61 protein-coding genes, 1 tRNA gene and 1 other annotated feature (1 of these 63 running past the window's edge) are annotated in these 57,671 nt (G+C 42.3%); of the genes, 5 read left to right on the forward strand and 57 right to left on the reverse strand.

Features of this window, described 5'->3' with window-relative positions:
- The coding region (locus tag LOSG293_RS00005) for a helix-turn-helix domain-containing protein (RefSeq protein ID WP_152551052.1) at positions 1 to 207 on the reverse strand (207 nt) is incomplete at its 3' end.
- A gap of 284 nt (positions 208 to 491) precedes the next feature.
- On the opposite strand from LOSG293_RS00005, the gene LOSG293_RS10300 reads away from it, so the two are divergent.
- Positions 492 to 791 carry a LysR family transcriptional regulator substrate-binding protein gene (locus LOSG293_RS10300; RefSeq protein WP_034525539.1) on the forward strand — a complete coding sequence of 100 codons (300 nt, stop codon included), beginning with the start codon at positions 492 to 494 and terminating at the stop codon, positions 789 to 791.
- A gap of 305 nt (positions 792 to 1,096) precedes the next feature.
- Here LOSG293_RS10300 and ffh read toward each other — a convergent pair whose 3' ends face one another.
- The 10 genes from ffh to LOSG293_RS00065 all read right to left on the reverse strand — a co-directional run bounded on the left by ffh (position 1,097) and on the right by LOSG293_RS00065 (position 14,267).
- On the reverse strand, positions 1,097 to 2,530 hold the full coding sequence (ffh, locus tag LOSG293_RS00020) for a signal recognition particle protein (protein ID WP_034525543.1): 1,434 nt from the start codon (positions 2,528 to 2,530) through the stop codon (positions 1,097 to 1,099).
- Positions 2,531 to 2,544: 14 nt separating this feature from the next.
- Complete coding sequence (locus tag LOSG293_RS00025) at positions 2,545 to 2,883, reverse strand: putative DNA-binding protein (RefSeq protein WP_034525545.1); 339 nt, start codon at positions 2,881 to 2,883, stop codon at positions 2,545 to 2,547.
- A gap of 132 nt (positions 2,884 to 3,015) precedes the next feature.
- On the reverse strand, positions 3,016 to 4,350 hold the full coding sequence (ftsY, locus tag LOSG293_RS00030; protein WP_034525546.1) for a signal recognition particle-docking protein FtsY: 1,335 nt from the start codon (positions 4,348 to 4,350) through the stop codon (positions 3,016 to 3,018).
- A gap of 12 nt (positions 4,351 to 4,362) precedes the next feature.
- Positions 4,363 to 7,905 (reverse strand): chromosome segregation protein SMC, encoded by a 3,543-nt coding sequence (gene smc / locus LOSG293_RS00035; protein ID WP_034525548.1) that lies wholly within the window; start codon positions 7,903 to 7,905, stop codon positions 4,363 to 4,365.
- Positions 7,906 to 7,929: 24 nt separating this feature from the next.
- Positions 7,930 to 8,628 carry a ribonuclease III gene (gene rnc / locus LOSG293_RS00040; protein WP_034525550.1) on the reverse strand — a complete coding sequence of 233 codons (699 nt, stop codon included), beginning with the start codon at positions 8,626 to 8,628 and terminating at the stop codon, positions 7,930 to 7,932.
- Positions 8,629 to 8,703: 75 nt separating this feature from the next.
- The gene (acpP, locus tag LOSG293_RS00045; protein WP_034525552.1) at positions 8,704 to 8,943 is read right to left on the reverse strand and encodes an acyl carrier protein; all 240 of its coding nucleotides are present in this window, start codon (positions 8,941 to 8,943) and stop codon (positions 8,704 to 8,706) included.
- Positions 8,944 to 9,025: 82 nt separating this feature from the next.
- Positions 9,026 to 10,051, reverse strand: coding sequence for a phosphate acyltransferase PlsX (gene plsX, locus LOSG293_RS00050; protein WP_034525554.1), 1,026 nt, complete (start codon positions 10,049 to 10,051; stop codon positions 9,026 to 9,028).
- A 13-nt stretch (positions 10,052 to 10,064) separates the two neighbouring features.
- The gene (gene recG, locus LOSG293_RS00055; protein WP_034525555.1) at positions 10,065 to 12,089 is read right to left on the reverse strand and encodes an ATP-dependent DNA helicase RecG; all 2,025 of its coding nucleotides are present in this window, start codon (positions 12,087 to 12,089) and stop codon (positions 10,065 to 10,067) included.
- Between the two features lie 100 nt (positions 12,090 to 12,189).
- Complete coding sequence (locus LOSG293_RS00060) at positions 12,190 to 13,872, reverse strand: DAK2 domain-containing protein (RefSeq protein ID WP_439950825.1); 1,683 nt, start codon at positions 13,870 to 13,872, stop codon at positions 12,190 to 12,192.
- A 32-nt stretch (positions 13,873 to 13,904) separates the two neighbouring features.
- On the reverse strand, positions 13,905 to 14,267 hold the full coding sequence (locus LOSG293_RS00065; RefSeq protein WP_034525557.1) for an Asp23/Gls24 family envelope stress response protein: 363 nt from the start codon (positions 14,265 to 14,267) through the stop codon (positions 13,905 to 13,907).
- Positions 14,268 to 14,515: 248 nt separating this feature from the next.
- Here LOSG293_RS00065 and rpmB point away from each other — a divergent pair, with 248 nt between their 5' ends.
- Positions 14,516 to 14,701: a 50S ribosomal protein L28 gene (rpmB, locus tag LOSG293_RS00070; protein ID WP_034525558.1), complete on the forward strand. Its 186-nt coding sequence runs from the start codon at positions 14,516 to 14,518 to the stop codon at positions 14,699 to 14,701.
- Between the two features lie 55 nt (positions 14,702 to 14,756).
- Here rpmB and LOSG293_RS00075 read toward each other — a convergent pair whose 3' ends face one another.
- The 11 genes from LOSG293_RS00075 to gmk form a co-directional block, all read right to left on the reverse strand.
- Positions 14,757 to 15,410 carry a thiamine diphosphokinase gene (locus LOSG293_RS00075; RefSeq protein WP_034525559.1) on the reverse strand — a complete coding sequence of 218 codons (654 nt, stop codon included), beginning with the start codon at positions 15,408 to 15,410 and terminating at the stop codon, positions 14,757 to 14,759.
- A gap of 5 nt (positions 15,411 to 15,415) precedes the next feature.
- Positions 15,416 to 16,069 carry a ribulose-phosphate 3-epimerase gene (rpe, locus tag LOSG293_RS00080; protein WP_034525560.1) on the reverse strand — a complete coding sequence of 218 codons (654 nt, stop codon included), beginning with the start codon at positions 16,067 to 16,069 and terminating at the stop codon, positions 15,416 to 15,418.
- A 10-nt stretch (positions 16,070 to 16,079) separates the two neighbouring features.
- Positions 16,080 to 16,964, reverse strand: coding sequence for a ribosome small subunit-dependent GTPase A (gene rsgA, locus LOSG293_RS00085; RefSeq protein WP_034525562.1), 885 nt, complete (start codon positions 16,962 to 16,964; stop codon positions 16,080 to 16,082).
- 83 nt (positions 16,965 to 17,047) lie between these two features.
- The gene (pknB, locus tag LOSG293_RS00090; protein WP_034525563.1) at positions 17,048 to 19,021 is read right to left on the reverse strand and encodes a Stk1 family PASTA domain-containing Ser/Thr kinase; all 1,974 of its coding nucleotides are present in this window, start codon (positions 19,019 to 19,021) and stop codon (positions 17,048 to 17,050) included.
- The gene (locus LOSG293_RS00095; RefSeq protein WP_034525564.1) at positions 19,021 to 19,764 is read right to left on the reverse strand and encodes a Stp1/IreP family PP2C-type Ser/Thr phosphatase; all 744 of its coding nucleotides are present in this window, start codon (positions 19,762 to 19,764) and stop codon (positions 19,021 to 19,023) included. Before LOSG293_RS00095 ends, pknB begins: the two co-directional genes overlap by 1 nt.
- A gap of 16 nt (positions 19,765 to 19,780) precedes the next feature.
- The gene (rsmB, locus tag LOSG293_RS00100) at positions 19,781 to 21,124 is read right to left on the reverse strand and encodes a 16S rRNA (cytosine(967)-C(5))-methyltransferase RsmB (RefSeq protein WP_152551053.1); all 1,344 of its coding nucleotides are present in this window, start codon (positions 21,122 to 21,124) and stop codon (positions 19,781 to 19,783) included.
- Positions 21,124 to 22,071 (reverse strand): methionyl-tRNA formyltransferase, encoded by a 948-nt coding sequence (fmt, locus tag LOSG293_RS00105; RefSeq protein ID WP_034525566.1) that lies wholly within the window; start codon positions 22,069 to 22,071, stop codon positions 21,124 to 21,126. Before fmt ends, rsmB begins: the two co-directional genes overlap by 1 nt.
- A gap of 29 nt (positions 22,072 to 22,100) precedes the next feature.
- Positions 22,101 to 24,515, reverse strand: coding sequence for a primosomal protein N' (gene priA / locus LOSG293_RS00110; RefSeq protein ID WP_034525567.1), 2,415 nt, complete (start codon positions 24,513 to 24,515; stop codon positions 22,101 to 22,103).
- Between the two features lie 22 nt (positions 24,516 to 24,537).
- Positions 24,538 to 25,737 (reverse strand): bifunctional phosphopantothenoylcysteine decarboxylase/phosphopantothenate--cysteine ligase CoaBC, encoded by a 1,200-nt coding sequence (coaBC, locus tag LOSG293_RS00115; protein WP_034525569.1) that lies wholly within the window; start codon positions 25,735 to 25,737, stop codon positions 24,538 to 24,540.
- 107 nt (positions 25,738 to 25,844) lie between these two features.
- Positions 25,845 to 26,057, reverse strand: a complete 213-nt coding sequence (gene rpoZ, locus LOSG293_RS00120; RefSeq protein ID WP_034525570.1) for a DNA-directed RNA polymerase subunit omega — start codon at positions 26,055 to 26,057, stop codon at positions 25,845 to 25,847.
- 1 nt (position 26,058) lies between these two features.
- Positions 26,059 to 26,673, reverse strand: a complete 615-nt coding sequence (gene gmk, locus LOSG293_RS00125; protein WP_034525572.1) for a guanylate kinase — start codon at positions 26,671 to 26,673, stop codon at positions 26,059 to 26,061.
- A gap of 176 nt (positions 26,674 to 26,849) precedes the next feature.
- Between gmk and LOSG293_RS00130 the strand changes: the two genes are divergently transcribed.
- Complete coding sequence (locus LOSG293_RS00130) at positions 26,850 to 27,173, forward strand: hypothetical protein (RefSeq protein WP_034525573.1); 324 nt, start codon at positions 26,850 to 26,852, stop codon at positions 27,171 to 27,173.
- A 92-nt stretch (positions 27,174 to 27,265) separates the two neighbouring features.
- On the opposite strand, the gene LOSG293_RS00135 is transcribed toward LOSG293_RS00130, so the two are convergent.
- From LOSG293_RS00135 to LOSG293_RS00265, 27 genes are all read right to left on the reverse strand, one after another.
- Entirely contained in the window at positions 27,266 to 27,928 is a 663-nt protein-coding gene (locus LOSG293_RS00135; RefSeq protein ID WP_034525575.1) for an ABC transporter permease, read from the reverse strand.
- Positions 27,928 to 28,860, reverse strand: a complete 933-nt coding sequence (locus tag LOSG293_RS00140) for an osmoprotectant ABC transporter substrate-binding protein (RefSeq protein WP_152551054.1) — start codon at positions 28,858 to 28,860, stop codon at positions 27,928 to 27,930. Before LOSG293_RS00140 ends, LOSG293_RS00135 begins: the two co-directional genes overlap by 1 nt.
- Before the next feature lie 13 nt (positions 28,861 to 28,873).
- Positions 28,874 to 29,503 (reverse strand): ABC transporter permease, encoded by a 630-nt coding sequence (locus LOSG293_RS00145; protein WP_034525578.1) that lies wholly within the window; start codon positions 29,501 to 29,503, stop codon positions 28,874 to 28,876.
- Positions 29,500 to 30,672, reverse strand: coding sequence for a betaine/proline/choline family ABC transporter ATP-binding protein (locus tag LOSG293_RS00150; RefSeq protein WP_034525833.1), 1,173 nt, complete (start codon positions 30,670 to 30,672; stop codon positions 29,500 to 29,502). Before LOSG293_RS00150 ends, LOSG293_RS00145 begins: the two co-directional genes overlap by 4 nt.
- Positions 30,673 to 30,765: 93 nt before the next feature.
- Positions 30,766 to 32,463, reverse strand: coding sequence for a DNA repair protein RecN (recN, locus tag LOSG293_RS00155; RefSeq protein ID WP_034525584.1), 1,698 nt, complete (start codon positions 32,461 to 32,463; stop codon positions 30,766 to 30,768).
- A 72-nt stretch (positions 32,464 to 32,535) separates the two neighbouring features.
- Positions 32,536 to 32,988: an arginine repressor gene (locus tag LOSG293_RS00160; RefSeq protein ID WP_034525586.1), complete on the reverse strand. Its 453-nt coding sequence runs from the start codon at positions 32,986 to 32,988 to the stop codon at positions 32,536 to 32,538.
- An 88-nt stretch (positions 32,989 to 33,076) separates the two neighbouring features.
- Positions 33,077 to 33,892 (reverse strand): TlyA family RNA methyltransferase, encoded by an 816-nt coding sequence (locus LOSG293_RS00165; RefSeq protein WP_034525588.1) that lies wholly within the window; start codon positions 33,890 to 33,892, stop codon positions 33,077 to 33,079.
- 1 nt (position 33,893) lies between these two features.
- Positions 33,894 to 34,790, reverse strand: coding sequence for a polyprenyl synthetase family protein (locus LOSG293_RS00170; RefSeq protein WP_051907109.1), 897 nt, complete (start codon positions 34,788 to 34,790; stop codon positions 33,894 to 33,896).
- Positions 34,783 to 35,037, reverse strand: coding sequence for an exodeoxyribonuclease VII small subunit (locus tag LOSG293_RS00175; protein ID WP_034525594.1), 255 nt, complete (start codon positions 35,035 to 35,037; stop codon positions 34,783 to 34,785). The genes LOSG293_RS00170 and LOSG293_RS00175 overlap by 8 nt, the downstream gene beginning before the upstream one ends.
- A gap of 2 nt (positions 35,038 to 35,039) precedes the next feature.
- Positions 35,040 to 36,392, reverse strand: a complete 1,353-nt coding sequence (gene xseA / locus LOSG293_RS00180; protein ID WP_034525835.1) for an exodeoxyribonuclease VII large subunit — start codon at positions 36,390 to 36,392, stop codon at positions 35,040 to 35,042.
- On the reverse strand, positions 36,376 to 37,239 hold the full coding sequence (folD, locus tag LOSG293_RS00185; RefSeq protein ID WP_034525597.1) for a bifunctional methylenetetrahydrofolate dehydrogenase/methenyltetrahydrofolate cyclohydrolase FolD: 864 nt from the start codon (positions 37,237 to 37,239) through the stop codon (positions 36,376 to 36,378). The genes xseA and folD overlap by 17 nt, the downstream gene beginning before the upstream one ends.
- A 116-nt stretch (positions 37,240 to 37,355) precedes the next feature.
- Positions 37,356 to 37,778 carry a transcription antitermination factor NusB gene (nusB, locus tag LOSG293_RS00190; protein ID WP_034525600.1) on the reverse strand — a complete coding sequence of 141 codons (423 nt, stop codon included), beginning with the start codon at positions 37,776 to 37,778 and terminating at the stop codon, positions 37,356 to 37,358.
- Positions 37,775 to 38,215: an Asp23/Gls24 family envelope stress response protein gene (locus LOSG293_RS00195; RefSeq protein WP_034525603.1), complete on the reverse strand. Its 441-nt coding sequence runs from the start codon at positions 38,213 to 38,215 to the stop codon at positions 37,775 to 37,777. Before LOSG293_RS00195 ends, nusB begins: the two co-directional genes overlap by 4 nt.
- Positions 38,216 to 38,253: 38 nt before the next feature.
- Entirely contained in the window at positions 38,254 to 38,814 is a 561-nt protein-coding gene (efp, locus tag LOSG293_RS00200; RefSeq protein WP_034525605.1) for an elongation factor P, read from the reverse strand.
- Positions 38,815 to 38,903: 89 nt separating this feature from the next.
- Positions 38,904 to 39,953 carry a M24 family metallopeptidase gene (locus LOSG293_RS00205; protein WP_034525608.1) on the reverse strand — a complete coding sequence of 350 codons (1,050 nt, stop codon included), beginning with the start codon at positions 39,951 to 39,953 and terminating at the stop codon, positions 38,904 to 38,906.
- A gap of 60 nt (positions 39,954 to 40,013) precedes the next feature.
- Positions 40,014 to 40,310, reverse strand: a complete 297-nt coding sequence (gene rpmA / locus LOSG293_RS00210) for a 50S ribosomal protein L27 (RefSeq protein ID WP_010619914.1) — start codon at positions 40,308 to 40,310, stop codon at positions 40,014 to 40,016.
- A 15-nt stretch (positions 40,311 to 40,325) separates the two neighbouring features.
- Entirely contained in the window at positions 40,326 to 40,670 is a 345-nt protein-coding gene (locus LOSG293_RS00215; RefSeq protein ID WP_034525613.1) for a ribosomal-processing cysteine protease Prp, read from the reverse strand.
- A gap of 14 nt (positions 40,671 to 40,684) precedes the next feature.
- Positions 40,685 to 40,993, reverse strand: coding sequence for a 50S ribosomal protein L21 (rplU, locus tag LOSG293_RS00220; RefSeq protein WP_034525616.1), 309 nt, complete (start codon positions 40,991 to 40,993; stop codon positions 40,685 to 40,687).
- A gap of 19 nt (positions 40,994 to 41,012) precedes the next feature.
- Positions 41,013 to 41,086, reverse strand: a sequence feature (ribosomal protein L21 leader region).
- A 69-nt stretch (positions 41,087 to 41,155) separates the two neighbouring features.
- Positions 41,156 to 41,680 carry a TetR/AcrR family transcriptional regulator gene (locus tag LOSG293_RS00225; protein WP_051907110.1) on the reverse strand — a complete coding sequence of 175 codons (525 nt, stop codon included), beginning with the start codon at positions 41,678 to 41,680 and terminating at the stop codon, positions 41,156 to 41,158.
- Positions 41,681 to 42,065: 385 nt separating this feature from the next.
- A tRNA-Arg gene (locus tag LOSG293_RS00230) sits at positions 42,066 to 42,139 on the reverse strand.
- A gap of 400 nt (positions 42,140 to 42,539) precedes the next feature.
- Positions 42,540 to 43,088, reverse strand: coding sequence for a dUTP diphosphatase (locus tag LOSG293_RS00235; protein ID WP_034525619.1), 549 nt, complete (start codon positions 43,086 to 43,088; stop codon positions 42,540 to 42,542).
- 23 nt (positions 43,089 to 43,111) lie between these two features.
- Entirely contained in the window at positions 43,112 to 44,056 is a 945-nt protein-coding gene (locus LOSG293_RS00240) for a hypothetical protein (protein WP_034525622.1), read from the reverse strand.
- Positions 44,049 to 44,936 carry a hypothetical protein gene (locus tag LOSG293_RS00245; RefSeq protein WP_034525625.1) on the reverse strand — a complete coding sequence of 296 codons (888 nt, stop codon included), beginning with the start codon at positions 44,934 to 44,936 and terminating at the stop codon, positions 44,049 to 44,051. Before LOSG293_RS00245 ends, LOSG293_RS00240 begins: the two co-directional genes overlap by 8 nt.
- A 170-nt stretch (positions 44,937 to 45,106) precedes the next feature.
- Positions 45,107 to 46,447 carry a type I glutamate--ammonia ligase gene (gene glnA / locus LOSG293_RS00250; protein ID WP_034525628.1) on the reverse strand — a complete coding sequence of 447 codons (1,341 nt, stop codon included), beginning with the start codon at positions 46,445 to 46,447 and terminating at the stop codon, positions 45,107 to 45,109.
- Between the two features lie 36 nt (positions 46,448 to 46,483).
- A complete protein-coding gene (locus LOSG293_RS00255) occupies positions 46,484 to 46,876 on the reverse strand; it encodes a MerR family transcriptional regulator (RefSeq protein WP_034525630.1) in 393 nt (130 codons plus the stop codon).
- 82 nt (positions 46,877 to 46,958) lie between these two features.
- Positions 46,959 to 47,876, reverse strand: a complete 918-nt coding sequence (gene miaA / locus LOSG293_RS00260; protein WP_034525633.1) for a tRNA (adenosine(37)-N6)-dimethylallyltransferase MiaA — start codon at positions 47,874 to 47,876, stop codon at positions 46,959 to 46,961.
- A 2-nt stretch (positions 47,877 to 47,878) separates the two neighbouring features.
- The gene (locus LOSG293_RS00265; RefSeq protein ID WP_034525634.1) at positions 47,879 to 48,622 is read right to left on the reverse strand and encodes a glycerophosphodiester phosphodiesterase; all 744 of its coding nucleotides are present in this window, start codon (positions 48,620 to 48,622) and stop codon (positions 47,879 to 47,881) included.
- A 99-nt stretch (positions 48,623 to 48,721) separates the two neighbouring features.
- Here LOSG293_RS00265 and LOSG293_RS00270 point away from each other — a divergent pair, with 99 nt between their 5' ends.
- Complete coding sequence (locus LOSG293_RS00270; protein WP_051907111.1) at positions 48,722 to 48,901, forward strand: DUF3042 family protein; 180 nt, start codon at positions 48,722 to 48,724, stop codon at positions 48,899 to 48,901.
- A gap of 65 nt (positions 48,902 to 48,966) precedes the next feature.
- Here the strand turns inward: LOSG293_RS00270 and LOSG293_RS00275 are convergent, their stop codons facing one another.
- The 7 genes from LOSG293_RS00275 to LOSG293_RS00305 form a co-directional block, all read right to left on the reverse strand.
- Positions 48,967 to 49,362, reverse strand: coding sequence for a rhodanese-like domain-containing protein (locus LOSG293_RS00275; RefSeq protein WP_034525636.1), 396 nt, complete (start codon positions 49,360 to 49,362; stop codon positions 48,967 to 48,969).
- Between the two features lie 163 nt (positions 49,363 to 49,525).
- The gene (locus LOSG293_RS00280; RefSeq protein WP_034525638.1) at positions 49,526 to 50,497 is read right to left on the reverse strand and encodes an ROK family glucokinase; all 972 of its coding nucleotides are present in this window, start codon (positions 50,495 to 50,497) and stop codon (positions 49,526 to 49,528) included.
- Entirely contained in the window at positions 50,497 to 50,721 is a 225-nt protein-coding gene (locus tag LOSG293_RS00285; protein ID WP_034525640.1) for a YqgQ family protein, read from the reverse strand. Before LOSG293_RS00285 ends, LOSG293_RS00280 begins: the two co-directional genes overlap by 1 nt.
- A gap of 40 nt (positions 50,722 to 50,761) precedes the next feature.
- Positions 50,762 to 51,379 carry a rhomboid family intramembrane serine protease gene (locus LOSG293_RS00290; RefSeq protein ID WP_081919837.1) on the reverse strand — a complete coding sequence of 206 codons (618 nt, stop codon included), beginning with the start codon at positions 51,377 to 51,379 and terminating at the stop codon, positions 50,762 to 50,764.
- 37 nt (positions 51,380 to 51,416) lie between these two features.
- Positions 51,417 to 52,016 carry a 5-formyltetrahydrofolate cyclo-ligase gene (locus tag LOSG293_RS00295; protein ID WP_051907114.1) on the reverse strand — a complete coding sequence of 200 codons (600 nt, stop codon included), beginning with the start codon at positions 52,014 to 52,016 and terminating at the stop codon, positions 51,417 to 51,419.
- Between the two features lie 343 nt (positions 52,017 to 52,359).
- A complete protein-coding gene (gene rpmG, locus LOSG293_RS00300) occupies positions 52,360 to 52,509 on the reverse strand; it encodes a 50S ribosomal protein L33 (protein ID WP_081919831.1) in 150 nt (49 codons plus the stop codon).
- A gap of 129 nt (positions 52,510 to 52,638) precedes the next feature.
- Positions 52,639 to 54,684 (reverse strand): peptidoglycan D,D-transpeptidase FtsI family protein, encoded by a 2,046-nt coding sequence (locus LOSG293_RS00305; protein WP_152551059.1) that lies wholly within the window; start codon positions 54,682 to 54,684, stop codon positions 52,639 to 52,641.
- A gap of 175 nt (positions 54,685 to 54,859) precedes the next feature.
- Between LOSG293_RS00305 and LOSG293_RS00310 the strand changes: the two genes are divergently transcribed.
- Positions 54,860 to 57,490: a YfhO family protein gene (locus LOSG293_RS00310; RefSeq protein ID WP_235786770.1), complete on the forward strand. Its 2,631-nt coding sequence runs from the start codon at positions 54,860 to 54,862 to the stop codon at positions 57,488 to 57,490.
- Positions 57,491 to 57,531: 41 nt separating this feature from the next.
- Here LOSG293_RS00310 and LOSG293_RS00315 read toward each other — a convergent pair whose 3' ends face one another.
- A protein-coding gene (locus LOSG293_RS00315) for a HesB/YadR/YfhF family protein (RefSeq protein ID WP_034525645.1) crosses the window boundary here: on the reverse strand, positions 57,532 to 57,671 show its 3' end. Its footprint extends 166 nt past the window's final position; the window shows 140 of its 306 coding nt (coding positions 167-306); its start codon lies beyond the right edge, outside the window — the gene reads right to left on this strand; its stop codon occupies positions 57,532 to 57,534.

Here is a 57,671-nt window from a genome sequence, read left to right on the forward strand (position 1 = left end):
GGTTTTACGACCACGATGACTAAGTTTAACTTCATGGTCAGTTTGAGCCTTAACTGCGTGATACTCACCAGCTAAGCGATGAACCTCATTAAAGATAGTGGTTTTACTAAAGCCTAAATAATCGGCAATATATTGAAGTAAGTGCTTTTCATGATGAAGTGTTTCGATGACAACGCGGTCTTCAAATGATAAAATAGTGGTGCCCATAAAGGTCCTTCTTTCTAATGGAATGTTGTGGTGACACCATTAAAGACCTTTATGGGTTTTTCTGTCCACTAATATGTTCAACTTAAATTTTACAATCTACCTTTTATATTTGGGAGGATATGAATATGTATTTCAAAATGGGGTTTAACCAAGGTGAAGGACAATGAGAGCGCTAAAAAATGGTCATAAATTGCAACTCACGAGCCTTTTAATGTTAATTTTCGCATTCGCTATCATGATTCCGTTATCCAAATCATCTCCACTGTACGCGGGCTGACAAAACTATGAATAATCTTCAATCTATTGAGGGTACCATTCATGGGGAACTACATATTGGGGCTATCGAGAGTAGTAGACTTCCACATTTAATCAATGTTATCGAGAGTGTCATCGAGGACTTTCCACTGGTACGGCTTCAACTACATACTGGAACTAACAGCGATATACGATCTCAACTTGATTCTGGACTTCTAGATTTTGGCATTGTTACTAGTAAAGCCCATGTTCAACAATATTCCTCAATTGATTTCCCAGAAATCGATAGCTGGGAACTCAATATTTCACAAAATAATTCATTAGATTGAAGATTATCGGATCTTATAACCTAATTGGTAATGCGCTATCTCTTGTTAGCACTGGACATGTTGGCGTATTAAGCTTAGAACAAGTCACCAACTACGAAAATGAGCCCAATATTATTTTCAAAAAATTAAATCCGATCGTTAATGAGCCTGTTAGTATGATATGGAAAAACAGCTCTCCCTTATCTAATATCGCCCAAATTTTTCTTGAACGAATCCAGGGTGAAGTTAAAACAAAACAAGCGTAAAAGAAGAGCAAGTTCAGAGGTTAATAGCCTCAGAACTTACTCTACTTATTTAATCAATTTTTACTTACGTTTCTTCTTGTTACGCCGCTTCTTCGCCTTTTGAAGCTGTCGTGACATCCGCTTCATCGCAAGATTACCAAGTTTTGAACCACCTGGCATATTGCCACCCATAAGGCCTTCCATACCAGACATATTACCGTTGGAGGCCTGCTTCATCATTTTTTTCATCTCACCGAATTGCTTGATCATTCGGTTAACTTCGTGGATTGGTCGACCTGAACCAGCCGCAATCCGACGGCGACGGGAAGGATTCAAAATATCAGGGTTTTCCCGTTCTTGATTCGTCATTGAGTAAACAACCGCTTTAGTCCGTTCAATATCCTTTGGATCCATTTGAACATTCTTTAAAGCTGGGTTGTTTGCCATACCAGGAATCATTTTAATGATATCCTCCATGGGCCCCATTTTTTGAATTTGTTCCATTTGCTCCAAGAAGTCATTGAAATCAAAGTTGTTCTCACGCATCTTTTCAGCGAGTTCTTGAGATTGTTTCTCATCGAATTCACGTTGCGTTTTCTCGATTAGGGAGAGCATATCCCCCATCCCCAAGATCCGTGATGCCATTCGGTCGGGATGGAACACGTCGAGATCCGACATCTTTTCACCCTGACCCACAAACTTAATTGGCTTACCAGTCACTGCTCGGATTGAAAGTGCCGCACCACCACGGGTGTCACCATCCAATTTGGTGAGGACAACACCAGTAATATCTAACTGGTTGTCAAAACCTTCTGCAGTCGCTACGGCGTTTTGACCGGTCATCGCATCAATTACCAGCAAAATTTCATCTGGGTTAGCGAGTGCTTTAATGTCAGCTAATTCCTGCATCAACTGCTCATCGATTTGCAAACGACCAGCCGTATCGATGAAGACATAGTCATTGTGATCTTCGGCAGCCTTAGCAAGACCTTGGCGCACAATTTCAACCGGGTTGACGTTGGTACCTAATTCAAAAACAGGGACATCAATCTGTTGACCAACCGTCACCAATTGATCAATCGCGGCAGGACGATAAATATCGGCCGCAATCATCAATGGTCGAGCGTTATTTTCCGTTTTTAACTTATTAGCTAATTTACCGACAGTTGTCGTTTTACCGGCACCTTGAAGCCCGGCCATCATGATAATAGTAGGAATCTTGTCAGACTTGTTCAGGGGAACGGCTTCTTCCCCCATCGTCTTGGTTAATTCTTCATCAACAATTTTAACGATTTGTTGTGCTGGGTTAAGTCCTTCCAACACAGCTGATCCTGACGCCCGATCACGTACTGTTTTGACGAAGTCTTTAACCACGTCAAAGTTAACGTCGGCTTCTAATAATGCCAGACGAATTTCACGCATCGTTTCTCGCAAATCAGCTTCGGTAACTTTACCCTTGCCCCGAAGGCGTTTCATTGCATTTTGTAATCTTTCGGTTAACCCTTCAAATGCCATTTATTTACCCGTCCTTACTCTTCAAGTGTTTCTAGATTATTAACTAGTTCATTGAGTTCCGCATCATCTTGATAGTTTTTACGCACGTACTGCTGAATACGATCAGCCTGATGGTTACGCGCCTGATAGGCTTCTAATAGATGCAACTTTGTTTCGTATTCTTCTAGGATTTTTTCCGTTCGCCGAATATTGTCATACACGGCTTGGCGACTAACGTCAAATTCATCGGCAATTTCTCCTAGTGAAAAATCATCGGCGTAGTACAACTGCATGTACTCGTCTTGCTTGGTGGTTAGAAGCGGTTGATAAAAAGCCAGTAACGAATTTATTCGATTATTCTTCTCGATTTCCAACCGATAACCTCCAGAAATGCTCTCAGATATATTATATTTAACACCTTCTTAGATTACCGATTTTTCGCGGTTCCGTCAACCATTGCCGACAAAAAGAACCAGCGTACTCGCATACGCTGATTCTCGAATTGCTTATTTAATTAAACCTTTGAACAAACCATAAACAAAGTCCTCTGGCTTGAACGGACGGAGGTCATTAACCGTTTCACCAAGACCCACAAACTTAACGGGCAAGTGTAACTCATTTCGAATTGGGAGCACAATTCCACCTCGTGCTGTCCCATCTAACTTCGTTAACACAATTCCACTCACATCTGTTGATTCCTGGAATAATTTAGCCTGATTCAACGCGTTTTGACCAGTTGTCGAATCCAACACGAGTAACACTTCATGCGGCGCAGCTGGAATTTCTCGCGTGATGACACGTTTCATCTTGGTCAACTCGTTCATCAAGTTGACCTTGTTTTGAAGTCGACCGGCAGTATCCACAAACAGAATGTCGTAGGCTTCTTCTTTGGCCTTTTTAACGCCATCGAACACGACAGCAGCTGGATCGCCGCCTTCCTTACCCTTGACGATATCGACGCCATCCCGAATTGCCCATTCATTCAGTTGTTGAATGGCACCAGCTCGGAAGGTATCTGCTGCAGCCAATAATACCTTTTTCCCCTGTTGTTTGTACATTGCGGCCATTTTACCGATGGTTGTTGTCTTACCAACTCCGTTAACCCCAACAAACATAATCACGGTCGGACCCGTTTCAGCAAAATTAATTTGATTATTTTCGCCTTCACCAGCGGATTCATAAATATCAACTAGCTTTTCGATAACGACATTTTGAACGTCTTGCGTCTTCTTAGCATTTTGAAGTTTGACTTCTTCTCGCAGAGCTTCGCTAATCTTCATCGATGTTTCAAACCCAACATCAGATTCAATGAGGGCTTCTTCCAACTCTTCGAAGAAATCTTCGTCAACGTGCCGGAAATTTGCCAATAACTTGTTGAGTCGGCTACCGAATGAAGAACGCGACTTTTCGAGTCCTTTTTCATACCGTTGCTCTTCACTAACTGAACTTTCAACTGGAGCTGCTGCAGGTTGAGTTGCTTCTGGCTCAGATTCTGGTACTTCTTTCACCTCTGGTTCAGGTTCAACTTCAACCTCTGGCTCCTGGGCAGGTTCTTCCTCTGATGCGTCAGAAGATTCCGTTGTGGGCGCTACTAATTCTGCCGCTTCATCTGTTTTACTTGTCTCTGGTACGACTTCATCAGTCGACGCTTCTGAAGCAGTCTCAGTCTCAGTTTCATCCTCTTTCGATTCTGGTACTGATTCAGCTTCCGGAGTTGCTACTGAAGCTGGTTCAGCGGTTTCTTCCGGAGCGTCTTGCTTTTCGACTTCTTCAGGAGCCACTTCAGGCGTTGGCTTTTTTTCTTCGACCGATTTTTTCTTTAAAAAATCAAATAAACCCATTTAAATTCTCCTTTAGCTTACAAGCTCATCTAAATTAACCGAAACCATCTTGGAAATTCCGGACTCTTGCATAGTCACTCCATAAAGGCTATCAGCGTAAACCATCGTTTCCTTTCGGTGAGTAATCACGATGAACTGAGTCTCGCCATCAAAATGGCTCAAATAATTAGCGAATCGATCCACGTTGGCTGGATCCAAGGCGGATTCGGCTTCATCCAAGATACAGAACGGAATCGGTTTAACATTCAAAATAGCAAATAACAACGTGATGGCAGTCAGTGACCGTTCACCGCCGGATAGTAAGCGCATATTTTGGAATTTCTTGCCAGGTGGCTGCGCCATAATGTCAATTCCAGTGGTCAAAAGGTGCTCAGGTTCAGTCAAAATTAACTTAGCCTGGCCCCCACCAAACATCTGAACGAATGTCTTAGAAAATTGAGCTGCAACTAAATCAAAACTCTCTTTGAATCGTTTTTGCACCTCAACGTCCATCTTATCCATCGTTGCCAGTAGTTGGTCTTTTGATGTCACCAAATCATCTTGTTGCTTCGTTAGAAAATCATGTCGTTCCTTAACCCGTTTAAATTCTTCAATGGCGCCAACGTTAACTTCGCCGATTTCATCAAGTCCGCGTTTCAACAACTTGAGTTGCGAAAGAACCGTTTCAATCGGCGTATCCAACTCGTTATCGGCAACATCTGCATAGCTAACATGGTACGTCTCTGCCAATTTATCCATTTGTTGCTCAGTAACTGTATCTACTCGAGCAAGCTTGGTTTCAATTTTCTGGGCATCATCATTTGCTAGTTGCGCAAGCTGTTGCGTTTGCTCTAGCGTTGCATTTTGATCCGCCAACTGTTGCTTGTTCAATTCAAATTGCGCTTGCCCAACTGTAATCTGCTCTTGCAGTTGTTGCTTCAATTCAGCAGAGCGTTCAATCTCTGCTGCAATTTTAACAGGGTCTGCGCCCGTACCGCCTTGATTCAAGCGAGTTAATTCTGCCTGCTTTTCAGTTTGTGTTGCCTGGGTTTGTTCCAGCTGATTAGCTTTGGCTTGACGCGACCGCTGCAATTGTTGCAGTTTTTCAGTTGCGATGGCCATTTCTTCATGAACTGCTTGGAAGTCATTTGCCACTTTATCACTAAGCGACCGTTTTTCAGCCAGGTCAGCTTTCAACTGCGTAATCTCAGCCTGATTGTTTTCCAGTTGCGTCTCAATCTGCTTAACCGTGGCTTCATTTTGCTTTAACTGCTCTTCAGTTGATAAGCCTTCACTTTGTTGTGTCTTTTCGAAGGTATAGGCTTTAACCTGTTTCTGGTATTCCGAAAATCTGGACTCAATGAGTGATTGCTGGTCAACCAGATCACGTTTGGTATTTTTAGTTTCATTGATCGCTGTGTTCAACTGGCTCAACTTCGCCTGGATATCCTCATGTTGGGCTTTCAACTCTTTTAAGTAGACTTCCTGTTCGGCTAATTTTTTGGACATCTGTCCGACATTCTTTTCCAAGTCAGCCAGTTCCTGATTTTGGGCTAAAATGCTCGAACGAGCCTGTTTGTTTTTCCCACCAGAAATCGCACCACTTGCACTAATGACATCCCCATCCAACGTCACAATGCGGTTGCGATGGCCAATAACCTTGGCCATCGTTGTTGCATGAGTCAAATTATCACAAATGAGCGTCGTCCCAAGTAAATGGTCCATGACTACTTGATATTCTGGTGCGACCTTCACTAATTCACTTCCGACACCAATAAAACCATCTACTTGTTGGGCCTGAGTCAAGGTGTCATTCGTCACGTGATAAGTCTTAATGGAAGATAACGGTAAGAAGGTTGCCCGACCCAGATGATTCTGGCTCAAATAACCGATAATTTGCTTGGCGACCCCTTCATCTCTGACAATCACCTGCTGAACCTGATTGCCAAGGGCGTATTCAACCGCTGTCATATATCGAGGTTCGATATTAAGAATATCGGAAACGGGACCGATTAAGCCATCAAACTGCTTGCGATTTTTCAAAACGCTCCGGACACCCTGATAAAAACCAGAATAATCCGTTGAAACATTCCGTAAACTATTGAGACGTGCCTGTGCTTTTTGGTAAATTTCTAAAGCGGCCAACCACTGCTGTTGAAGGTGATTGCCCTTTTCTGAAATATCGGCCTCAGCTTGCGTTTGCTGCTGATAAGTATCCTGTTGTGCTGACAAGGTTTGTTCTATCTGAGTTAACTGAGTCGCTACCTTGGTTTGCTCCGCTGCATAACGTTCAGCCGCTGACATCGCTTCAGTCAGATTTTCTTCAATCCGCTTCAAACGTTGATCAACACTCTGACGATTCTTTTGTAGGTATTGTTGTTCATTGTGCAGACTCGCCTTTTGTTGCATTAAATCAACATAGGCGTTTTGAAGATCATCAATTTTAGCTTCTAAAGTGCGTATTTGTTTCTCAAATCCCGACTTATCATTGGCCGCTAAACTAGCTTTTAGTGTGTCTAATTCAGTCTGTTGCTTCGCAATGGCCGCGTCTGTCGCTGACGCTTGAGTTTCAATCGTCTGAGCCTCTTGGCCTAATGCTGCAATCTGTTCTTGCAAGGCTTGGCGGGTTGCCACTAAGTGCTCTGTTCGCTCTTCAACAATCGCTTTTTGCCCGACCAAGCTTTCGTAATTTCGGGTTGCTGACAACAGTTCACTCTGAAGACGGTCCTTTTCGGATGCCAAACGCGTGTCGGTTTGATTCAGGTCACTAATTTTAGCTTTAATCGCCGTTAACTTTTCATTAAACGAACCAACCGTAGCTTGAGCCTCAACTCGTTGCTTTTCTAAGTCAGCCTTAGTGGCTTGAGACTGGTTAATTTCGTACACTAACCGCTGCTGATCATAAGCCTCAAAACGCGATTTTTGATCTAAGTAGTCCTTAGCTAGACTGCTTTGTTCCTCTAAAGGTGCAATTTGAGAATTTAATTCTCGTAAAATGTCGTTAATGCGATCTAAATACTCATTGGTATCCTGCAGTTCTCGCTCTGCTTTTTCTTTATGTTTCTTGTACTTAAATACCCCGGCCACTTCTTCAATAATGGACCGACGCTCCTCAGGTTTACTGTTAAAAATCGATTCAACACGTCCCTGAGAAATGATGGAAAAAGAGTCCTGTCCCATCCCTGAATCCATGAACAATTCTAGAATATCTTTAAGCCGGACCGTTTGATCATTAATCAGGTACTCGCTTTCTCCACTACGAAAGAGCTTCCGAGTTACTGTAATCGTCTCAAAATCACTGTTCAAATAGTGATCCGTATTATCAAAAGTAATTTTAACTTGCGCGCGATTCAACGGTTTTCTATCTGCTGAACCCGCAAAAATAACCTCCGGCATTTTACTGCCTCGGAGGCTCTTAGCTGATTGTTCACCAAGAACCCAACGGATGGCTTCACTAATGTTACTCTTACCACTTCCGTTGGGTCCCACAATGCCGGTTAAACCGGGCAAAAATTCAATTTTCGTAAAATCTGAAAATGATTTGAATCCACTTATTTCGAGCGATTTCAATTTCATTTTTTCTTGCCCCTATCTAGAAAATTAGTGTTGCTTTTTTAACCGTAGTAGCGCTTCTCGAGCGGCCAGTTGCTCGGCATGCTTCTTGGAGTGAGCTTGGCCTACCCCGAGCTCTTCACCATCAATCATAACGGCAGACTTGAAGGTTCGGTCATTTTCGGGACCTTCTTCACTCAGTAATTTGTACTCAATGTTAACTGGACCATCTGCTTGAACGGTTTCTTGTAACTCGGTTTTGTGATCAAAGTACTCATCAAACCGGCCTTGATCCAACTTAGGAAAAATGACTTGCTTGGCGAACGTGATGACCTTATCAATCCCTTGGTCCATGTAAACTGCACCAACGAAGGACTCGAAAATATCACACAGTAGTGAATCTCGCTCACGCGCATGAGCTAATTCCTCACCTTTACCCAAACGAATGTACTCGTTAAAGTGACATTCTCGTGCAAAGCTGGCAAAGCTCTCTTCATTAACCATTGCCGCACGCAGACGAGTTAATCGTCCTTGTGGTAAGTTTGGATAACGCTTAAAAATGTATTCGGAAACGACAAATTGTAGAACGGCATCCCCCAAAAACTCAATTCTTTCGTAAAACTTCAAGCCTTGGTTGGGGTGCTCATTGACATATGATGCCTGGGTGAAAGCCTCATCCAGTAACGATCCATCCTTGAAAACGATGTTGAAATTCTGCGCCAGTTCTTTGCCTATCTTACTATCCACTCTTAAACCTCTTTCTTTTTTATAACAAAAAGCGATTACTCACATGTTAGTAATCGCCACGACTTAATCCACTCGTTAGTTCTTGTTTGCGATGTAGTCGACAACTTCGCCAATCGTATTTAAGTTTTCGGCATCTTCATCTGAAATTTCAGCGTTGAAAGTATCCTCTAACTCCAATACAAATTCAACAAAATCAATGGAGTCTGCATCTAAATCATTCTTAAAGTTTAATTGTTCCGTGATGGTACTCTTATCGATTTCAAAGCGTTCTGCTAAAATCGATGCAATTTTATTGAAGATTTCTTCTCTTGACATTATCCATCCCTCATTCAACTTAATTCATAAATTAGTCTACCATAAGTTGGCTACCTATGGTATAAAATCCCGTGTTTTCCCGTTATTCGGCGGGGGTTTCTTCCTTTACGTTTTGCTCGCTAAAGTAAGTAATAACGTTTTGGACACTGCCAGTATCAATCATGGTCTTAATTTGACCAATCGTGTTAAAAATAGTGTCCGCCTTACTCGAACCATGTGTTTTTACAACTGGTGCTTTGATTCCCAAAAGGACGGCACCACCGTGTTGTGAGTAGTCCATTTTGGCTTTCACCTGACCAAAGGCGTTCTTCAGCATTAACGCTCCCAACTTACCACTGACACCACTATTCATAATGGATGTCTTAAGTAATTTTAGCATGGATAACGCGGTTCCTTCGATTGACTTCAAAACGGCATTTCCGGCAAAGCCATCAGTCACAACGACATCTGCAACCCCATTTAGGAGTTCGCGTGATTCAACATTACCAACAAAATTAAGCTCATCTTCTTGTTCTAGTAAGTCATGAACCTCACGATGGACCTTATCACCTTTATCGGCTTCCGTTCCATTGTTTAGTAGCCCAATCCGCGGATTCTTGACGTGCATAACGGATTCAGCATAGTACTTACCCATGATAGCGTATTGCACCAGGTTAGCAGGCTTCGTATCCGCATTTGCACCAACATCCAGCATCACAAAACTATCTTGATCATCCTTGGTGATAACAGGCATTGTTGTCGTTAAACCAGGACGATCAATTCCCTTGATTCGACCAATAATCAATAGACCGGCTGCTAAAACGGCACCCGTATTACCCGCTGAGAAGAAGGCATCCGCTTCGCCATTCTTGACCGCCTGCGCTGCCAAAACGATGCTAGATTGCTTCTTTCTTCTGATAGCTCGAACTGGTTCATCACCCATTTCAATCACTTCATCAGCCTGCATAATTTTAATTCGTTGATCACTTTTCAAGAAAGGCGTGATCTTCTCAGTTTGTCCAAATAGCAAAAATTCGATATCTGGATACTGGTCACGTGCTAATTCCACGCCTTTTACGATTTGTTCGGGCGCATAATCGCCACCCATTGCATCAATTGCGAGTTTCATTTTTCAGTTCCCCCTAGTCAAAGGCCATATGACCCGTCCAATTTTCGTTTAAATATTGACTTAGTGCTTGATTATCAGGCTGTTCATCCCAGCCATCGGTGTTAGCAATCTCAATTGCTTCTTCTTGGGCAATTGATAGCATCTTTAAATCAGCTACTGGATCGCCGACTCGGAACTCCGGCATCCCAGACTGCTTGATTCCAAGAACATCGCCTGACCCACGAAGTTCAAGGTCCCGTTGAGATAGGACAAAACCATCATTAGTCTCGGTCATAATCTGCATTCGCTCAATGGCTGTTTGATTCTTTGGATCAGCAATCAGCAAGCAATACGAGTCCAAACTAGATCGACCAACCCGACCACGAAGTTGATGTAACTGTGCTAGACCAAAATGGTCAGCATCGTAAATCATCATTACGGTGGCGTTTTTCACGTCGACCCCAACTTCAATGACGGTCGTGGCAACTAACACCTGAAACTCATTAGCCTTGAACGCCTTCATGACGCTTTCTTTTTCTTCGTTCTTCATTCTACCATGAAGCAGTCCAACCTTGTAGGTCGGTTCGAAATCAGTACGTAATCGGTCATAAATCGCCTGCGCATTTCGCATATCCATGACCTCGGATTCTTCAATCAAAGGCGTCACAACGTAGACTTGTCGCCCTTCCGCCAATTGACTCTTAACAAAAGATAATGCGGTATCTGATTGATTACTTTTAAGCCACCTGGTTTTAATAGGCTTCCTTCCAGCGGGAAGTTCATCAATGACTGAGACATCCATCTCACCATAACTCGTAATCGCCAAGGTCCGCGGAATTGGGGTTGCCGTCATGGCTAACACATTGGGCCGTGTACCCTTTTCTCGTAAGATTTGGCGTTGATGAACCCCAAATCGATGTTGTTCATCAATGATGACAAGTCCGAGTTGATCATACACAACCTCATCTTGAATCAGCGCATGAGTCCCAACAATTAGATTTATCTCACCATTTTTAATTTGTGGCAAAATATGTTTACGAACGGACGCTTTCGTAGAACCCGTTAACAAAACGATATTGACTGGAAAACCTTCAAAAACATTCTGCAAATTCTCTGCATGCTGTTCCGCCAGAATTTCGGTTGGGGCCATCAAAGCAGCTTGAAACCCAGCTGTGATTGTCGCATAGATAGCGAGCGCAGCCACAATGGTCTTCCCGCTTCCGACATCCCCCTGTAGGAGCCGATTCATATGGGTGGGTCGCTTCAAATCGGCACAAATTTCGTTAACGACCCGTTTTTGTGCACCCGTTAATTCGAATGGTAAGGTTTTGATCAATGCATTTAGCTGATCAATGTTGTAATCGATAGCCAAACCGGACTCGATTCTATCAGCTTGCTTGACTAACTGCAACCGCATTTGAAAAAGAAAGAACTCCTCAAACTTAGCTGTCCTTTTAGCCGCATTAGCATCAGAGTTACCTTCAGGAAAGTGCATGTCATGAATCATCGTCTGGCGATCTAATAACTTGTACCTTGTTCGAACTGGAGCAGGTAACACCGTTTGGATGTCATCATGATACTTAGCCCAAGCAGCCTCGACCAGATTTCGAATGGTTGACTGTCGAATCGATTTAGAAGCCGGATAAATGGCGTCCATGCCCTCTGCAGCTTGAATGACCTTCATCCCACTTAACGTCTTCTTTGCGCCGTCAAACCGGCCATAAACGGCCAATTCCTCGCCTGCAGCGATTTGCTTTTGTAACCAGGGCTGATTAAAAAAAGTGACAGGGACAACATCATTTTCGATTAGCAGCCGAAACGCCAGTCGACTTCTATGGCGACCAAAAAATGAAACAACGGGTTCAGTCGCAACTGTTCCACGCAGCGTAACCTTTTCATCGTCCTGAATCTCATTTAATTGTTTGCTTTTTAAATCATCGTATCGGTACGGAAAGTAAGTCAGTAGGTCTTCGATTGTATGAATGCCCAGTTCTGCCAATGCGTCTACCCTTTTAGGTCCAACGCCTGGTAAAACTTGAACTGAATCTGATAATGACATCTGAACTGACTCCTTTCGGTTAAAAATAAAATGACCAATACAATTCACTTACTCGAATTGTAACAGTCATTTCATTATAACTTATTTTAATGTTGTTGCGTTACTCAACTGAGATGATAAATGGATAAACTGGTTGATCACCCTTGTGGATTTCAATTTCAAGTTCATCATCGATTTCCAGCACAGCAGCTTCAACCTTTTCAGCATCTTCCTGCGTTGCACCCTCACCAAAAATGATGGTGACAATTTCACTATCATCGTCAAGCATATCCTTGACCATTTCAACGCTGGTCTCAATCATGTCAGGCTTGGTTACTGTAATCTTGCCATCCACGATGCCCATGAAGTTACCCTTCTTGATTTCAATGCCATCAAGTTCGGTATCACGGATTGCGTGAGTCACCTCACCACTCTTCACCGTTCCCAAGTATTCTTCCATAGCATCTGCATTGTCAGCCAACTCGTTTTCTGGGTTAAACCCAAGTAATGCAGTCATTCCTTGAGAAACGCTTCGACTGTGAACTACCTTGGTTGGCACGTCAGCCACTTCGGCAGCCTGTTCTGATGATAAGAAGATATTTTTGTTATTAGGTAAAATAATGGCATTTTTTGCTTTGCTTTCGTTAATGGCGTTAACGATGTCCTCTGTACTTGGATTCATCGTTTGACCCCCACTAATAATGTGGGTCACACCAAGACTCTTGAACAGGGTCTGAATGCCCTTACCAGAAGCGACCGCAATAATAGCAGTATCTGGAATAACGGCCTCTTCTTCTGAAACAGCTTCTTCAGCGTCATGTTCAATGATTGTCTCTTGTTGAAGGCGCATGTTATCAACCTTAACCTTAGCTAAGTCACCAAATTCTTGTCCCCACGCCATGACATCGCCGGGATGCTCAGTGTGGACGTGGACCTTAACGATTTCATCATCGTTAACGACCAACAATGAATCACCTAACTCTGCCAAGCGGTTGTAGAAGGTATCATAGTCAAATTCGTGATCGACTTCTTTACCCTTACCGATTCGAACCATGATTTCGGTACAGTAACCGTACACGATATCGTCTGGGTTCAATTTACCTTGGACACTACGGTGATGCTCAGCATCAATCATCTCGTCCATTTCATTGTTATCTGGTTGGTGTTGGGCATCTTCGGCAATTTCACGATCGTTCAATACGTCATCAAACGCACTAAGAACAAATGTAAGACCTTGACCACCAGAATCGACAACACCAACCTGCTTCAAAACAGGCAACAAATCAGGCGTTGAAGCTAACGCAGTCTTGGCAGCGTCTGAAGCGGCATCCATTACCGCAACAACCGTTCCACCATTTGTAGCTTCGTTACGAGCTGCTTGTGCGGCTTCACGAATCACAGTCAAAATAGTTCCTTCAGTTGGTTTCATAACTGCCTTATAGGCAGTTTCAGCACCAGCTGATAGGGCATCAGCTAAATCCTGAGCGCTTAAGGTCGCTTTGCCTTCGACACTCTTAGAGAAGCCACGGAAAATCTGTGACAAAATGACACCAGAGTTACCACGAGCACCCATCAATAAGCCCTTAGCCAAAGCAACGGCAAGCTTGCCAACCTCTTCGCTGGACTCTTCGCCCTCATACTTCAGACCGCTAGCCAATGAAAGGCTCATATTGGTTCCGGTATCCCCATCGGGAACCGGAAAAACATTCAATGAATTAATAAATTCGGCGTTTTGGCTTAACACAGTCGAAGCTGCGCGCACCATCTTACCGAATTCATGGTTTGTAATTTTTTCTGTAACTATCAACTAATTAATCCCCCTCGGTTTCCCAAAGCTTAATCGCTAATGACTTTGACGCCTTGTACGATAACGTCTACTGCATTAGCTGTCACACCAAGCATCGTTTCCAAATTGTACTTAACTTTCGCCTGTACCGCTTTAGAAACCTCAGATATTTTTGAACCATAGCCAACAATAATGTTAACTTCAATGGAAATGCCGTTATCGTCCTGACGCACGACAACACCTTTCGCGTAGTTTTCACGACGCAAAATTACGTTAACGTTGTCACGAATTTGATTCTTGCTAGCCATGCCAACAACACCATAACTGTCAGTTGCAGCACCGCCAACAACAGTTGCGATGACATCATTTGTAATATCAATTGTGCCACTTTGCGTTTTAATTTTTACGGCCATCGAGAACAGCCTCCTTGCTAGTTTTCAAAATCTATATCGTTTGTAATGTTACCACAACCCGCTAGAAAATAAAATTAATGGCTGCAATTTCCTATTTCCAATAGATATTAGTTTACCTATCTCAGATTTGCTGTCAAGTAAAATTACTTGAAAGAATTCTATTGCATTCACGGGTTTTATATGCTAGATTATTCTAGTGAGCAAAATTGAGATTTTATTTAAAATCCATAAAGGAGGACTCTTCAGTCATGGCTAAAGACTTTTTCAATGGCAAACGGACTCGTTTTGGTAACAAGCGTTCTCACGCTTTGAACTCATCACGTCGTTCATGGAAGCCAAACTTACAAAAGGTTCGCATTTTAGTTGATGGTAAGCCTAAGCGTGTTTGGGTATCAGCTAGAACACTTAAATCTGGTAAGGTAACTCGAGTTTAATTTTTATACTCAATCTAAAAAAACGCAAGTACATTTCGTACTTGCGTTTTTTTGTTTATCTAACATCCTTGCTTTGAATCACGCACATCAAGCCAGAATCGAACGAGAAATGGCCCATATCCCCCACAAACTCGTTACTAGCGTATGAAATTGGGAATCGAATTTCCTCATCCTTTAAGCGATACTTCTCGTCTAAGAGCGTTAAATGCTTAATTGGCGTTAAGGGAATAAAAGCTAAATAGCGTTTATCGGTTTCTTTTTCAATCTCATACTCGCCTGGCAAGTAGAAACTAATCGTATTAGATCGATCGATGAAGCGAATTTTAGGCGCATCAGTGCGATATCGGTCCTTCAAAACTAAGAATAAATTGGCTAGGAAGTGGTCCAATCGACCACCAGTAGCACCGTAAATATCCAATCGATCCACTTTAAACTCTCTCAGCGCCACCGTCACAGCTAGCTCCGTGTCGGTTTCGTCTTTTTCAGGAACGGCTTGACGAATGTCTTGAACCTTTTCCTTTACCAAATCAAATTCCTGCGATCCGAGAGAATCATAGTCCCCAACGGCCACAATCGGCGTAATGCCCCGTTCTAGCAGTCGAAGACTTCCACGATCCACACCAATCCAGGGACCTTCTATTTTGTTGTGTTTGAGTTCAGCAGGCCAATTTTCAATCGGTCCACCGACTAAAAGATTGAGGACTTCCATAAGCGTTACTTCGTGGCGTTCTTGAGCGCTTCGATTTGAGCAGTTGGGTCTTCTGCGTTAAAGACGTATGAACCTGCAACAGCAACCCTTGCACCAGCTTCTGCGCAAGCTTTAACGGTTTGGTCATTCACACCACCATCGATTTCGATGTCAAAATCGTAGTTTTCAGTTTGCTTAAGTTGATCTAATTTCTTAATCTTCTTAATCGTTTCAGGTAAGAACTTTTGACCACCAAAGCCAGGGTTAACCGTCATGACTAAGACTTGGTCTACCATGTGTAAAACTGGTTCAATGGCACTAACTGGTGTACCTGGGTTAATGACAACTTCAGCCTTAACGCCAGCATTTTTAATCATTTGAAGGGCACGGTGAATATGTTCAGTGGCTTCAACGTGCACACCAATGATGTCTGCGCCAGCTTCGGCAAAGGCATCAACATATCGCTCTGGATTTTGAACCATCAAGTGAACATCTAAAACCATCTTGCTGATTGGACGAATGGCTTTAACCCAACCTGGACCGTATGAAATGGCGGGTACAAATTGACCATCCATAACGTCGATGTGTAAAAATTCTGCGCCAGCCTTTTCTACCATTTCGATATCTGGTTGAAGGTTCACGTAATCTGCGCTCAAAATTGAAGGTGCTACTTTAATCATGCTAAATTCCTCATTTCTTATAATTAGGTTTCTGATTTTTCAAGGTGACATAGAGTTGGAGATAGTTATCATAGCGGCTTTGAATCACCTGACCACTGGCCACTGCTTCTTTCACAGCGCAACCAGGTTCATTGACATGCACACAGCCCCGAAAACGGCAGCTAGCGCCTAATTCAACAAATTCCGGTAAATACTTAGTTAAGTCAACCGCAGCGGTTTGCATCAAGTCATATGATGAAAATCCCGGGGTATCTGCAATAAGACCGTCACCAATTTCTAACAATCCAACTTTACGTGTCGTGTGTTTCCCACGATTGAGGGCTTTAGAGATTTCACCAGTTGCCAGTTCGAGATCCGGCGCCAAATGGTTAAGCAAGGTTGATTTACCTGCACCAGTTTGTCCCATAATCACACTTTCTTTTTTTGAAAGTTGTTGCTTTAAACCATCCAATTGAGCAGGTTCAAAAGCATCCCGCGCCAAAAAGGTTGGATAACCCACTCGCTCGTAGTAGTCTGCTAAAACCGCAATTTGATTGTAAGCTTCATCGTCGATCAAATCTGTTTTGGTAAAATAAATGACCGGTTTGATATTGGCAATTTCTAACGTAATCAGTTGCCGATCTAGCAAGTTGGAGGAAAACGCCGGTTCCGCCACTGCAGTCGCCACAATTGCTTGGTCAATATTCGCTATCGGTGGCCGAACCAGTGAATTTTTGCGATCCCGAATTTTTAAAATGTACTTCCCAGTATCATCAAATTCAACCCAATCCCCGACTAATGGTGTAATTTTACGATTTCGAAAATTACCGCGGGCACGCGTCCGATGCAACTCACCATCAGTATCCATGACGTCATAAAAACCGCTCAGTGACTGCCGTATTTGTCCTAAATTCAAGTTTCTATCACCTCCAAAATTTCATCATTGCTTCTATTATATTGAAAAAGGCTGCAGAAATACAGCCCGTTTCAAGTTATTCATTAATGATTGTCTTTCGTCACACTCGTATTGTTCATAATCGTCTGACCATCGCGGACTACTTTATAACCACCAGTTGCCCCTTGTTTCAAGGTAAATGGTAACGTAATATTCGTTGTCTTAGTAATTGTCATCTGACGATAAACCGAATCAAAGTTATGATTGATATCCTTTAAATAAATATAAACGATATTTTCTCCATCGTCATCATCATCAGAATCTGAACTACTACTTGTTGAATTAGCCTTAAACGGAATCGACAGGTTGACGTTGAATTGATCATTATTTTCTGGCTTTTTCCCTCGAGACAGTGTCACGCGGACATTTGAGCCCTGCTTAATAACTGATCCCGCAGCAGGATCCTGTTTAATCGCCACGTCCTTATCGATATCGTCACTGTACTCATAACTAAAGTAAACGTTGATAGAATGCTCACTAGCATAGGCCGTGATTTCTTTTTTAGTATTACCCACTAGATTGTCCAGTGTAAGTTCCTGTTTTCCCGTTGAAACGGTAAAGGTGACAGTAGTCTCCTTAGGCAAAACTTTCTTACCCGACGCAACATCTTGAGCCAGAATTTCACCGGCCGGTTGATCATTGGAAGCACGATTTTGCTTAATGACAGTAAAGCCACGATTTCTTAATTCCGTGGCAACGGTTTTGTAACTAAGCCCCGTGTAGTCTTGGAACGTAAATCGCTTTACACCTGAGCTCAAGACTAAGTTCACCTTATGGTTTTTCTTGACCTTGATCCCATAGCGCGGTGTACTCCGAATCACGTGATTCTTCTTAACTGTGGAACTACTCTTTCGCGTGACGTTGCCAACATCGAGATTAGCTGCCTCAAGCTTTCGAGTTGCACTAACTTGGCTTAGACCAGTGACATCTGGAACAGCAACTTGATTTTGGCTACTTCCCCAGACACCAAGACCTATAAGGAGAAATGCAATGATCGCGAGCACAATCATGATAATATTCCGACGTCGGTGACGCTTCTTACTGAATTTCTGCTTTTTCTTCTGATTACCCTCAGCTACAGGGGTGTCATCGTCCAACTGTTTCAGTGCATCATCCGTCTGTAAATCAGTCAAGGACAAGACCTTAGTCTTTTCTAAATCACTTGATTTCGGTACAAACTTAGGTTCATTTGACCGAGCCTCAGACAATGATGTCTTTAAATCGTCAGCCATGTCCTCAGCACTCTCATACCGATTAGCGGGCACCTTAGCTGTCGCCTTGAGTACGACGTTTTCAAGGGCTTGAGGAACACGCGGATCAATCTCTCGAACTGATGGCATTTCTTCCTGGTACTGCTTAATCGCAATTGAAACTGCAGTCTCACCGTCAAAAGGTACCTGGCCAGTCAGCAATTCGTACAAAATAATTCCCAGTGAATAGATGTCAGACTGTTTCGTTGCCATCCCACCGTTGGCCTGCTCTGGTGATAAATAATGAACAGAACCGAGAACCGTATTCGTTTGTGTCAATGAATGTTCAGATAGCGCAACAGCTATCCCGAAATCGGTAATTTTAACGTGACCGCTTTGATCGATTAGAATATTTTGAGGCTTTAAGTCCCGATGAATAATATCGTGCTCATGTGCTAATTTAACGGCAGAGAGCACCTGTTGCATAATATTAATCACTTCCTGATACGGAATTGGGAAATGATTTTTAATGTATTGCTTCAAATCGGTTCCCGCTACGTACTCCATAACCAGGTAGTTTAAGCCGTGTTCCTCGCCAACATCATAGACGCTAACAATATTATCGTTGACGAGCTCCGTTGCGGCCATCGCTTCACGCTGAAAACGCTTGTTAATTTTAGGATCGTCGCGCAAGTCCAAGTGCAATAGTTTAACAGCCACATCACGATCCAAGATCAAGTCATGTGCAAGATAGACGTTCGCCATACCGCCTTCTCCTAACGAATGAAGGATACGGTAACGGCCATTTAAAACGTAATTAGAACGCATTAGGCTGTCACCTCCTCATCCTCTTGGAAAATTAGAACGGTGATGTTATCTAGTCCGCCAGCCGTATTGGCTTTATCGATTAACTGCTGACATTTGTCTTTTGCAGAGATATTTTGCAAAAGGATTTCTTTGATTTCGTCGTCCGACACCATATTGGTCAGGCCATCCGTACATAGCAAAATTAAATCACCAGTCTCAAGCGGCAAGGTATATGTATCTAAATCGGCATCAGAAGAGATGCCGAGTGATCGAATGATGACGTTCTTTTGTGGGTGATTAGCTGCTTCTTTTTTACTTAACTCACCGCGTTTGACCAACTCATTAACTAATGAATGGTCCTCTGTAATTTGATTCAATTCGAAGGCACGTAATAAATACCCTCGACTATCACCAATATTGGCAATAATCATGCGGTCTTTAAGTAAAACCGCCAATGCAATTGTGGTCCCCATGCCACGTAAGTCTTCATACTTTTGTGACTTTTCAATAATTGCCTCATTTTCAGCTTGGACGTTCTTATGCAGCCAAGTCTCAGCAACTGAATGATCCTCGAACTGCGTTGACTGAAACAAAAAGCCAATGTGGGAAACTGCCATTGCCGAAGCCACATCCCCACCGTGATTACCACCAATCCCATCAGCGATAATTGCGAGCTGTTGACCCGCAGCGTTTTTAAAAACGCTCACGTAGTCCTGATTTTCAGTTCTATGACGGCCAATTGCCGTTTGGTATGCGACTTCCACTATCGATCTCCCCCAATTAACTCAAGCGTTGGAACCCACTAATGAAGAATCCATCAGAATCATAGTCATCTGGAAAAATTTCCAAATAATCGGATTCTCGATCTTGCTTCAAATTTAGTTTGGTTTGAATTTTAACTGACTTGAAGTCTGGATGATTGTCTAAAAATTGGTCAACCACCGCTTGATTCTCTTCATTTAAAATTGTACACGTACTGTACACCAAAATACCAGCCTTTTTAACCTTTGGTGCGACAGCTTGCAAAATTTTTAATTGAATTTGTTGCAGGTGCTCGCTATCGGTCAACGTCTTTTCATATCTGATTTCTGGCTTACGGCGAATCAATCCCAAACCAGAACAAGGTGCATCCACTAATATACGATCAAACTGTTCATCGTCAAATTGATCGGAAACCTTTCTGGCATCCAATTTAATTGCGTCTACTGCGGATTCAACATGTAAGCGTTTGGCATTTTGCATAATCAAATTAACCTTGTGATCGTGAATGTCCAAAGCCGTTACTTTACCACCACGTTCAGCATTCAAGTATGCAGCAATCTGAGTCGTCTTACCTCCAGGAGCCGCACATGCATCCAACACCTGCATGGTTTCAGAAAGCATCATACTCTCTGCAGGCAGCATCGCACTTTCGTCCTGAATTGTAATCTGACCATTCTTAAATAGCTCGGATTGATTTGCAGAACGACCGCTCACAACTAACGCATCACTAGCGACCTCGCTCGTGCGTACATCATAACCTTCTTCTTGCAGTTTTGTGATCGCATCAGCAACAGCAATCTGCTTGGGGTTAACGCGAATAGATTGGTTAGCAGCCTGATTAATTTTTTTCAGGATCGCCAGCGTCTTCGCTTCGCCACGTTGTTCCTGTAGCTTTTCAATCAACCAACGTGGAACTGAATACTTAACCTCTAGCTTTTCAACTGGATCTTCAATCGTATCAATTTCTGGCAATCCAGACCGATCCATTTGATGCAAAACACCTGTCACAAACTTACGAATTCCCTCGTGTCCATTTTGCTTCGCAATTTCAATTGTTTCATTGAAAATAGCTCGCTTAGGAATTCGATCGAGGTAGAGTTCTTGGAACAATGCCGTGTATAGCAATTCTCTTACCCAGGGCTGCACCTTTTGCGGATTTTTAATAAATGGCTTCAGATAGAACGCCAGTGTTAGACGATGTTGAATAACACCATAGACGATTGTCGTTAGCAAGTTGACGTCTGCTGGCTTCAGTTGATGGTCATTAATCACATTATTTAGTTGCAGATTTGAGTAAGCACCAGCCTTGATTTTAGCTAATGCCTGAACTGCTAGAAACCGTGGATTATTAGTCATTTGCATTAGTCAATCACCTTTTCGCCAACTGCAAATTGATCCCTTGAACCATTCAAATAATCAGTAATACTTTGCTTTGGTTTACCAGCTGGTTGTAACTGCATTAAACTGATGACACCATTATCACCAGTTGAAATGGCCAATTCATGCTTTGTTTTACGTACAACGTGACCTGGTGCTAAATCCGTTTTTTCATCTAAAACGGCAACTTCCCAAAGCTTGGTCCGGACGCCATCTAACATGACATAGGCAACTGGAAATGGTCGTAAGCCACGCACCTTTGCATCTACCAAATGAGCTGGTAGTGAAATATCAATTTGTTCCTCTTCAGGCTTGATAGTTGGTGAAAAGGTCACTTTATCTTCATCTTGAGGCTGTGGCTTAGCCGTCCCATCAATTAATTGTGGCATTGCCTTAAGCAGTAAATCTCGACCTAAAATACTCAATTTTTCGAACATTGACCCAACATCATCCGTCTTTTCGATAGGAAGACTTTCTTGGGCAATAACGTCTCCTGCATCCATTTTCTTAATCATGTAGATGATAGAGACACCCGTTTTATCGTCCCCGTTCATGATGGCGTAGTGAACGGGTGCTCCACCACGATATTTTGGTAATAATGACGCATGCACATTCACTGCAGCCTCATTAACTGACTCAAGTAACTTAGTGGGCAAGAATTGGCCAAATGCAGCAGTGACGATAAAATCGGCGTGCAAGTCGATTAGGGCAGCCAGTTCATCACTACCACTAAGTTTTTCCGGTTGATAGACCTTGATGCCAGCTTCTAATGCCGCCTGTTTAACCGGTGATGCGGTCATCACGTGTTTACGACCGACAGCTCGGTCTGGTTGTGTGACAGTCGCAATGACTTTATATTGGTCATTGGCGATCAAACCCTTTAAAACTGGTACAGCAAATTGGGGGGTTCCCATAAAAATAATTGTTTTCATTCAATAAACATCCTTTTATAAAGTTTAACTTACATAAAGCTAACCGGATTAGGATTGATACTAACTTGCAATCCGGTTCGACCTGTTTTCTGTGATTCCTGAAGCACTTTTTCCAGTAAATTGCCTAATGCAGGTTCTTTCTTGTATTTTACAATAAGTTGATAATAGTAGCGTTTCTTAATTTTTGAAATTGTTTGGGGCGTTGGACCCAACACAATTGACTGAGCGGACAAATGCTCGCGAATTTGCTTGGCAATTTTAAAAATACCCTTTGCTGCATCCGCTTCGGTCGCCGCACTCGTCGTAATTTGAATCGCATAATAATATGGTGGGTAATTACTTTCGTGCCGCAATTTCATTTCATAAGCAAAAAACTGCTCATAATTTTGTGTCTTTGCCAGCTGGATTGCATAATGTTCGGGGTTGAAGGTTTGAATAATAACCTGCCCCTTTTTTTCAGCACGTCCCGCACGTCCACTAACCTGTGTTAATAGCTGGAAGGTGCGTTCGCTGGACCGGAAATCCGGAATTCCCAATGATGTGTCGGCATTCAAAACACCGACCAAAGTAACATTGGGAAAATCTAGCCCCTTCGCAATCATTTGCGTGCCTAGCAAAATATCCGCTTCATGTTGACCAAATGCTTGCAATAACTTTTCATGTGCACCCTTACGTCGAGTCGTATCAACATCCATACGTAAAACTCGGGCTTCCGGTAAGATGTCCTTAAGCTCCGCTTCAACCTTTTGCGTACCTGTACCATAGTAACGGATTTTGCGGCTTTGGCAGTTTGGACAAATCGTCGGAATCGCTTCTTCGTGGCCACAATAGTGACACTTCATTGAGTGTGAATCCATGTGCAACGTCAGTGAAATATCACAATTAGGACACATCAAGACAAACCCACAATCTCGACACATCACAAACGAGGAATACCCGCGCCGATTAAGCATTAGAACAACTTGTTCCTTGCGCTGAAGCTTCTCTTTAATTGAGGCTAGCAATTGACTTGAAAAATTACTTTCCTTATGATTGCGAATTTCATCCTTCATATCCACTACACTGACCTCTGGCAACGATTGATGATTGATCCGATGAGGAAGTACCAATCGCGTATATAGCCCTTTTTCAGCTCTTGCACGCGTCTCTAAGGATGGCGTGGCTGATCCGAGGACCACAGGGGCCTGATGATACCGGCCTCGCCATAAAGCAACATCACGAGCATGATACCTTGGACTTTCATCCTGTTTGTAGCTGCTCTCATGCTCCTCATCCATAATAATAATGCCAATGTTTTCTAGAGGCGCAAAAACGGCGGAACGGGCGCCAACAACCACCCGAGCCTCGCCACGTTCAATACGGCGCCATTCATCATACTTTTCGCCATCCGAAAGGCCACTGTGCAAAACTGCAACTTCGTGACCAAACCTTCCTTTGACTCGATTCACCATCTGAGGCGTCAAGGAGATTTCTGGGACCAACATCAATGCCGTTTTCCCTTTTTCTATGGCTTTCGCCATAGTTTGTAAGTAAACCTCCGTCTTACCACTACCAGTGACGCCCTCAAGCAAAAACGCCTGATAACGATCTTGTTCAATTTGCTCAGAAATTGCTGTCACTGCGGTCTGTTGCTCGGCTTGCAATGGTAATGGCCGAGTTGCTGCCACTTCACGTTTGAACGGATCACGGCGAACCTCGATACGTCTTCTGACAATCCAGCCTTTTTCCTCAGCCGTTTTCAACGTTGCATTGGAGATGCCGGTTGATTCGATGAGCGCCGGTTGACTGATCGTTTGAAAATTAGCATCCATCAAGAGCTGCAATAACTTCTTTTGTTGAACCGCCCCCTTACGAACCTCCGCTAACGATGCCTCCAGCTGCGAAGTGGTCATCGCTCGTTCAATGACTACCTGCGTTTTAGCTTTGGCCCGATCCTGCACCACATAGCTGATGCTAATTTGATTGGTTCGACGGAGTCTCAATAGTTCACTGACATCTTCGGTTGAAAGTTTGTTTTCATCGAAAATCATATCCGGCTGTGTGGCAAAATACTTTTGGCGGGCAGCTTCTTCAATAGTATCAGTGGGTGTCAGCACTTTTTCGTACTTTGCTTTCAACGAGTTAGGTAAAATCGTTTGGATGGCACTGATCGTAAAAGCAAAAGTGGATTCCGCTAAATAATTAGCCAGCGATAGCAGCTCTGGATTCAGCACGGGTTGAAGGTCCATCACGGCGTCAATTTCTTTAAGTTGGCCTTCAAATGATGACTCATTGTCGATGCCAACAACCATCCCCTGAACCTTACGTGAACCGCGCCCAAACGAAACCACCACCCGCATGCCAATTTGAATTTGATTGGCAAGTGCTGGTGGAATCAAATAGCTATATGGATTGTTAGTTTGCATCGTTGGAACATCAACGATAACTTTGGCAATTTGCGCCATTGATGGCTTCGTCTCCTATCATTTAAAGTTGCTGAGCTACACGATTAATGAGTAGTTGGGCAATTTCCTGTTTAGTTTGGACACCAGATTTTTCTGGTTCTTGGTTAGCTAGCATAAATGTCACTTGATTGTTTTCACTGTTAAATCCAATTGATTTGTCAGATACGTCGTTAGCCACCATCATGTCCATGTGTTTAGAAATCAGTTTCTTAGTCGCATTTGCTAATAGGTTCTGAGTTTCCGCAGCAAACCCTACAATGAACTGCCCTGGTTTCTTTTGTTCCCCAGCAGTTTTAACGATATCCATTGTTTTGTTGAGGTCTAAGGTCATACCTGCCTTTTCGGGATCCTTCTTGATTTTTTGATCTGCATATTCGGCGGGCTTAAAGTCGGCAACGGCCGCAGCCATAATCAAAATATCTGCTTCGGCAAATTCTGCTTGTACAGCTTTCCCCATTTCTTCAGTCGTCAAAACATCAATTTTTTTTGATCCCAGTGGCGCGGTAAGCAGACTTCTACCCGAAATTAGCGTTACTTTGGCTCCCGCGTTAATGGCAGCTTGAGCAACTGCATAGCCCATTTTACCAGAGGAGTTGTTTCCAATGTAACGCACTGGATCAAGTGGTTCGCGAGTACCACCCGCGGTCACGACCACGCGTTTACCTGCCAACACTGATTTCGTTTCACCAAAACCAGAATCAATCGCAGCAAAAATTTGCTCAGGTTCGGCCATTCGTCCTTGCCCCGCATAACCTTCTGCGAGAAAGCCATACCCTGAGTCCAAAAAGGCATAACCATCAGCCTTTAATTGGGTCATATTTCTTGCGACAGCAGCATTATTAAGCATATTTTCATTCATCGCTGGTGCGATAATCTTAGGTGCTGTTGTTGCCATCAAGGTCAAACTCGCCATATCATCTGCAATGCCATTAGCAAGTTTACCAATCAAATTAGCACTAGCGGGTGCCACGATTGCTAAATCTGTCCAATCGGCTAATTCAATGTGTGGCACATAATCCGTATTGGCGTGAAAGGCATCGATTAAAACTTCATGCTTCGTTAAAACTTCAAAAGTCGCTGCAGTGATAAATTCCTGTGCAGCTTGAGTTAAAACGACGTGCACTTCTGCTCCGCTTTTAACTAAGAGGCGCGCTAAAGTTGCTGATTTGTACGCAGCAATACTCCCGGAAACATAGAGTGTAATATGTTTGTTCGGTTTCATGACTGATTCCCCCAACTTTCTCAAAACGTATTTCTTCCATTGTACCAATATTCCTGAATTTAAACGAATAAAAAGGCAGCACCCAAAGGTCCTGCCTGAAAATTAATTTATTTCGTTTTGCTCTTTTCTTCGTCCACTGAGACAACGCCAGCGGCAATTTCTTCAAGTGCCCGGCCAATCGTTTTTGGTGATTCGTATGACGAAAGCAATGGCGTTGCGCCAGCGTCCAATTCATGGGCCCGCTTGCTGGCTAACATGATAAGTGAGTATCGTGAGTTAACTTGTTTCAATAAATCATCAACTGATGGGTAAAGTAACATATTAATCGTCTCCTAACATTTCTTCATATTCTGGCATTACGCGAGTAACACGTAACCGTTCACTCTTAATAATAGAACGGATCCGTTCTACTGCGTTTTGAACTTCATCATTTACAACTGCGTAATCATAATTACGCATCATTCGAATTTCGCCAACAGCCGTTTTGATTCGCTTCTCGATAATATCCATGTCATCAGTACCACGACCCACTAGCCGATGCTTTAATTCGCCTAAATCTGGTGGGGTCAAGAAAACAAAAACGGCATCAGGACAGTTAGCTCGGACCTGCATAGCTCCGTTTACTTCAATCTCTAAGAAGACATCTTTACCTGAGTCTAAAGTCGCGTTGACATAATCAATTGGTGTGCCATAGTAATTATAAACGTACTTTGCGTACTCCAACATCTTACCATTCTGAATATTGTCTTCAAATTGTTCCTTAGAAACGAAAAAGTAATCGATTCCGTCACGTTCGCCTTCACGAGGTGAACGGGTCGTCATTGAAATTGAATATTGAAAGTCTGTGTCCCCAGCGTCGAATAAGGCTTTTCGAACAGTTCCCTTACCAACGCCAGAAGGTCCAGAGAGTACAATTAACATCCCACGTTTTACCATTTAGCTTGAATCCCCTTTAAGGTTATAATAATCCATTTTGCCTCTTTTTCACAGTTTCTGCAACCCATTAATGATGGAATCTCAGACGGATTTCATTTTTTTTGGAAAAAGGTGTTGCAATTCTGAACGTTTGTTCGTATAATAAAAACACAAACAAACGTTCGAGGTGATAGTTAATGACTGCTCAACTAACAGCAATTAAAAATTTAACAGATCAAATTACAAGTCGTTATCAACAATTTTTCAACGTCACTGTCCAAGATTACCTTTTAGAAAAACAAACAAAAATGCCCGAATTTCAAAGAGAACTCTTTGTTAAAGAAGCTATCCGAAATCGCAAAGCTGTCACTATTCAAATTGACAAGCAAGACGATGAAGTTGAAGTGGTTACGGGAATGCTAACAAATGGCCCGCACCACCAACTACTCATTCAAAATCCGAGTTCAAACCTAACTAAGCTTATTTTTAGAAACAAGATTCGTTACATTTCTGCGCTATAGTCACCTACCTAATTAAAAAGCTGAAGATTAATTGCTCCACAATTAAAGCATTGCACTTTAATTCATGGAGAAACATTAATCCTCAGCTTTTTTTATGCTGTTTTTCGTTTAACTGGATCAAGCTTCTTTTCAAAGAAAGCGAGCACCATATCGGCAATAATAGCCATTAGGGCAGTCGGTAAAGCACCAGCCAAGATAATGGCGCCTCCGTTCGTGGCGTTACTTCCCCGAATGATAATATCACCAAGGCCACCTGCACCGACGAAAGAGCCGATAGCGGTAATTCCGATACCAAGGACCAACGCATTTCGAATGCCGGCCATGATAACTGACATGGACAATGGCAATTCCACCATGTAAAGGAGCTGCCAACTGGTCATCCCCATCCCAGTTCCAGAATCGAGGACATCAGGGTCAACATTAGTCATCCCGGTATAGGTGTTCTTAATGATTGGCAATAAGGCGTATAGGAATACCGTTGTAATAACCGTATTGACACCAAGGCCGAGCCCTAACATCAAAATCGACAGCATCGCCAGTGATGGAATCGTTTGGATGACGTTTGCTAAACCGATTACTGCAGGACTCATTTTTCGATGTCGTGCAGTCCAAATACCAACCGGAATTCCAATAATCGCCGCAAAGATAACGCCATAAATAGCAATCAAAAAGGTGCGATTAAATTGACTCAAGATGTAAAGACCATTGTGGGTAAAGTAGTACCCAAGTTGTTCAAATAAGTCCATCCCCTTCATCATTTATCACTCCCTTCGAAGTAATTGTGCTGTTTAAGATATTCGTTAGCAACCGCTTGAGGTTCAGCCAGACCATCATCAACCTCATAGTTCAGTCGCTGCATGGTCTTCAACGAGATTTTACCCACCATACGCTGAATGATTGGTCTTAGCTCGGGGTGCTTCTTTAAAATGGCGTTTGTCGCCACTGGGGAAGCATCGTAAGGTGGAAAGAATTGTTTATCATCCTTCAAGATTTTCAGGTCATAGCTACCAATTCGGCCATCAGTAGAATAACCTAAAACTGCATCCATTTTACCGGCCTGCAAGGCATCGTAGACTAAACCGATTTGCATGGGATAGACTTTTCCAAAACTAATGTTGTACTGTTCCTTAAAGCCCGGGTAGCCATCCCCTTTTCTGTTCATCCAAATTTGATCAATACCAACAGTCATCTTCGGCGCAATCTTTTTCAGATCACTAACTGTCTTGAGATTGTGTTTTTTAGCATATTCCTGGGTGACCATAAAAGCATACGTATCCGCAAAACCATAATTCTTGAAATAGTGCATCTGGTACCGATCGTTAAATTCCTGTTCAACTTTCTTTGTTACAACTGCCGGATCTTTTTCAGCGTTATTACCCAGCACCGTCGTTAAATCGGTCCCGTTATACCGAATCGCTGAGATGTCCGCATCGCCACGCTTCATGGCGTTCAGCGTCACTGCTGCGGAACCCAAGTTGTTGATAATTTCTACTTTAAGGTTTGAATCATGTTCGATGAGCCCCTTCATCATGTACGCCATGATTTGTTGCTCCGTCGTACTCATTGAGGCAACCTTAATGGTCTGTTTTTCATTCCCACCCAAACCAGGAAAACCACATCCCGATAAAATGAGTAAGAGGCTTAAGGGCAGGACAAGTAGTTTAAACAAGCTCTTCAAAATCTTCAAACGGCTCACCTCCTCAATCACTGACAGTCTTTGGCGTGACGAGCGATTCTACCTTGCCTAGTAAATAATCAGTTAACAAGGCCAGTAAAATCACCGGAATGGAACCTCCCAAGATAAGGCTGGTCTGGTATAGGTTTAACCCGTTAAAGATGAAATCACCTAAACCACCAGCGCCAATATAGGAAGCTAATGCCGCCCAAGCAATGACGTAAGTTGCAGACAATCGAACACCGGACATGATGACAGGTGCCGCCATTGGTAGTTCCACATTTAGAATGGATTGGGTGTTAGTCATCCCCATTCCCTTTGCAGCATCCTTTAGCGTGTCGTTAACGTTCATCATACCAAGATAGGTATTCCGTAAAATTGGTAAAAGTGAATAAATGAAGAGGGCCACAACTGCTGGCTTAACCCCAATCCCAAAAATTGGAATCATTAAGGCTAAGAGCGCCATTGCGGGAACCGTCTGCAGGACACTCGCAATCCCCATAATCGTAGCAGCACCACGTTTAACACGCGTCAACAAAATCCCGAGTGGCACCGCAACAATCGTTCCCAGCAACAAGGCTAACCCTGAAATATAAATATGTTGCCAGATTTTGAGAACCAGCTGACTACCGTATTGTTGAAAGAATGTCATCATGATTGATCACCACTTTCAGAGTTGTCGTCTTGATGGGCCTCACTTTCGCCATTTTCATGTTGCTCGCCATAAAGTGCATCGTAAACAATATCAACCAAAGCCGCTCTGGTCACAATGCCGACCAACCGGTTATCTTGGTCAACTACTGGGATGTTCTTAAATCCGCGCTTTAAAATTCGACCAACGGTGTCCCGAATCAATGAATCCGATGGCACTGAAAAAATGTCAGTATCCATGATATCGCTAACGCTAGTCGCAGTATTAAAGGAATAATCCACGCTTTCAACGTCAATGCGACCCTTCAAAATCCCCGCATCATCGGTCACTAATAAGGAATCCACTCGTTTGTCATGCATCAACTGAATAGCTTGAATCAACGATTTTCCGGGGGTAATTGAGACCGGGTTCTTGAGCATAATTTGCCCAACGGTCGTAATACTTGGACGCGCTTGAATTAACCGGTCCTTACCAATCAGTTCCTTCACGAAGTCATCCTTAGGGTGGCGCATGATGTTATCAGGGGTATCGACCTGAACTTCTTCTCCGTGGCTCATGATGACAATCCGAGTCGCGAGGCGCAACGCTTCATCCATATCATGAGTGACAAAGATAAAGGTTTTCCCTAATCGTTCCTGCAAATCTTTGACTAATTGTTGGAGCGAGTCTCTTGTAATCGGGTCTAACGCGCCAAACGGTTCATCCATTAAAATAATGTCCTGATCCGCTGCTAATGCACGAACAACTCCGATTCGTTGCTGTTGTCCACCAGAGAGCTCTGAAGGATAACGATCCAACATCTCCTCTGGTAGCTCAACTAGTTTGATCATTTCTTTGGCACGTTCGTTACGTTTTTCTTCTGACCATTTGAGTAACTTCGGTACCACCGTGATGTTGTCACGAATGGTCATATGTGGCATCAACCCAATATTTTGAATCACATAGCCGATTTTACGGCGGAGTTTCACTGGGTCCATCTTACTAATATCGTCACCATTAATCTCAATTGTGCCTTCAGTTTGATTCAGCATTCGGTTAATCATTCGCATGACAGTCGTCTTTCCCGATCCTGACGTTCCAATCAAACAAATGAATTCACCCTTATCCACTTCCAAGTTAAAATTGGCCAGCGCAATTTTACCGCCGGGATAAGTTTTCGATAAATTCGACATCTTTAATAGCAAACCACATCACTCCAATCAGCCAATATTGTTCAACCGTTAACATCATTATATCAGCATTCTTAATTAAGCCATAACAATAAGCTATTTGGATTTTGCTTCTTCGCCCAATTTAAGGAGTTCTTCTGCATGCTCTTTAGCTAATTTGGTAATTTCTGAACCCGCAAGCATCCGGGCAATTTCGTCAATTCGTTTCTTGTCTGACAACTTTGTTAAGCTCGTTTCAGTCCGGCCATCTGCTACTTTTTTAGCAATGAAGAAATGATGATCGCTCATGGCCGCAACTTGAGGTAAATGGGTAATACATAAAACTTGAGATTCACGTGAAATATCGCTAATTTTCTCGGCAATGGCTTGCGCAACTCGACCAGAAACGCCGGTGTCAACCTCATCGAAAATAATCGATGTTACCCCTTGCGTTCTGGAGAAAATCATCTTTAGTGCCAACATAATCCGCGAAAGTTCACCACCAGAGGCAATTTTGGCCAATGGCAACATATCCTCACCCGGATTAGGTTGAATATAAAACTCGAGTTGGTCAATACCGTTATGGAAGAACGTATTCTCCTTGGGTTCAGTAAACCGCACTTCGAAAACCGTTTTTTCCATGTAAAGATCCGCTAATTGTTGATGAATCGCCTTCACCAATGATTTAGCCGATTGCTCTCGAATCTTAGAAAGCGCTAATCCTTTTTGCCATAATTGTGTCTGTTGTTCCGCTAACTGGGCCTCAACATCTGAGTCGTTTAGCTCGTTTGCTTCCATCTCAGCCAATTCAGCAGAAATTTTATCGTAATAACTGATTACTTGAGCTTCTGAATCCCCATACTTATGTTTTAACTCCTGAATGGTTTCCAACCGCTTTTCGATTTCGTTAAGCCGATCATCATCCCATTCTAAAAGGTCGATTTGCCGTGAGATACCTTGCGACGCATCTTGGAGCGCATAAAAAGCTGAGTTAATGTTCTCCGAGAGTTCCTTGAAATCGTTGCCAAGGTCCTCAATGGACGCCATGGCGTTCATCGCTTCACCGACTGAATCCAGGGCACCGGTCAATTCATCATCACCATCTAGTGCCACAAAACTGTGGTTTAACGCCTCGTTAATTTTTTGAAAGTTATTCAACCGATCCCGTTCGGTGCTTAATTTTTCTTCTTCACCATCTTGAAGTTGTGCTTCACCAATCTCATTAACTTGGAACTTCAGCATATCTAAATGCTGAGCCCACTCTTTTTCGTTGGCTCGCTTATTTTCCACCGTTTTTTTCAACTTCATATAAGCAGTATAGCTGGTTTGATAATCAGCCAATTGCTTATTCAATTTATCGTGAGCGTACTCATCCAACATTTTAATGTGTTTATCGGGTTGCATGAGTTCTTGATGCTCATTTTGGCCGTGAATATCGACTAGTGTTTCACCAATACGCTTCAACGTTTGAATATTCACCAGCATACTGTTCACCCGACAGACATTTCTACCGTTGCGATGAATTTCCCGCTGTAAAATAATTTCTTGACCATCGTGATCAATGCCCAACTCATCCAATAATTGATAAGTGACATTACCTTTTGGTGCAATAAACGCGCCCTGTAATACCGCTTTTTCTGCTCCAGTTCGAATAAAATGCTGCGAGCCGCGTCCACCTGCAAGTAAGCCAACCGCATCAATAATGATGGATTTTCCGGCCCCGGTTTCACCGGTTAACACCGTCATACCTTGATCGAACTCAACTTCCAGTTGTTCGATAATGGCAAAGTTTCTGATTGATAATGCTTGAATCAAGCTAAGTCCTCCATTCTATAAGGCCAAATGACAGAAAGAGGCCAGATCTCTCAAAGACCTGACCACCCACATTTAAGCTAATAAAGATTCGATAATTTCTTGATATCTGGCCGCCCCGTCTTCACTCTTACAAATGGTAAATACGGTATTGTCATCACCAATTGTGCCAAATACAAAGTCATAATTCATTTGGTCAATCAACGCTGCAATCGCAGGACCGTTTCCAGGGAGTACCTTCAAAAACGCACTCTTTTCCTGCACAGAGAATGAAACAAACGCATCTTTCAGCGTTCGTTTGAGTTTCTTTTCGGTATCCAGTTTCTTTTGAACGGGCATGGCGTAGTGATAGCCACCCGCAGCAGAAGGTACCTTGACCAATTGCATTTCTTTAATGTCCCGGGAAATTGTGGCTTGAGTCACTTCAATATCCCGTTCCGCTAGTAAATCAACAAAATCTTCTTGGCGTTCAACATCTTGATTGGTAAGTAATTGTTTAATCAATTTTTGACGATCCTGCTTTTTCACATGACCATCCCTTCCGCTTTTATACTATTTACATCCATGTTAACCCATTTAGTATTCGTTTAAAAGCGGTTTTTATGCTCCTAAATAATTAATTATTCAGTTGTGCATAGGCGTTTTCAAGGACATCGTCAACGGAAACCTCAATTGCAATTTTAGGATTGGCTTCAACTGATTTCAAATGGATTAAAAATTCAATATTACCTTCACCACCTTTGATAGGTGAGAAGTCCAGATTGAGTACGCTATAGTTCAGTGAAATAGCCAAGTTAACAATCTTTTCAATCACTTGGCGATGAACCTTCACGTCCTTCACGATGCCGTGCTTGCCGACGTTTTCACGTCCAGCTTCGAATTGTGGCTTAATCAAGGCCACAACTTCACCACCAGGAACCAAAATCTCCTTAAGTGGCGGTAAAATGAGGCTCAGTGAAATGAAGGACACATCAATTGAAGCAAATTCTGGCTGACCTTCAGTAAAATCAGCCACCTTACTATAACGAAAATTCGTATGCTCCATAACGACGACCCGTTCGTCTTGTCGCAGTTTCCAAACGAGTTGGTTACTACCAACATCGAGCGCATAAGAGCGCTTGGCGCCATTTTGCAACATCACATCAGTAAAGCCCCCAGTAGAAGACCCAATATCTAAAACGACCTTATCTGTCACATCAATGTGAAAGGCATTTAAAGCTTTTTCGAGCTTCAGACCACCACGACTCACATACGGCATCACGTGACCTTTAATATGTAATTCCGTATCAACCGGAATTTTCACGCCTGGCTTATCGAGGCGCTCTTCATTTTTACCAAGCACTTCGCCCGCCATAACGGCTCTTTTAGCTTGCTCTCGAGTATCGAACAAACCCTGTTCAACTAACAATACGTCAACTCGTTGTTTTTCCATGCTATTCTCCATCCGTATCAAAGTAACTAAAGAAGCTTGCTAGGAGCTTCCAATCGTCACTTGGCAACTCATCTAGTGCTTGTCGACCAGTTGTAATGGCCGTTTTTAATGCTGCATAGGCACCGTCTAACCCCAATAACGCCGGGTAAGTATTCTTGTGCTGGGCTTCATCAACATGCAAATGTTTACCCAGCTTCGTTTCATCACCAACCACGTCATTAATATCATCAAAAATTTGAAATGCAAGACCAAACGCATCCGCAAACCGAAGCAAGGCATTTTTTTGTGTAGCGCTCATATCTGTCAAAAGACACCCGGCTTCGACTGCGTAATGAATTAGTGCACCGGTTTTGCGTTGATGAAGCTGTTTTAATTCAGCAAGATCGTAATTTTGGTCAACACCTAATATATCATCCGTTTGCCCCGCAATCATCCCTGCCGGACCTGCAGCATTCGCAAGTGCACGAACTAATTGAATGCGTTTTTCGGCTGATAAACTTGTTGTACTCAACCAATCAAATGCCAAAGTCAACAAACCATCTCCAGCCAAGGTTGCCACGCCCGCCCCAAATTTAACGTGATTCGTCGGCATTCCTCGACGCAGGTCATCATTGTCCATAGCTGGCAAATCGTCATGAATTAGGGAATAGGTATGAAGCAACTCAAGGCTTCCAGCCACAGCCAAAACATCGTCGTCCAATACCAATCCTGCAGACTGGACGACTGCTAAAATCAGGAGTGGTCGTAACCGTTTACCACCAGCCATCACGGAATAAGTCATCGATTGGGCTAGAACCGGTTGCGCACTACTCTTGGCTAATCGTTTAGCTAAGTAGTCATTTAATTGCGGTAGTTGCACTTGTTCAAATTTTGTTAAAAGCTGATGTTCACTAAGCATTTGGCTCATCACCAGCTTGCGTTTCAAAAGCTTGTTCTTTACCGTCCTCACTCATTAGCTTAGCAAGTGTTTGGTCCGCGTTTTCAAGTGTTTTTTGAAGTTCTTTACTCAACGTAATTCCTTTTTGAAATTGATCTAAGGCGCTTTCTAATGGCACATCACCTTGTTCAAGACTATTCACAATTTGCTCCAAATTAGTTAGTTTCTCTTCGAAAGATGGCGTTGCGTTGTCCGTTTTTTCTGTCATGGTTATTGTTCTCCTTTTTCTATCGTGACTTTGTTGATGGTTGCTTCGGCCTGACCATCGACTAAATGGAGGGTTACCGTCTGATTTGTGGCTAGCTGTGCTGCACTCTGAATGACTTTACCTTCCTCAGTTAAGTAACTATACCCTCGGGTCATTGTTCTTAAGGGACTTAAAGCGTCTAAACGACTAACTGTTTCTTCAAACGTCCGTTGCTTATTTGCCGTTAGGACTTGCATCGCTCGCAACTGGCGTGCCTTCATTTCATTAACCCGTTGCTGTCCTTGCTTGACTATTGTCACTGGATTTTGAGCTACCAGTCGCTGATGCGTCAAAGAGGTTCGATGGTTAATCCCATCTAATCTGGCTTTCATAGCACGAACAGCTCGATCTGTTAACAAATCAACGTTTTGACTATAACCTTGATAGAGTCGTTCAGGTTGCTGGAAAATGTAAGAACCTTTGAGTTTGTTCACCCGTTGTTGCTCATAAGCGATCCGATTCTGAACGACACTCATTAATCGCGCCCGATCTTTAAGCACGTTGGCAATGACCTCGCTCAGGACCGGAACTGCTAACTCAGCAGCGGCAGTCGGTGTAGCGGCCCTCATATCCGCTACTAAATCAGCAATCGTGGTGTCCGTTTCGTGACCAACCGACGAAATAACGGGCACCCGACTATCAAAAATAGCCCGAGCCAATCGTTCTTCGTTAAACGGCCACAAATCCTCAATTGAGCCTCCACCTCGACCGACAATCATCGTATCGAAATCCCCCATCTCGTTAATTCGGTTGATTTGCTTAACGATGTCATCAGCAGCGTCATTTCCCTGAACAATTGCCGGAAACAAAACGATTTGAGCAATAGGATACCGTCTTCTTGTTGTCGTAATAATATCTCGAATGACTGCTCCACTCGGGCTCGTCACGACTGCGATTCGTTTAGGAAATTTAGGAATTAACTGCTTTGGAGCTGAAAAAAGTCCCTCTGCAGAGAGCTTTTTTTTAAGTTGCTCGTAGGCCTGGTAAAATTGGCCCACACCATCAGGTTCCATATGATCAATGTAAATTTGATAGTTCCCGGTCTGTTCATAAAGTGAAATCCGACCAGTCACCAGGACCTTCATGCCTTCTTCGGGTTCAAACTTGATTCGTTCAAATGCCGAGCGAAACATAATAGCACTTATTTTGGCGTGATCATCCTTGATACTAAAGTATTGATGCGCATTTTTTCGTAACCGGAAGTTTGACATTTCACCAGTTAAATAAACCTTATTCAAATAAGGATCGACATCGAATTTTCGTTTTAAGTACTGGGTCAGCGCAGTGACCGTTAAATAATCATTTGCCACGACTATCACTCCATTTGGCTAATTCAACTGTTTGTTGCATCAGGGTAGCAATTGTCATCGGCCCAACACCGCCGGGAACGGGCGTAATAGCGCCCGCCACTTCTTGTACCTGATCAAAATCGACATCGCCAGTTAACTTGCCCTCAGCGTCACGGTCCATTCCGACGTCAATAACAGTAGCACCAGGCTTTACGTCCGTTTTTTTAATTAAGTGTGTAACCCCTGTCGCTACCACTAGAATATCAGCTCGACGAGTAAAGTCACTTAAATTTTGAGTAAATCGATGAGTTAAAGTCACGGTGGCATCGGCATTGTTCAACAACGCTGCCATTGGGCGACCAACAATATTTGAACGACCGACAACGACCGCTTCCTTGCCAGCTACTTCAATATGATACTTTTCCAACATTGTCATAATACCCTTTGGTGTACAAGCTACGGGATAATCCAAATTGGTATTGGCGTATAGCTTACCAACATTCAAGGGATGGAAGCCATCAACATCCTTAGTGGGTAAGATTGCCCGAACCACTTTGGGCTCGGCGATGTGTTTGGGTAGCGGAGATTGAACCAAGATGCCGTGAATACTTGGATCAGCATTGAACTGTTCAACCACTCCAATTAGTTCCGCCTCGGAAATGGTAGCTGGCAATTCGCGAACAATTGAATGAATGCCTAACTGTTCGGCTTTCTTACGTTTACTTCTCACATAAATTTGACTGGCGGGATCTTCTCCTACGATGACGACGGCCAATCCTGGCGTCACACCTTCTTGTTGCAGAGCCAAAACAGCTTGTTTGGTTTGCTCGTTGAGCTCTTTGGCTAGTTGTTTACCATCTATCAAAATTGCCATATTATTGACCGCCTCGTTTAGAATTATAGTTACAATTTTAGCATAGTCCCGGAATGCAATACAGTTATGCACGACAGAAAAAAAGTTTCCACACAAATGTGTAGAAACTTTTAAAGTTACTTAGCTGAATCAATTGTATGAGACAGAACACCATTCACAAAACGGCGCGAACGATCATCGCTAAATCGTTTAGTTAATTCAAGAGCTTCATTCACAGCAACTGTGTTTGGTACCTCTTCTTCGAATTTAACTTCGTAAAAAGCGATTCTTAAAATAATAAGGTCTGTCTTAGCAATTCGGTTGAGTGACCAGCCTTCGGAAAGGTACTGGGTAATCTCCTCGTCTAAGTCAGCTTGATGTTCTTGAACACCATCAACAAGCGTATTTAAGTAATCTGGTACAATTGCCATTTCGCCTTCATCTGGCTTCAGTAATTGCTCATAAATTGCCTGCTTGTCGCCTTCTTTATTAGCGTTCAACGCAAATAATGTTTGAAATGCACGTTCACGAATCTGGTGACGCGTTAATTCTTCACTCACTTAGCCTCACCATTTTCCTTTTCATCATCGTCAAAAAGATGGTTAGGATCCACACCTGTATCTGCTTTTTCAGGAATGACACCTTCAACATGCACATTAACGGCACGTAGCTTGAGATCAGTCATGAATAGTAACCGTTCCTTAACGTTTTCTTGGATGGCCATAGCAACTTTCGGCACAGTCGCACCATAGTTTAAATAAACATAGACGTCGACATCAAGTTCGTCATCCACAAATGCCAACTTCACGCCTTTACCATGTTCTTTACGACCAAACAATTCATTCACGCTATTGGCGAACGAACCTCGCATGCGGGCAACACCATCAACATCAGTTGCAGCGATGCCAGCAATAATTTCTAGTACCTGGGGTGCTAGCTCGATTTGGCCAAGTGCTGGTTCATCGGTCTGTAAGATAATATTCGTATCTTCTGCCATTGCATTTGCCTCCTTTTTAACAGTTAGGTAACTGTTAATTATGCGCGAGCAATATAAGTGCCATCTTGCGTGTTGATTGAAAGCTTATCGCCTTCGTTAACAAAGAATGGCACTTGAACAACCAATCCAGTATCCATGGTAGCAGGCTTTGAGCCACCAGAAGCAGTGCTTCCCTTGATACCTGGTTCTGTTGCAGCAACCGTCAAAACAACCGTGTTAGGAATTTCAACACCAATCGTTTCAGTTCCGTATTGCACAACACTAACTTCCATGTTTTCTTGAAGATAGTTTAATTCATCTTTAATTTGAGTATCCGGAATGGTGATTTGTTCGTAGTTATCCGTATCCATGAACACGTGGTCAGTACCATCAGCATACAAGTATTGCATCTTACGTGTGTTGATAGGTGCTTGTTCCATCTTAGCACCGGCACGGAAAGTCTTTTCTTGAACGGCACCCGTCCGTAGGTTCTTTAGCTTAGAACGCACGAAAGCGCCACCCTTACCAGGTTTAACGTGTTGGAATTCAATGATTCTCCAAATTGCGTTATCAACCTCGATTGTTAATCCATTTTTAAAATCAGCTGTAGAAATAGCCATAATTTTTCCTCCTAAAATATGTCCCTTATATCATAGCAATTGTTTCACCTAAATTGCAAGATATCATGCATAAATAAGTCGATTTAATCCTAATCAGTTACCCTTGTTAGGACGGTTTTGCCAGACGCCGTCACGAGCACATCATCTTCGATTCGAACGCCACCAAATCCTTCTAGATAAATACCGGGTTCAACCGTAATAATTTGTCCAGGTTGTAGCGGTTCTTCGAATCTGCGGCCAATGTTTGGACCTTCGTGAATATCCAGTCCAATTCCATGGCCCATCCCATGAACAAAGGCCTCTCCGTAACCAGCTTGGTCGATAATTGATCGACCCACTTTGTCCAATTCTGCTCCGGTTACGCCAGGACGTACCGCATCAATCACAGATTGTCTAGCCTCATCCACGATGCGAATAATTTCCTGTTGCTTAGCTGTCGCTTCTCCAAAGACAAAGGTACGTGTGACGTCTGAAGTGTAACCATTAAAATAAAAGCCACAGTCAATCGTCACCAGCTCACCAGGTTGAATGGCTTTATCCGAAGGCACCACATGTGGATAAGCAGTTCGGTACCCACTTGCCACAATTGTATCAAAACTAGTACCTGTCACACCACGCTTCAACATGTTAATCATGAGCTGATTGGCAACTTCCGTTTCAGTCATACCAGGTTGCAACTGATCAATCACATCATCAAGTCCTGCAATTGTCATTTTTCCCGCCGTTTCAATTGCTTTAATTTCGTCGGCATCTTTAATTTCACGTAAACCTTCAATCAAGCCACCAAGCGGCACGATATCACTGGGCATCAATTCATCTAATTGATCATAAGTTTCATATGCAATTGATGGCTCAAAGCCTAATACGGTCACGCCAAGATTTTCGACTGCTTCACTTAAAGCACCTAAATAATCGCGAGTTAAAAGGGTCTTTAAATTAGGAAACTCACGGCCAAGCTCAAAGCCATAGCGATCATCAGTGATATAGAGGACTTCGTTTTCCGTAATAAGTCCATATCCATCACCGGCAATGGTGTCAATTCCCAACAAGTACTTTAAGTTGAACGGGTTAGCGACTAAATAGGCATCAATCCGATATTGATTGAATAGCTGGCGTAATTTTTCGACTCTTGATTCCATGACAATTACCTCCTCTAGTGATTATCGCACAAAAAAAGGACCCCCAGGGGATCCTTTTCATTATTTAGCAGCTGCTTCTGCAACTGGATAAACTGAAACTTGGCGCTTGTCGCGTCCCTTACGTTCGAAGCGGACAACACCGTTTACCTTTGAGAACAAAGTATCATCGTTACCACGAGCAACGTTAACACCTGGGTAAATATGAGTACCACGTTGACGGTAAAGAATTGAGCCACTTGTAACAACTGAACCATCAGCTGCCTTCGTTCCTAAACGACGACCAGCTGAATCACGGCCGTTAGAAGTAGAACCTCCACCTTTATGGTGAGAGAAGAATTGTAAGTTCATCTTTAACATAAGATACACCTCCACTTATTTTTTCTTTTCAATCTTAATTTCAATAAACGAATGATAGTTAGCTGCGACATCCTTAAGTCCATTCTCGAAAGACTGGAGTAAAGCGTCGACAACTAATTGTTGTTGATCATCAGAAGCCTTTGGAATACCTACCTTAAGCAAGCCACCATTAGCCTCATCACTCTCAACTTGAGGGTCGATCGCTGCAACACTTGAAAGACCATTTACCGTGGAAATAGAAAGCACTGAAACTGCTGCACACACAATGTCCATCCCATATGGTCCAGAATCTGCATGACCTGTAATCTCAAATCCACTAATCCGATCAGTATCGGTATGGTGGAAAACTGCTTTAATCACGGTAAAATTCACCTCTATGCGTTGATAGCGTCAATAACAACCTTAGTATATGGTTGACGATGTCCAACCTTACTGTGTTGGCCCTTCTTAGCCTTATACTTGAAAGTAACAACCTTCTTTTCACGGCCCTGCTTTTCAACAGTACCGGAAACAGTTGCACCGTCAACAAGCGGTGTACCAACCTTAGTTGAGTCACCACCAACGAAAACAACTTGGTCAAAAGTTACCTTTTCACCTGCTTCTGCGTTGAGCTTTTCAACGTAGATTACACCGCCTTTTTCAACACGGTATTGCTTACCACCAGTTACGATAATTGCGTACATATTTGTGCACCTCCTTATAAAGTTAACTTAGACTCGCCGAAGATAAGTGTCATTACTGAACTTAAAACTCATTCCGAGCGGTTGCAGCTGTGGAAGTCCACAATTACAACATTAAAAGTATATCCAATTCAGTTAACGAAGTCAAACATTGTTTGGTTTATTTTACTCAACAGTAAAGAAACTCGTCCCTGGGAAACGATTCCGAACAGATTCATTAATCTGCTCAACGCTCTTAGTCATGTAACGTGCCGTGTACTTCATACCGCCCAGTAGCCATAACTTAATAATCCCGATATGTGCTGAAACTGTGTAAGCTACCAAAATATCTTCTGACATTGCTTCTGCTGAAAATTGATCTGGCTCAACACTTGCACGCATCGATTTTGTTTGCTCTAGGAATTCTGTTAAATGCTGTGACAGCCTACCCTCAAGTTCCTTGTAGAACGAATCATTTTCGTACTTGTTCAACAAGACATCGAATGTACTTGAGTTATCTTCAATATATTCAAACGCTTTTCTAACAGAGAACAGCTTATATTGACCCTCTTCAGAAAATTGCCATTCGTGATCTTCGAAATCAGCGCTTACAATCACATGTTCAAAGAAGTCCGACATGATTTCCGCTAATGTTCTCTGAATAAAGTCAGCCTTATCTTCATAATGAAGATAAAATGTTCCCCGTGTCACACGCCTTGTTCTTTTTAAATCTTATTTGACCGATAAAGACCAACTATCGAAATTTATTATACCCCGTTAAGATGAATTAAGCTTGTGTTATGTTGTTTGGATTTAATAAACTTTAACACTTACCGTACAACGTTCTAGCACCCATTCACAAAACAACTATATTTAAAAATCTAATATTTAGCATAATCTTTAACGACTAGAAATAGTATACACCATTATCTATTAAAATAAGCATAATATGCGCTTTATTAAGCCAATTTAAGATTTGTTATGGGCGATAACTATTCTCCCGCTATCTCAGTAAAAAAAAACATTATTTATTTTACCATTTTCCACAAAAAAAAGCGCCCCCAAATTTAGGACGCGTCACAAATATCTAACTTAATGTCGCAAGGGCGATTCGAACGCCCGACCTACGGTTTAGAAGACCGTTGCTCTATCCAGCTGAGCTATTGCGACATAACTTAACGAACAGGAACTATTATATAGGAGCTTACCAGGTAAAGTCAATTCCCGTTTAATAAAAATTCACTTTGCGGCAAAATATGCGCGATTATTTTAAGAAACGTTAAAGATAATGGGTAATAGGGCATCAAACTTGAAATATTAATGTAATACTAAGACAATAAACTTGTAACATCAAAACAATTGATTCTGAATTGGAGGAATTGCTATGGTATTTCTATTCTTTATCATTTTTCTTTTTCTCGGTGCTGGCGTATGGCAATTATATTCTGATTATTCAAAGACTGTTGAAAAAAACAGTAAGCACTTCTCCAACCAGTCATCCATGAAGCGTAACGTATCATAATTTAAAACCAGCATTAAAAAATGTGGTCGAGTTAATCGGCCACATTTTTTAGTACCCACTATTTTGACGATCATAGTTAATGCCATTCTTTTCGAGATAAGCAGCCTGAATTTCATCCTCACTAAAACCAAAATCAACCAGGCCCATCTTCAAGAACAAACGCCAGGAATGACGAAACGCTTCTTGGCGATGGTTAAAATGGCTTTCAAAAAGTTGTTGTTTCATCACTAGATAGTGTTGATTTAAATTTTTGTCAGGCTTTTTTTCTGAAAGTGCCTTCAAAGCGGCTTCATCCATCACAATTAAGTGAGACCAGGTTTGCTTAGAGGCAACTAGCAAATAAAAATCCAAAGCATCAACATATTCTTCAAGTAAAGTTTGCCGATGTGTCTTACCGACTACTGCCTTAGTCCCACGTTTTTCCTTCCAGACCTTGAACCATTCTGCATTATTAGCCACTTCCGCTAATTCAACATCTAACGCAACGTAGGCGTTTTGAATGGACGCCTCACGAGGTAAATGAATGTCTTTTTCTTCTGAAATACTATGATCCAATCGAATGGATTCTTGTAATAGCGCTGCTAAATCTAAACTCATTTGAAATACTCCTCTTCAGCCTGCTAGGCAAAAACTAACGGATCTGATTTAATTTCCAATTCTGCTAAGTCAGCAAGATACCATTTTCTCAAGAAGTCATACTCAACTAGCAGATCGAACCATGAAATTCGTTGTCCTTCGTCGTGAACCGAAAGCACCCAATCAGATTGGCTTGGTTGGGCACGATTGTAAACTTGAACAATGGCACCGTTCTTCAGACGCAGCAAAGCTCCAGTTCCGTGTTCGCTATTTTCGAGCATGTAGCCTTCTTCAGCCGCCGCCACGAATAACTTATCCACGACACTTTCAGATAAGTTAGTCCCGTTTTGAAATTCATAAACTTCACTATTATCAGAATCAAGCATATTGAAGTCCACACTGAAGCCAAAATCCTTCTTTAAATAATTTCCGAGATTGATAAACGTCTGAACTGCTTTCAGAATCGCTTCGTTATCAATTTGACCCGCATATTGCACGATAAATAGTTGCGTAAACGCATGACTATTGAAACGCAACATTTGCTTATCCAAATTCAGATAGAATAAAGACTGACCGGTAACGTGTTCTTGATAACACTCACCATTATCGTTCGAGTCATGGCCACTAAAACTAAACATGATTGTCTCGTCTAATGCCGTAATGTTTTGACTCAGCTGCTCCTGATACTCAGAAGATTGGAGCGTAACGGCATCTCCCTCACCATGCAGTTCAAGCATTCGACTAATAAAGAGCAGATAAAAATCTTCACGGGAATATTGGTGTGGGAAAGTCACGTAATCAGAATTTAAGGTATACATAGACAAGGCCGTTGCTGCCTGTAATAGTTCCTTAGCATCCGTTGTTTGAATCAATTGATCCATTAATTCTGTAAACTTTTTCCCGGTTTCGAGACCGGACTTGATGGCATCGTTATAGGCAAGTAATCTCCCACTCGTACTTAGCGTTGATGGATCATTTTCATTAATCATCTGTCTTCACCCGCGCTTCCCCTACTAAACTGTTCAAGTAGTCTGTGTACAGACTTTGATTTCGCTGGTTAAACCGACTGAAATCTTCAAAGGTCTTTTTGATACTTTGCATCTCATAATTAATAATCGTGTCTTCTTTTGAAAGTGACAAAATTAAATCATCGTTATCCTTGATGGTATTATTAGCTTCCAAAGCCGCTTCATCCTGATCGGCTAACTCACTTAACTGATCAATAATAACTTGACGTTCTTCTTTAACTTTGCCGGAGTCCCATGGCAAAGTACTCTTTTGACCATTTTCTTTTAGTTGTGATCTCAATAATTCCTTACGTTGATCACGTTCCCCTTGTTGCGTCATCAACTTTTGTAGTTCAGTTGACTGGCTGGAAATTTCGGCAATCTTATCACTGTTGTAACGTTTGCCCTCAGCTTCAAGTTCAAACCCGGTTCTGAGTTTAGCAAATTCATCCTCATTAAAATTGAATGCAATATTAATGACATCTAATGAGCCAAATTGCCGACGATCCCACCAGTTACCAAAATAAATTTTAAATTGGCCCAGTGAAACTTCATCATAATAAAAAAATGGATAGGTTTTACCCAAATAATCAATTAAATGATGACTCAAATAATGGCTAATCTGTGCATGCAAATCATCAACAAGCGTTTCTAGCGCTGTTGCGTTTGGTTTGAGATTAGTCTTTTTAATAAGCTTGTTAAACCGTGGTGCATCAATTAGTTCATAAACCTTTAAATCATGTTTTTCTTGAATCGCCTTTTGCAGCGAGGTTAAATAATCGATTTTTTCTGTAATTGCCCCATTCAATTGAACATCGAGCTGGTTTTGTTCAGCTTCAGATGTTTGACCTTGATTATCCATAGTAGTCCCTCATTCTGTTTTATAAATATTTACAAATCATTAACTTCATGGTACCCAAAAAACGTTGAATAATAAAGCTTTTTGCGAAATTATTTTCCCACAAAAAAAGCATCGCGGTCAAATTCTGCAAATTTATCCAAATTAACAGAATGACTGCGACACTTTTTCAATTAATAAAGTTCCATGTATTGGTCACGTTCCCATTGTGAAACTTGGGTCCGATAAGCATTATACTCAAGATTCTTTGCCTCAATGAAGCTTGGGAACAGATGTGAGCCCATCGCTTTACGCATGACTGAATCGCCCTCTAAGTCCTTCAAGGCGTTGTGTAAAGTATCAGGAAGGTTCGTGATGTGGTTTTCTTCACGTTCCTCTTCATCCATTCGGTAAATGTTGCGATCAACGCTATCCGTTGGCGTTAATTTATTCCGAAGTCCATCCAATCCGGCTTCCAAAATTGTGGCAATTGCCAGGTAAGGGTTAGCCGCTGGATCAACACTTCTTAATTCAAGTCGAGTCGATAATCCTCGTGAACTTGGTACTCGAATTAATGGCGACCGGTTAGAACCAGACCAAGCTACATAAACAGGTGCCTCGTAGCCTGGTACTAAGCGTTTGTATGAGTTAACGGTTGGATTGCAGACTGCTGTATAACTTCTAGCATGGGCCAAAAGACCACCCAAGAAGTGATAGGCATCCTCTGAAAGGCCAAGCTCACCTTTTTCATCGTAAAAAGCATTACCTTGATCGTGGAAGAGTGACATGTTAATGTGCATCCCCGATCCATTAATTCCAGCTAATGGCTTTGGCATAAACGTTGCGTACAGGCCGTACTTTCGAGCGACCGTTTTAACCACAAGCTTGAACGTCTGAATGTTATCAGCCGCTTCAAGTGCGTCGGCATACTTGAAGTCAATCTCATGCTGACCTGGCGCAACTTCATGGTGTGCCGCTTCAACATCAAAGCCCATTTCTTCAAGAGTTAGCACAATTTCACGACGACAATTTTCGCCTAAATCCATCGGTGCCATATCAAAATAAGAACCTTGGTCATTTAAAGTTGTCGTTGGTTTACCGTTTTCGTCCATCTTAAACAAGAAAAACTCTGGTTCAGGTCCAATGTTAAAACTAGTAAAACCAGCTTTTTTCATATCGTCCAGAACGCGAATTAAGTTGTTTCGAGGATCGCCTTCGAATGGCTGCTTATCCGGCGTATAGACTTCACAAATGACTCGGGCAATCTTTCCTCGCTCGCTGCTCCAAGGGAAAATCATCCAAGTTGATAAATCAGGATAAAGGTACATGTCACTTTCTTCGATGCGGACAAACCCATCAATTGATGAGCCATCAAACATTAATTTGTTATCCAGTAATTTCTCGAGTTGAGAAATTGGGACTTCTACATTTTTGATTGTTCCAAATAAATCGGTAAACATTAATCGAAGAAACTTGACGTTTTCTTCCTTTGCCATTTTTCTGATGTCATCTTTGCTATAATCATGTTTTGCCATTCTGGACACTCCTCATTTCAAAATTTATGAAAACGTCTAAATCAAAGGATTATGGGTATGCAATGACCGCTGCTCCGGCGTTTGCAAGCCACCGAGGTTCATGAATTCATCCTGGAGAATTTTTCGTAATTCGTTATCCGATAATGGTTTGCTCTCATCACTACGTTTAGCTTCGAGCTTAGCTTGTCGTTCACGATAAATTTCCTTGATGCCAGCCATATTAATGCCGTCATCGAGATAATCTTTCACTTCTAAAAGTCGATCAATATCGTTTAAAGAATATAAACGTCGGTTACCCTCATTTCGTTCTGGCATAACCAACTCTTGTTCTTCATAATACCGAATCTGTCTTGCCGTTAGGTTGGTCAACTTCATGACCGTACCAATAGGCAAAACCGATCGTGATCGTCTTAACTCTTTGCCTTTCACAACAGTCACCTCCTTTACTTATCTGTAAGTCTACCACTCCAGGCGCTGGTGTCAAGACTTCATGTGATGTTTTATTACATGATTACAACCAACCCGCAATCAGCCCTTCTATATCAGCTTTTTGTTCCGGATTCTGGATGAGGTCGAACCAGTTAACCGTCATCTTATTTCTAAACCAGGTTAGTTGGCGTTTCGCATAATGGCGTGAATCTAATTTAATCTTTTCAACTGCCTCTTTAAGTGACTGATGGCCTTCAAAATAGCCAGCAAACTCTTTATAGCCAATACCGCGGCCTGATTGAAATTCAAATCCACCACGCTCATAAAGCTCGTATGCCTCATCAATCAAACCAGCTTTTATCATCAAGTCCACTCGTTGATTAATTCGCTCGTACAGCAACGACCGTTCAGTCGTTAAACCAACGATTAACGCATCATATTGCGGTGTTTTCGCTTGCGTTTGATCAGAGAACCGCTGTCCCGTTCGCTCATAGACTTCCAACGCTCGAATAATCCGTCGTGAATTAGAAACCGGTATTTTTTGCGCGGCAGGCGCATCAACTGCGGCTAGTTGATTCCAAAGTTCCTGTTCACCAAAATCTTGCAAGTAATTTCGCCATTTTACCCGAATCGCCTCATCCTGATCGTACTCGTCTCCGCCCAAAGTTAAACCGTCAACAAGCGCCGATAAATAAAATCCGGTACCGCCGGCGATGATTGGCAGTTTATGGCGAGCATGAATATCAGTAATCAAAGCGCTACTGAGTTGGACAAAGTCAGCCACTGAAAATCGCTCATCGAAATTTCGGACATCGATAAGATGATGGGAAATCCCTTGTTGCTCTTCCGTTGTCACTTTGGCCGTACCAATATCGAGTCCCCGATAGACTTGCATCGAGTCACCCGAGACAATTTCACCGTCATACTGTTTAGCCAACTCAATTGAAAGAGCCGTCTTGCCAACAGCAGTTGGTCCAGCGATTATTAAAATCTTTTCCATAGTTACCCGCCTTGAATTTCTTTTCTAATGGTCATCGCTTTTCGTGGATAGTCCGTGATGATTCCCGTCATACGACGATTAAAGCAAAATACCATGTCAGATTCCGCATTGACTGTCCAAGGTCGAATCAGGACATTTGGCAGTAAATATTTATGCCGTTTAACCCATTTAACACTCGGATGAATTCCTTGAATGAGCTTACTTTTCTTCATGAGCATGGCATTTTTATACGCCGTTTTAAACAACTTCGCGTATTCAGAGTCTGGATTTAGTTCATGCATTTTACGAATCGATTCGCCATTAAAACTCGAATAAATCACTTTGAATGGTAAATCGCGTTTCTGAATGGTTTCGGTCACAAGTTCCTCAATGCCAACATACGAAATCTTATTCGTCTTCAATTCGATATTTAAAACACCATGAAACTTTTCCGTAATCAATAAATCCAATAACTCATCGAGAGTGGGAACCCGTTCTCCCTTATACGCCGGGGAAAATTTATAACCTGCATCCAATTCTTTGAGTTCAGCCAACGTCTTTTGAACAATCAGTCCCGTACCATTAGTCGTTCGATTTACCTTTTCGTCGTGCATAATAATCAACTGACGATCAGCTGACAAATGAACGTCAGTTTCGATGCCATCACTTCTAGCATCAATTGCCTCTTGAAACGCCGCAATAGTATTCTCTGGGCGTGTGCCTTTACTCCCACGATGAGCAATAACTTCCGTCAAATTTTCGGTCATGGTCAGACTCCATTCGTTTTTTTAGAATGTGAAACTGGTATTTTGTCTCAAGTTCTAGCATAATATAAAGTAACAAATAATTTTCAAGGGAGACGATACATGATGAAGAATTTTACTAAAGGCTTCTTATTTGGTGCAGTTGCAACAATTGGTGCAGTTGCGGGTGCTTTGGTATCGTTTAAAAAAGCCGTTGTAGAACCAATCGAGCAAGAGGAACAACGCTTTGAAGATAATCGTAAGAAAGCAATGCGTAAGGGTCGTTCTGCACACCACGGCTAAGTTTAACTTAACCACCTACAAAAAATACCGGTCGTTCTTCTATTGAAGATCTACCGGTATTTTTGTTATTCGGATTTCTTAGTTTTGCCTTCCCATCGTTGATAACCACGCTTAAGGATATAAATTTCTTTATATCCATGCTTGGCTAGCAACAGTGCAGCCCGCGTACTAAGTGTCGTTCCTTGATCGTAAAGGTAAACCGGCATGTCATTTCTAATTTGGGTGTAGAAAGCCTTCATAGTTGAATATGGCACATTTCGTGCCCCCAAAATGTGACCGGCATCAAACGAGCGTTTTTCACGAACGTCGATAATCTGTCCTTGTCGTCTTCCTTCTTGAAACGCTTCATCATCGATCATTTTAGCAACTCGATTTCTCAGAATTGCCGTGATTCCCTGCCATGCAACGAACAAGGCCAAAATCACAAGAATGATTATTGTATATACCGTCAAAGTTGACAATTAAATAACGCCCTTCCCTGTTTTATTCAATGATTATATTTTACTAGTTTTCCCCATATTTGACTAGTTACGAATCAAAAGATTCTCGCCAAACCTGATTTTTCTAATGCACAAGAAAAAGTTGCGCCGCCTTTTAACGCGCACAACTCTCATTCTTTAATACTTATTTAGCTGTGACAAAGCGTAACGCTAATGATGCAGCACCGATTACACCAGCATCGTTTCCTAACTGTGCTAAACGTAGCTTGGTTGAGTCACGAACAGCTGGGAAAGAGTTTTCTTGGAAGTAGCGTGTTGTTGGTTGCAACAATGAGTTACCCGCAGCTGACACACCACCGCCAATGATGATGTTGGCCGGGTTCAAAATATTAGCAACGTTAGCTAAGGCTAAGCCAAGGAAGAAGGAAACACGATCAACGATTTGGTTAGCTAAAATATCGCCGTTATCAGCCAAGTAAACGACCATTTTTGAAGTCACTTCTTCTTGGTTGTCAAACAATTCCTTCAAACGTGAGTGGCCGGTAAATTCAGCCGCCATGTCTCGGGCCACGTGTACGATTCCAGTTGCTGAAGAGTATTGCTCTAAACAGCCACGTTTGCCACAAGTACAAAGGTAGCCGTTTGGTTCGACTGTGATGTGGCCAAGTTCACCTGCTCCACCGTTAATACCATGCAACAAACGACCGCCAGCAATGACGCCACCACCGACACCGGTTCCAAGCGTGACGAAAACCACATCTTCATCCTTTTCGCCGGCACCCTTCCAGTATTCGCCCAGTGATGCAACGTTCGCATCATTATCCAAAACAAATTGGAGACCTAATGCTGATTGAATTTGATCACGAACATTTTGACGAGTCTTCCAGTTCAGGTTATAAGCGCCAATGACCGTACCATTTTCAATATCAACTGATCCAGGAGTTCCCATACCAATTCCGGCAAAATCAGATAGTTTATTGCCTGAATCAGTAACATGTTTCTTAATACTTTCGATGATGTTAGGCACAATGTGTTGACCCGCTTCGGAAATATCCGTTGGAATACTCCATTTATCTAAAATTTCACCATCCGTCTTTAAAAAGGCGATTTTGGTAGTGGTTCCTCCAAGGTCAATTCCAATCAAGTTCGTTTTCATCAGTTATTCCCTCCGCGTTTTTCTTTTTCTCTTTCTTCTTCGAGTCGATGCTCGTGTGTTAACACTAATTTTGCTTTTGCATATGTTGAATTGTCGATTAGGCTCGCTTCATGAAGATGATCTAACTCCAACGCCATCACTTCGATGTCCCAAAGCCGTTTTCCGATATAAACATAGACGCCAAACTGTTTCAGTAATTGCTGTACGTCGTATAGAGTTTTCATAATGCCTCATTCCTTTGAATTCGAGCCTGTGGTTTCATTTTTATGCAGTCATCCCAATTCTGAACAACCAAACAATCCCGATAATTAAGACTGCTGTTGCCACAATCCGCTTAGACGTGCTGACTTTTCCCAGGATATGCTTTGGTAAAGCAACCGAATAGCCAACGAGAAACCCAGAAACGAGCCCCCCAAGGTGACCAGCCATATCGATACCAGATGACATCAGATCAAATCCCAAGTTAAGTACGATGAACAAGGCAAATGTCTTTGTCATTTGTCGAATATAGGGATTCTCCCAGAACGACTCACCTAACATAAGAAAGGCTCCAAACAAGCCGAATATGGCGGTACTGGCACCTGCAGATAATGAGTTGGGACTAAAGACGAAGCTTGCCACGTTACCACCTAACGCCGTTACAAGGAAGATAACCAAGTAACGCCAGTGACCAAAAATGCGTTCAATTTGGACACCGAGAAAATAAAGTGTAATGCCATTCAGTAAAATATGCTCAAACCCGATGTGGAGAAAGGCAGGCGTAATTAAGCGCCATACTTCCCCTGCTTGAATTAAATTTGTCACCTTGGCACCAAAAGCAATTAAGACGTAGGGGTTTGTGCTGCCCCCCATCATCGTCATTAGCAGATAGACGACGACCATAATTCCTAGTAGGCCATAAGTGACAAATGGTGCATTGTTAATTTTTTGAAATTGTCGTTTCAATATTTGCCTCCCCTCTATCTACTTCCGATTCGCAGGTAATGATTGTTTGAATTCGGATATCATGAGGATACGTTGGCCATTCAGGTTCAGAAAAAGTCTGCATTGGTAACGCCAAGGAAACGGTGTGGCCATTATAGTGCTCTAAGAAACGATCATAGTAACCACCGCCAAAACCCAGTCGGTACCCGGTTGCTGTTGAGAAGCCAAGTCCCGGCACAATAATTAAATCAATTTCGTTTAACGACACGGGTTCACCATTAACCGGCTCACGAATGCCATGATCATTCGTTTCAACGATTGTATCTGAATGATATTCGCTAAACTTCATCTGCCAATCAGGCAGTGTAGTGGGAACCAAGATGGTTTTTCCTTCTCGCCAAGCTTGTTGCATAATTTGGTCGGTCTGGATTTCCATTGGTGTCGCCATCGTAACAGCAACCGTTTGCGCATTTTGCCACAAACTTGTTTCAAACAATTTGTGAAATAAGCAGGATTCAAATCGCGTTTTATCAGCAATAGAAATCGCTTGCATTTTGTTCATTATTTCACGTCGCATGACTTTTTTCCCAGCCACTCGCCATCGCTCCTCTATATGCGTTAAAGTCTAACGTGAAAGACGCTTCACTTTTATAGGCCAAATTATGTTGTGTGAGTGATCCATTTTCCAGGCATGACTCACATGACCTAAATATTCTAACACATTTCCCTACAATAAAAAAAGAGCTAAACACCGGAAATTGAAACGTTTTCAAAAATAAATAAATTCATGTCTTTTTTTCCTGGTTTTTTCAAAAAAAGTGGAATTTCACCGTCATTTTCAAGGATTATTTCAAATCTACACGAGAATCATCTAGGATAAAAAAATAACCAATCAATAATCCCTAAGTAGCAGGTTTCTTGATTGGTTATTTTAATAATTACTTAGTTTCGCGGTGAAGCGTAACTTTACGTTCACGTGGGCAATATTTGTTGAATTCTACCCGATCAGGATTGTTACGTCGGTTCTTACTTGATAAGTAATTTTGTTCATGACATTCAGTACATTCTAAAGTAATGTGTACACGCATGGTCGCTGACCTCCAAACTTGTTCATAAATTCAGGCTTCTGCCCTAACTCGTAATATATTATCATTCTTTGGCCCAGATTACCAGCCTTAAAGTTGCAATTGTTAAGTAAAAATACTTAACAGGTCAAATTATGGCTTGGCTTGAACCATACTCCAATAAGCGGAGTAGATCTTTTTGGCAAGATCCATGTTATTTGATTCAGCACTTGTGCTCAAGTTAGGCATCGCTAATGCAACCACCACTTGAGGATTTTTCGATGGTGCATAGGAAGCCAAACTTAAGGTAACTGTTGAAGTCCCCTTGTAGAAAGTTTCGGCAGTACCAGTCTTGGCGGAGATGCTTGGTGAAATGCTAGACATTGAGCCACCCGTTTTATACGTGTTGGTTCCGTGCACAACATCATATAACCCATCGGTCACAACTTTACGCTGTGCAGCCGTCATATCAATTTTATTAAGCACGGTTGGGGTAACAGAACTTTCGACCGATCCCAGGCCACCATTCTTACTAGTTCCGCGAATAGAAGCTAAAACATGGGGTTTCAAACGATAACCACCATTTGCCACCGTAGACATGTATTGAGCAACTTGCATAACCGTATAGGCATCGTAGTTACCAAACGACAAATCAAGTGCACTACCAATGTACTTCTTGGTACTTGCCCCTTGAAGACCTGTTGATTCACCTGGTAAATCGACACCAGTCTTGACACCTAAGCCAAACTGATTGAAGTAACCCCGTTGGATGTCAAAACTCTTCGTTGACATGTTCAAAGCGCCACCAGAGACGTAATTGAACTTTGCTTCCTTCATTGCCAACTGCATCATGTATGAGTTGGAAGAAACTTCCAAAGCGGTTGAGGCATCCACAGCAATATTGGCGCCACCATTCTTATTGAACCAAGAAGCCTTCTTAACTCCACCAATATTGATTGGTGAATCGGTCAAAGTGGAATTGGTTGGTGTAATCACACCGGACATCAAAGCACCCGAAACGGTTGCTCCTTTAACAACAGATCCCATAACGATTGAGCTGTTGATTGTGCCCAGCGCATTATTCGTAATTTTACCGGTACTTGGGTTGCGGTCGACACCGGCAATTCCAATAATCCCACCTGTATTAGGGTTCATTACAACCGCGTAAGTCCCAGTGGAATAACCACCAGCACCTTCTTCAGCATCACGGACTAAAGATTGTAATTTCTTTTGGAAACTGGCGTTAATCGTTAACTGCAGATTGTCACCCTTTTTACCTGCGTATTTGGTGACTTCTTTAGTAATTTCATTGTTTCCTGTTGTTTCAACTTCAGTCTGTGACTTCGTTCCTCTTAGAACTGATTCATATTGCTTTTCCAAATAACTCTGACCTACAGAGTCATTCCGTGAGTATCCCTGCGCCAATAATTCGTTGACACGATCACTAGGTAAACCAGATTTCTGTGAAGAAACCGTTCCAATGATACTTTTAATTGAATCCCCATTAGGATAATCACGTGTCCAACTCGTCCCAACCTTCACGCCAGGCATTGATGTCAGATGTTCGCCAACCTCGGCAATTTCCTTATCTGAGACACCGGTTTCCTTAATATAGGTCGTCGATAGTTGATAAGCTGCACTCATTTTGGCAAAAATCGTTGCGTCATTTTTTTGTTGATCCGTGTAATTCATGTCGTGACTATAGAGGTACTTAAGTGCCTTATCATACCGCGAATCACTTGAATACTGGGAAATATTTGGAATTTTCTGTTCAATTCGTTTGAGTGTCGTCGGATTGGACAAATAAAAATCGGCCATTTGGCGCTTCGTCAACGTTTTGGTCGAAACCGTTACGTATTTGCCAAGAGCAGTCGCCGTATTGTAGATTTCAGATGAAAGGGTGTTAACCCCTTTTGTATATGTAATCGCTTGGTGTACTTTGTTTCCGACGAGTACCCGACCGGTTGAATCAAAAACCATCCCACGCTGGACGTTCTTGGTTTCAACAGTACTATCAGTCCGATTCACTTCTGCCTTAAACTTCGCTCCGTACATTACTTGGAGATACGCCAGTTGCCCAATTAAAACGGCAAACAGTACTGCCACAATAATAAATAGGAAATTCAATCGAAACGGAATCTGTGACCCACTACTATTTTTTTGATTCGTTTTATTTTTATTCAGTAAATTATTTAGAATATTTTTCAAGTTTATTCAAGCTCCTTATTCAACCTACCCATTTTAACAGATTTACCCATGTTGCACTACGGGGCCAAACTGAATTTAAAAAGTTTTATATATCTCAGAAAAAAAACGACAAACCCTTTGATAAATCGTAAAATGAAACTATTAACTTATGAATCGGAGTGGTATTTTGCTTAAACGAAACCAAACCTCAAAACCATCCAAAGTATTACTCATCGTCAGTTTCTTCGTCCCGGCGTTGATTATGCTTGGCTATTTTATTTACCGAAAGATGGCGCCTTTTGGTGGTTCCTCCTTGTTAACCGTTGACCTTGGCCAACAATATATCGATTTCTTTGCCTATTTTAGACACGTTTTTTTAAACGATCCCAGTAGCCTCTTTTATTCCTTCTCTAATGCCTTAGGAGGCGAAATGACCGGCACTTGGGCATACTACTTGATGAGCCCAGTCAACCTCATTTTACTGCTGTTTCCAGATCAATATCTGACCAGTGGTATTTTGGCCATGACCGTCATCAAGTATGGCCTTGCTGGACTGTCCTTTGCTTATTTACTGATTCAAACTAAAACCCAAAACGGCTATCGGGTTCCCGCCTTTGCAACAGCATATGCCCTTTCCGGCTGGATGGTCGCTAATCAGCTTAACCTCATGTGGTTGGATGCCGTCATCATTTTGCCTTTGGTCATTTTAGGGATTGAACGTCTGGCAGAGAAGAATCGACTCACCACCTACATCCCCTGGCTAACCTCCATTCTCGTTATCAATTACTACATGGCCTACATGGTCTGTCTCTTCTTAATCGGTTACTTCTTGTGGACCGCTTGTCGTCATTTTACAACTTGGTCAAATTTTTGGCGCTTCACTCGTAACTTTACAATTGGCTCTATTACCAGTGCCCTTTTATCAGCCTTCATCTTACTTCCTACGTACTTTTCATTGCTTGGTAGTAAGGCCCAGTATACCGTCACCAAGTTCAAATTCAAATTTGAGTACTTTCCACCAAAAACGATTGCTAAATTCTTTTTAGGCAGTTTCAATTTTGATCAAATGCCCAAGGGAACTGCAAATATTTTTGTTGGCTCAATCGTCATCATTGGTTTCCTTTACTTTTTCATCAACGGAAGAATTCCTGGTCGAACCCGGATTGCTGGCGCTATCTTCACTGTCTTTTTAGCATTATCGTTATTTTTTCAGCCACTTGATCTTATCTGGCACGCTATGCAATTCCCAATCTGGTATCCTTACCGTTTCTCGTTTGTCGTCATTTTTTGGCTCATTTGGCTTGCAGCCATCACGTTGACGCCGGACTTTGTACCCACTCGATTACAGTTACTAACTGTGTTGCTTGTGCTACTGCTCTCCGTGAGCTATGTTTGGCTCAACCTCAAACAATTCAGCTTTCTATCGACCAATCAGATTATCGTTGGCATCGCGCTCTTGGGATTCTCCTACTGTTTAATTGCAATGCCACCTAATACGTTTGTCCTCTACCCAGTTGTCTTCTGTGGACTAGTATTTATCGAACTTGGTTTGAACGCCGTCTTGAGTCTCAATAATATAAGTTACGTTTCTCAAAATGAATACGCGCTCTACCGCAATTCCTTATCAAAGCAGGCAAAGCATGTCACCCAATCCGATTCATCATTCTACCGAGTAGCAACCACTTTCATGCGGACTAAAAATGATCCACTTTCTAACCAATATTTTGGTGGTTCCATCTTCTCTTCTACGCTAAAAACCAGTACACCTAAATTTTTCGGCAAAATTGGCCAACCCGATGGTGACGGCTTCGTTGCCTACACTAACGGAACCCTGGTTTCTGACGCCTTATTATCCACAAAGTATGTCTTTACCGGACGAAAGACCTCATTGCCAGGCGCCAAAAGTAATTACAGTCTACCTACCATCACCGAAAAACCAGATACGAATCAGTATTCGCAAATTCAGCAAACTGCTAGCACGCAATCATACCAAAATCCTTACAGTCTACCAGTGGGCTTCTTAGCCTCCAGCAAAGTGCTGACGACCAAGAACACCACGTTGGATCCCGTTCACTACCAAGCTAATTGGCTTGCATCCTTAACCGGCAACACCGCGGATCGTCAATTATTCACGGCGCAAGACTTCAATCATGTCCTGTTTGACAACGTCGGTGAGCAAACCAATTTAACTGGTTCAATTTTGAAAAAGCAAGACCTACTTAAACCAGCCAGCATCACCCTAACGTTTAAACCTACCAACAATAATTCTTACTATCTAACGTTAGGACAAAACATCGATGAAGATAACGTCACGCTTTCAATCAACGGCAATACGATGCACCAATATCCAACGTTCAGAAACACTGTCATTACGAACGTGGCCAGTCATGCTAAAGGCAAGACGATTCGTATCAAAATGCAGCTTAAGCACAATAGTTTATGGTTACAAAATTTTACCCTTTATGAATTGAACAACGCGAAGTTCAAACAAGCGGTTAACTTGCTCAAACAAGCGCCGCTAACGGTTACACACTATAATCAACGCACCATTAGTGGCACTATCAACGTGAAAGCCAACAGTCGAAAGGTACTGACAACATCCATTCCATTTGATAAAGGTTGGCACGCTACGGTTGATGGTAAGGCAGTTGAAGTTTACAAGTCCGCCAATTACTTTGCCGCTATTAAGCTCTCCAAAGGGCGTCATCAAGTCAAGCTGAGCTATTGGCCTCCTTACCTGACCCTTGGCCTCATCATCAGTTTAGTTACCCTGGCACTCACAATTGTCTTTAGCTGGTTCCACCGCAGACAGTCCTAGAAAAAAAGAATCTGACGAGACATCCGTCAGATTCTTTTTTTTTACAGCTCATTATTTTCAATGTAGTTATATTCTGGACTATCATGTTTAGCATCATAATCAATTTCAAGGTCATATCCCTTGAAGAACCATTCGTCACTGTCGGTCACGTAATAGTTTACCCCATCCTTATTGGTCAGTG

The organism is Secundilactobacillus oryzae JCM 18671, from assembly GCF_000740055.1.
In the GTDB taxonomy this organism is placed as follows: Bacteria; Bacillota; Bacilli; order Lactobacillales; family Lactobacillaceae; genus Secundilactobacillus; species Secundilactobacillus oryzae.

Excerpts from the sequence above, each read along its gene's own strand:
- LOSG293_RS00150 (WP_034525833.1), bottom strand. The coding sequence starts at position 30,672 with ATGTCGAATTTATCGAAAACTTATCCCGGCGGTAAAATTGCGCTGGCC.
- gmk (WP_034525572.1), bottom strand. The coding sequence starts at position 26,673 with ATGGTAAAACGTGGGATGTTAATTGTACTCTCTGGACCTTCTGGCGTT.
- rplU (WP_034525616.1), bottom strand. The coding sequence starts at position 40,993 with ATGTACGCAATTATCGTAACTGGTGGTAAGCAATACCGTGTTGAAAAA.
- fmt (WP_034525566.1), bottom strand. The coding sequence starts at position 22,071 with ATGAAAACAATTATTTTTATGGGAACCCCCCAATTTGCTGTACCAGTT.
- ftsY (WP_034525546.1), bottom strand. The coding sequence starts at position 4,350 with ATGGGTTTATTTGATTTTTTAAAGAAAAAATCGGTCGAAGAAAAAAAG.
- recG (WP_034525555.1), bottom strand. The coding sequence starts at position 12,089 with ATGTCATTATCAGATTCAGTTCAAGTTTTACCAGGCGTTGGACCTAAA.
- plsX (WP_034525554.1), bottom strand. The coding sequence starts at position 10,051 with ATGAAACTCGCAATTGATGCAATGGGTGGCGATTATGCGCCCGAACAA.
- rpe (WP_034525560.1), bottom strand. The coding sequence starts at position 16,069 with ATGATTAAAGTAGCACCTTCAATTTTGAGCGCAGATTACGTGAACCTT.
- LOSG293_RS10300 (WP_034525539.1), top strand. The coding sequence starts at position 492 with ATGAATAATCTTCAATCTATTGAGGGTACCATTCATGGGGAACTACAT.
- LOSG293_RS00175 (WP_034525594.1), bottom strand. The coding sequence starts at position 35,037 with ATGACAGAAAAAACGGACAACGCAACGCCATCTTTCGAAGAGAAACTA.
- rpmB (WP_034525558.1), top strand. The coding sequence starts at position 14,516 with ATGGCTAAAGACTTTTTCAATGGCAAACGGACTCGTTTTGGTAACAAG.
- smc (WP_034525548.1), bottom strand. The coding sequence starts at position 7,905 with ATGAAATTGAAATCGCTCGAAATAAGTGGATTCAAATCATTTTCAGAT.
- LOSG293_RS00240 (WP_034525622.1), bottom strand. The coding sequence starts at position 44,056 with ATGATTAATGAAAATGATCCATCAACGCTAAGTACGAGTGGGAGATTA.
- LOSG293_RS00195 (WP_034525603.1), bottom strand. The coding sequence starts at position 38,215 with ATGGCAGAAGATACGAATATTATCTTACAGACCGATGAACCAGCACTT.
- rpmA (WP_010619914.1), bottom strand. The coding sequence starts at position 40,310 with ATGTTAAAGATGAACTTACAATTCTTCTCTCACCATAAAGGTGGAGGT.
- glnA (WP_034525628.1), bottom strand. The coding sequence starts at position 46,447 with ATGGCAAAACATGATTATAGCAAAGATGACATCAGAAAAATGGCAAAG.
- coaBC (WP_034525569.1), bottom strand. The coding sequence starts at position 25,737 with ATGAAACCGAACAAACATATTACACTCTATGTTTCCGGGAGTATTGCT.
- rpoZ (WP_034525570.1), bottom strand. The coding sequence starts at position 26,057 with ATGTTACTTTACCCATCAGTTGATGATTTATTGAAACAAGTTAACTCA.
- LOSG293_RS00065 (WP_034525557.1), bottom strand. The coding sequence starts at position 14,267 with ATGGCCGTAAAAATTAAAACGCAAAGTGGCACAATTGATATTACAAAT.
- LOSG293_RS00235 (WP_034525619.1), bottom strand. The coding sequence starts at position 43,088 with ATGAGTTTAGATTTAGCAGCGCTATTACAAGAATCCATTCGATTGGAT.
- LOSG293_RS00245 (WP_034525625.1), bottom strand. The coding sequence starts at position 44,936 with ATGGATAATCAAGGTCAAACATCTGAAGCTGAACAAAACCAGCTCGAT.
- LOSG293_RS00285 (WP_034525640.1), bottom strand. The coding sequence starts at position 50,721 with ATGAAAACTCTATACGACGTACAGCAATTACTGAAACAGTTTGGCGTC.
- rsmB (WP_152551053.1), bottom strand. The coding sequence starts at position 21,124 with ATGCAAATGACTAATAATCCACGGTTTCTAGCAGTTCAGGCATTAGCT.
- LOSG293_RS00075 (WP_034525559.1), bottom strand. The coding sequence starts at position 15,410 with ATGGAAGTCCTCAATCTTTTAGTCGGTGGACCGATTGAAAATTGGCCT.
- acpP (WP_034525552.1), bottom strand. The coding sequence starts at position 8,943 with ATGTCAAGAGAAGAAATCTTCAATAAAATTGCATCGATTTTAGCAGAA.
- LOSG293_RS00165 (WP_034525588.1), bottom strand. The coding sequence starts at position 33,892 with ATGGAAAAACAACGAGTTGACGTATTGTTAGTTGAACAGGGTTTGTTC.
- priA (WP_034525567.1), bottom strand. The coding sequence starts at position 24,515 with ATGGCGCAAATTGCCAAAGTTATCGTTGATGTTCCAACGATGCAAACT.
- LOSG293_RS00170 (WP_051907109.1), bottom strand. The coding sequence starts at position 34,790 with ATGCTTAGTGAACATCAGCTTTTAACAAAATTTGAACAAGTGCAACTA.
- LOSG293_RS00290 (WP_081919837.1), bottom strand. The coding sequence starts at position 51,379 with ATGGTCGTCGTCTATCTGCTAATGACGATGATGGGGGGCAGCACAAAC.
- LOSG293_RS00270 (WP_051907111.1), top strand. The coding sequence starts at position 48,722 with ATGATGAAGAATTTTACTAAAGGCTTCTTATTTGGTGCAGTTGCAACA.
- LOSG293_RS00130 (WP_034525573.1), top strand. The coding sequence starts at position 26,850 with ATGACTGCTCAACTAACAGCAATTAAAAATTTAACAGATCAAATTACA.
- pknB (WP_034525563.1), bottom strand. The coding sequence starts at position 19,021 with ATGCGTTCTAATTACGTTTTAAATGGCCGTTACCGTATCCTTCATTCG.
- LOSG293_RS00145 (WP_034525578.1), bottom strand. The coding sequence starts at position 29,503 with ATGATGACATTCTTTCAACAATACGGTAGTCAGCTGGTTCTCAAAATC.
- ffh (WP_034525543.1), bottom strand. The coding sequence starts at position 2,530 with ATGGCATTTGAAGGGTTAACCGAAAGATTACAAAATGCAATGAAACGC.
- LOSG293_RS00205 (WP_034525608.1), bottom strand. The coding sequence starts at position 39,953 with ATGGAATCAAGAGTCGAAAAATTACGCCAGCTATTCAATCAATATCGG.
- folD (WP_034525597.1), bottom strand. The coding sequence starts at position 37,239 with ATGGCAATTTTGATAGATGGTAAACAACTAGCCAAAGAGCTCAACGAG.
- LOSG293_RS00135 (WP_034525575.1), bottom strand. The coding sequence starts at position 27,928 with ATGAAGGGGATGGACTTATTTGAACAACTTGGGTACTACTTTACCCAC.
- LOSG293_RS00280 (WP_034525638.1), bottom strand. The coding sequence starts at position 50,497 with ATGAAAACGAACTTGATTGGAATTGACCTTGGAGGAACCACTACCAAA.
- rpmG (WP_081919831.1), bottom strand. The coding sequence starts at position 52,509 with ATGCGTGTACACATTACTTTAGAATGTACTGAATGTCATGAACAAAAT.
- LOSG293_RS00265 (WP_034525634.1), bottom strand. The coding sequence starts at position 48,622 with ATGACCGAAAATTTGACGGAAGTTATTGCTCATCGTGGGAGTAAAGGC.
- efp (WP_034525605.1), bottom strand. The coding sequence starts at position 38,814 with ATGGCTATTTCTACAGCTGATTTTAAAAATGGATTAACAATCGAGGTT.
- miaA (WP_034525633.1), bottom strand. The coding sequence starts at position 47,876 with ATGGAAAAGATTTTAATAATCGCTGGACCAACTGCTGTTGGCAAGACG.